At 55.8% G+C, this 55,312-nt stretch carries 60 protein-coding genes (2 of these 60 only partly in view); 32 read left to right on the top strand and 28 right to left on the bottom strand.

Annotated elements, in window-relative coordinates; genetic code table 11:
* Together B3511_RS08920 and smrA are read left to right on the top strand one after the other, a co-directional pair.
* Window positions 1–706, top strand: the 3' portion of a protein-coding gene (locus B3511_RS08920) for a LysR family transcriptional regulator (RefSeq protein ID WP_286781833.1). 218 nt of this gene lie to the left of the window's left edge; the window shows 706 of its 924 coding nt (coding positions 219–924); its start codon lies off the left edge, out of view; the stop codon is at window positions 704–706.
* A gap of 341 nt (window positions 707–1,047) precedes the next feature.
* On the top strand, window positions 1,048–1,611 hold the full coding sequence (gene smrA, locus B3511_RS08925; RefSeq protein WP_286781834.1) for a DNA endonuclease SmrA: 564 nt from the start codon (window positions 1,048–1,050) through the stop codon (window positions 1,609–1,611).
* Here smrA and B3511_RS08930 read toward each other — a convergent pair.
* Window positions 1,608–2,219, bottom strand: a complete 612-nt coding sequence (locus B3511_RS08930; protein ID WP_286781835.1) for a LysE family translocator — start codon at window positions 2,217–2,219, stop codon at window positions 1,608–1,610. The two genes, smrA and B3511_RS08930, sit on opposite strands and share 4 nt — an antisense overlap.
* A 111-nt stretch (window positions 2,220–2,330) precedes the next feature.
* On the opposite strand from B3511_RS08930, the gene B3511_RS08935 reads away from it, so the two are divergent.
* The gene (locus B3511_RS08935; protein ID WP_286781836.1) at window positions 2,331–3,227 is read left to right on the top strand and encodes a LysR substrate-binding domain-containing protein; all 897 of its coding nucleotides are present in this window, start codon (window positions 2,331–2,333) and stop codon (window positions 3,225–3,227) included.
* Complete coding sequence (locus B3511_RS08940; RefSeq protein WP_286781837.1) at window positions 3,217–4,167, top strand: zinc-dependent alcohol dehydrogenase family protein; 951 nt, start codon at window positions 3,217–3,219, stop codon at window positions 4,165–4,167. Before B3511_RS08935 ends, B3511_RS08940 begins: the two co-directional genes overlap by 11 nt.
* Before the next feature lie 3 nt (window positions 4,168–4,170).
* Here the strand turns inward: B3511_RS08940 and B3511_RS08945 are convergent, their stop codons facing one another.
* On the bottom strand, window positions 4,171–5,208 hold the full coding sequence (locus tag B3511_RS08945) for an AI-2E family transporter (RefSeq protein ID WP_286781838.1): 1,038 nt from the start codon (window positions 5,206–5,208) through the stop codon (window positions 4,171–4,173).
* Window positions 5,209–5,337: 129 nt separating this feature from the next.
* Here B3511_RS08945 and B3511_RS20730 point away from each other — a divergent pair, with 129 nt between their 5' ends.
* The 3 genes from B3511_RS20730 to mdtI all read left to right on the top strand — a co-directional run bounded on the left by B3511_RS20730 (window position 5,338) and on the right by mdtI (window position 6,304).
* Window positions 5,338–5,508 carry a hypothetical protein gene (locus B3511_RS20730; protein ID WP_422655492.1) on the top strand — a complete coding sequence of 57 codons (171 nt, stop codon included), beginning with the start codon at window positions 5,338–5,340 and terminating at the stop codon, window positions 5,506–5,508.
* A 117-nt stretch (window positions 5,509–5,625) separates the two neighbouring features.
* A complete protein-coding gene (mdtJ, locus tag B3511_RS08950; protein WP_040075826.1) occupies window positions 5,626–5,988 on the top strand; it encodes a multidrug/spermidine efflux SMR transporter subunit MdtJ in 363 nt (120 codons plus the stop codon).
* Complete coding sequence (mdtI, locus tag B3511_RS08955; RefSeq protein WP_040075825.1) at window positions 5,975–6,304, top strand: multidrug/spermidine efflux SMR transporter subunit MdtI; 330 nt, start codon at window positions 5,975–5,977, stop codon at window positions 6,302–6,304. Before mdtJ ends, mdtI begins: the two co-directional genes overlap by 14 nt.
* Window positions 6,305–6,479: 175 nt before the next feature.
* On the opposite strand, the gene B3511_RS08960 is transcribed toward mdtI, so the two are convergent.
* The 5 genes from B3511_RS08960 to B3511_RS08980 form a co-directional block, all read right to left on the bottom strand.
* Window positions 6,480–7,301: a trypsin-like serine peptidase gene (locus tag B3511_RS08960; protein ID WP_046887254.1), complete on the bottom strand. Its 822-nt coding sequence runs from the start codon at window positions 7,299–7,301 to the stop codon at window positions 6,480–6,482.
* Window positions 7,302–7,570: 269 nt separating this feature from the next.
* Entirely contained in the window at window positions 7,571–7,888 is a 318-nt protein-coding gene (gene asr, locus B3511_RS08965) for an acid resistance repetitive basic protein Asr (protein WP_286781839.1), read from the bottom strand.
* A 137-nt stretch (window positions 7,889–8,025) separates the two neighbouring features.
* Entirely contained in the window at window positions 8,026–8,265 is a 240-nt protein-coding gene (locus B3511_RS08970; RefSeq protein ID WP_040075822.1) for a DinI family protein, read from the bottom strand.
* Window positions 8,266–8,363: 98 nt separating this feature from the next.
* The gene (locus B3511_RS08975) at window positions 8,364–9,848 is read right to left on the bottom strand and encodes a carboxypeptidase M32 (protein WP_286781842.1); all 1,485 of its coding nucleotides are present in this window, start codon (window positions 9,846–9,848) and stop codon (window positions 8,364–8,366) included.
* A gap of 73 nt (window positions 9,849–9,921) precedes the next feature.
* Window positions 9,922–11,175, bottom strand: a complete 1,254-nt coding sequence (locus B3511_RS08980; protein WP_207293674.1) for an MFS transporter — start codon at window positions 11,173–11,175, stop codon at window positions 9,922–9,924.
* Between the two features lie 121 nt (window positions 11,176–11,296).
* On the opposite strand from B3511_RS08980, the gene B3511_RS08985 reads away from it, so the two are divergent.
* The 3 genes from B3511_RS08985 to bioD all read left to right on the top strand — a co-directional run bounded on the left by B3511_RS08985 (window position 11,297) and on the right by bioD (window position 14,366).
* Entirely contained in the window at window positions 11,297–12,196 is a 900-nt protein-coding gene (locus tag B3511_RS08985) for a LysR family transcriptional regulator (RefSeq protein ID WP_233804434.1), read from the top strand.
* A gap of 127 nt (window positions 12,197–12,323) precedes the next feature.
* The gene (mlc, locus tag B3511_RS08990; RefSeq protein WP_040078502.1) at window positions 12,324–13,544 is read left to right on the top strand and encodes a sugar metabolism global transcriptional regulator Mlc; all 1,221 of its coding nucleotides are present in this window, start codon (window positions 12,324–12,326) and stop codon (window positions 13,542–13,544) included.
* Between the two features lie 126 nt (window positions 13,545–13,670).
* A complete protein-coding gene (gene bioD, locus B3511_RS08995; protein ID WP_040075818.1) occupies window positions 13,671–14,366 on the top strand; it encodes a dethiobiotin synthase in 696 nt (231 codons plus the stop codon).
* Here bioD and clcB read toward each other — a convergent pair.
* The 5 genes from clcB to osmY all read right to left on the bottom strand — a co-directional run bounded on the left by clcB (window position 14,319) and on the right by osmY (window position 19,145).
* The gene (gene clcB, locus B3511_RS09000; RefSeq protein ID WP_286781847.1) at window positions 14,319–15,611 is read right to left on the bottom strand and encodes a voltage-gated ClC-type chloride channel ClcB; all 1,293 of its coding nucleotides are present in this window, start codon (window positions 15,609–15,611) and stop codon (window positions 14,319–14,321) included. The genes bioD and clcB overlap by 48 nt on opposite strands.
* A gap of 97 nt (window positions 15,612–15,708) precedes the next feature.
* The gene (gene osmV, locus B3511_RS09005) at window positions 15,709–16,857 is read right to left on the bottom strand and encodes an osmoprotectant ABC transporter ATP-binding protein OsmV (RefSeq protein WP_286781849.1); all 1,149 of its coding nucleotides are present in this window, start codon (window positions 16,855–16,857) and stop codon (window positions 15,709–15,711) included.
* Window positions 16,857–17,504: an osmoprotectant ABC transporter permease OsmW gene (gene osmW / locus B3511_RS09010; protein WP_040075814.1), complete on the bottom strand. Its 648-nt coding sequence runs from the start codon at window positions 17,502–17,504 to the stop codon at window positions 16,857–16,859. The genes osmV and osmW overlap by 1 nt, the downstream gene beginning before the upstream one ends.
* A 9-nt stretch (window positions 17,505–17,513) precedes the next feature.
* Window positions 17,514–18,413, bottom strand: a complete 900-nt coding sequence (locus B3511_RS09015) for a glycine betaine ABC transporter substrate-binding protein (RefSeq protein ID WP_286781852.1) — start codon at window positions 18,411–18,413, stop codon at window positions 17,514–17,516.
* A gap of 21 nt (window positions 18,414–18,434) precedes the next feature.
* Complete coding sequence (osmY, locus tag B3511_RS09020; RefSeq protein ID WP_207293679.1) at window positions 18,435–19,145, bottom strand: ABC transporter permease; 711 nt, start codon at window positions 19,143–19,145, stop codon at window positions 18,435–18,437.
* A gap of 409 nt (window positions 19,146–19,554) precedes the next feature.
* On the opposite strand from osmY, the gene B3511_RS09025 reads away from it, so the two are divergent.
* From B3511_RS09025 to B3511_RS09055, 7 genes are read left to right on the top strand one after another with little or no spacing between them, the layout of a single operon-like run.
* On the top strand, window positions 19,555–20,550 hold the full coding sequence (locus B3511_RS09025; protein WP_286781855.1) for a 3-oxoacyl-[acyl-carrier-protein] synthase III C-terminal domain-containing protein: 996 nt from the start codon (window positions 19,555–19,557) through the stop codon (window positions 20,548–20,550).
* Window positions 20,547–21,563, top strand: coding sequence for an NAD-dependent epimerase/dehydratase family protein (locus B3511_RS09030; RefSeq protein WP_286781857.1), 1,017 nt, complete (start codon window positions 20,547–20,549; stop codon window positions 21,561–21,563). Before B3511_RS09025 ends, B3511_RS09030 begins: the two co-directional genes overlap by 4 nt.
* Window positions 21,541–22,347 carry an MBL fold metallo-hydrolase gene (locus B3511_RS09035; protein WP_286781859.1) on the top strand — a complete coding sequence of 269 codons (807 nt, stop codon included), beginning with the start codon at window positions 21,541–21,543 and terminating at the stop codon, window positions 22,345–22,347. Before B3511_RS09030 ends, B3511_RS09035 begins: the two co-directional genes overlap by 23 nt.
* Complete coding sequence (locus B3511_RS09040; RefSeq protein WP_286781860.1) at window positions 22,344–23,630, top strand: F390 synthetase-related protein; 1,287 nt, start codon at window positions 22,344–22,346, stop codon at window positions 23,628–23,630. The genes B3511_RS09035 and B3511_RS09040 overlap by 4 nt, the downstream gene beginning before the upstream one ends.
* Window positions 23,627–24,244, top strand: coding sequence for a phosphatase PAP2 family protein (locus tag B3511_RS09045; RefSeq protein ID WP_286781862.1), 618 nt, complete (start codon window positions 23,627–23,629; stop codon window positions 24,242–24,244). The genes B3511_RS09040 and B3511_RS09045 overlap by 4 nt, the downstream gene beginning before the upstream one ends.
* On the top strand, window positions 24,237–25,364 hold the full coding sequence (locus B3511_RS09050) for a sterol desaturase family protein (RefSeq protein WP_286781864.1): 1,128 nt from the start codon (window positions 24,237–24,239) through the stop codon (window positions 25,362–25,364). The genes B3511_RS09045 and B3511_RS09050 overlap by 8 nt, the downstream gene beginning before the upstream one ends.
* Complete coding sequence (locus tag B3511_RS09055) at window positions 25,351–26,448, top strand: fatty acid desaturase family protein (protein ID WP_286781866.1); 1,098 nt, start codon at window positions 25,351–25,353, stop codon at window positions 26,446–26,448. The genes B3511_RS09050 and B3511_RS09055 overlap by 14 nt, the downstream gene beginning before the upstream one ends.
* Before the next feature lie 23 nt (window positions 26,449–26,471).
* Here the strand turns inward: B3511_RS09055 and dmsD are convergent, their stop codons facing one another.
* The 5 genes from dmsD to B3511_RS09080 form a co-directional block, all read right to left on the bottom strand.
* On the bottom strand, window positions 26,472–27,086 hold the full coding sequence (gene dmsD / locus B3511_RS09060; RefSeq protein ID WP_286781867.1) for a Tat proofreading chaperone DmsD: 615 nt from the start codon (window positions 27,084–27,086) through the stop codon (window positions 26,472–26,474).
* A 42-nt stretch (window positions 27,087–27,128) separates the two neighbouring features.
* Window positions 27,129–27,980 carry a dimethyl sulfoxide reductase anchor subunit family protein gene (locus B3511_RS09065; protein WP_286781869.1) on the bottom strand — a complete coding sequence of 284 codons (852 nt, stop codon included), beginning with the start codon at window positions 27,978–27,980 and terminating at the stop codon, window positions 27,129–27,131.
* A gap of 1 nt (window position 27,981) precedes the next feature.
* On the bottom strand, window positions 27,982–28,599 hold the full coding sequence (locus B3511_RS09070) for a DMSO/selenate family reductase complex B subunit (protein WP_040075798.1): 618 nt from the start codon (window positions 28,597–28,599) through the stop codon (window positions 27,982–27,984).
* Between the two features lie 10 nt (window positions 28,600–28,609).
* Window positions 28,610–31,048, bottom strand: a complete 2,439-nt coding sequence (gene ynfE, locus B3511_RS09075; protein ID WP_286781870.1) for a selenate/tellurate reductase subunit YnfE — start codon at window positions 31,046–31,048, stop codon at window positions 28,610–28,612.
* Between the two features lie 147 nt (window positions 31,049–31,195).
* The gene (locus B3511_RS09080; protein WP_040075796.1) at window positions 31,196–31,501 is read right to left on the bottom strand and encodes a DUF1161 domain-containing protein; all 306 of its coding nucleotides are present in this window, start codon (window positions 31,499–31,501) and stop codon (window positions 31,196–31,198) included.
* A 104-nt stretch (window positions 31,502–31,605) separates the two neighbouring features.
* Between B3511_RS09080 and B3511_RS09085 the strand changes: the two genes are divergently transcribed.
* A complete protein-coding gene (locus B3511_RS09085; RefSeq protein WP_414671873.1) occupies window positions 31,606–32,316 on the top strand; it encodes a YnfC family lipoprotein in 711 nt (236 codons plus the stop codon).
* A 39-nt stretch (window positions 32,317–32,355) separates the two neighbouring features.
* Here B3511_RS09085 and B3511_RS09090 read toward each other — a convergent pair whose 3' ends face one another.
* Entirely contained in the window at window positions 32,356–32,685 is a 330-nt protein-coding gene (locus B3511_RS09090) for a DUF1283 family protein (protein ID WP_040075794.1), read from the bottom strand.
* A 149-nt stretch (window positions 32,686–32,834) separates the two neighbouring features.
* On the opposite strand from B3511_RS09090, the gene B3511_RS09095 reads away from it, so the two are divergent.
* The 5 genes from B3511_RS09095 (at window position 32,835) to B3511_RS09115 (ending at window position 38,627) form a co-directional block, all read left to right on the top strand.
* Window positions 32,835–33,161 carry a YnfA family protein gene (locus tag B3511_RS09095; protein WP_046885568.1) on the top strand — a complete coding sequence of 109 codons (327 nt, stop codon included), beginning with the start codon at window positions 32,835–32,837 and terminating at the stop codon, window positions 33,159–33,161.
* A gap of 110 nt (window positions 33,162–33,271) precedes the next feature.
* A complete protein-coding gene (rspA, locus tag B3511_RS09100; protein WP_286781874.1) occupies window positions 33,272–34,486 on the top strand; it encodes a starvation-sensing protein RspA in 1,215 nt (404 codons plus the stop codon).
* A gap of 11 nt (window positions 34,487–34,497) precedes the next feature.
* Entirely contained in the window at window positions 34,498–35,514 is a 1,017-nt protein-coding gene (locus B3511_RS09105; RefSeq protein WP_286781876.1) for a Zn-dependent oxidoreductase, read from the top strand.
* 53 nt (window positions 35,515–35,567) lie between these two features.
* Window positions 35,568–36,947 carry an MFS transporter gene (locus tag B3511_RS09110; protein ID WP_286781878.1) on the top strand — a complete coding sequence of 460 codons (1,380 nt, stop codon included), beginning with the start codon at window positions 35,568–35,570 and terminating at the stop codon, window positions 36,945–36,947.
* A 216-nt stretch (window positions 36,948–37,163) separates the two neighbouring features.
* Complete coding sequence (locus B3511_RS09115; RefSeq protein WP_286781880.1) at window positions 37,164–38,627, top strand: mannitol dehydrogenase family protein; 1,464 nt, start codon at window positions 37,164–37,166, stop codon at window positions 38,625–38,627.
* A 41-nt stretch (window positions 38,628–38,668) separates the two neighbouring features.
* On the opposite strand, the gene ydfZ is transcribed toward B3511_RS09115, so the two are convergent.
* Window positions 38,669–38,872 carry a putative selenium delivery protein YdfZ gene (gene ydfZ / locus B3511_RS09120; protein WP_040075787.1) on the bottom strand — a complete coding sequence of 68 codons (204 nt, stop codon included), beginning with the start codon at window positions 38,870–38,872 and terminating at the stop codon, window positions 38,669–38,671.
* Window positions 38,873–39,134: 262 nt separating this feature from the next.
* Between ydfZ and B3511_RS09125 the strand changes: the two genes are divergently transcribed.
* Window positions 39,135–39,566 carry a universal stress protein gene (locus tag B3511_RS09125; protein WP_286781882.1) on the top strand — a complete coding sequence of 144 codons (432 nt, stop codon included), beginning with the start codon at window positions 39,135–39,137 and terminating at the stop codon, window positions 39,564–39,566.
* A 42-nt stretch (window positions 39,567–39,608) separates the two neighbouring features.
* Here the strand turns inward: B3511_RS09125 and B3511_RS09130 are convergent, their stop codons facing one another.
* From B3511_RS09130 to B3511_RS09150, 5 genes are all read right to left on the bottom strand, one after another.
* Entirely contained in the window at window positions 39,609–40,295 is a 687-nt protein-coding gene (locus B3511_RS09130; protein WP_040075785.1) for a GntR family transcriptional regulator, read from the bottom strand.
* Window positions 40,296–40,385: 90 nt separating this feature from the next.
* Entirely contained in the window at window positions 40,386–41,132 is a 747-nt protein-coding gene (gene ydfG / locus B3511_RS09135) for a bifunctional NADP-dependent 3-hydroxy acid dehydrogenase/3-hydroxypropionate dehydrogenase YdfG (protein ID WP_046885572.1), read from the bottom strand.
* Window positions 41,133–41,220: 88 nt separating this feature from the next.
* Window positions 41,221–41,466 carry a YmjA family protein gene (locus B3511_RS09140; RefSeq protein ID WP_046885573.1) on the bottom strand — a complete coding sequence of 82 codons (246 nt, stop codon included), beginning with the start codon at window positions 41,464–41,466 and terminating at the stop codon, window positions 41,221–41,223.
* Between the two features lie 160 nt (window positions 41,467–41,626).
* Window positions 41,627–42,370 carry an LEM-3-like GIY-YIG domain-containing protein gene (locus B3511_RS09145; RefSeq protein WP_046885574.1) on the bottom strand — a complete coding sequence of 248 codons (744 nt, stop codon included), beginning with the start codon at window positions 42,368–42,370 and terminating at the stop codon, window positions 41,627–41,629.
* A 166-nt stretch (window positions 42,371–42,536) separates the two neighbouring features.
* A complete protein-coding gene (locus B3511_RS09150) occupies window positions 42,537–42,926 on the bottom strand; it encodes a hypothetical protein (protein ID WP_286781886.1) in 390 nt (129 codons plus the stop codon).
* Between the two features lie 39 nt (window positions 42,927–42,965).
* Here B3511_RS09150 and B3511_RS09155 point away from each other — a divergent pair, with 39 nt between their 5' ends.
* Window positions 42,966–43,406 (top strand): hypothetical protein, encoded by a 441-nt coding sequence (locus tag B3511_RS09155; RefSeq protein WP_286781888.1) that lies wholly within the window; start codon window positions 42,966–42,968, stop codon window positions 43,404–43,406.
* Between the two features lie 261 nt (window positions 43,407–43,667).
* Complete coding sequence (locus tag B3511_RS09160) at window positions 43,668–44,351, top strand: RluA family pseudouridine synthase (RefSeq protein WP_286781890.1); 684 nt, start codon at window positions 43,668–43,670, stop codon at window positions 44,349–44,351.
* Window positions 44,352–44,357: 6 nt separating this feature from the next.
* On the opposite strand, the gene B3511_RS09165 is transcribed toward B3511_RS09160, so the two are convergent.
* Entirely contained in the window at window positions 44,358–44,897 is a 540-nt protein-coding gene (locus B3511_RS09165) for a DUF2058 domain-containing protein (RefSeq protein WP_286781892.1), read from the bottom strand.
* Between the two features lie 125 nt (window positions 44,898–45,022).
* Here B3511_RS09165 and dcp point away from each other — a divergent pair, with 125 nt between their 5' ends.
* Entirely contained in the window at window positions 45,023–47,068 is a 2,046-nt protein-coding gene (gene dcp / locus B3511_RS09170) for a peptidyl-dipeptidase Dcp (protein ID WP_286781894.1), read from the top strand.
* A gap of 72 nt (window positions 47,069–47,140) precedes the next feature.
* Here dcp and B3511_RS09175 read toward each other — a convergent pair whose 3' ends face one another.
* The 3 genes from B3511_RS09175 to ftrA all read right to left on the bottom strand — a co-directional run bounded on the left by B3511_RS09175 (window position 47,141) and on the right by ftrA (window position 49,746).
* Entirely contained in the window at window positions 47,141–47,431 is a 291-nt protein-coding gene (locus B3511_RS09175) for a Bor family protein (protein WP_166182385.1), read from the bottom strand.
* A 384-nt stretch (window positions 47,432–47,815) separates the two neighbouring features.
* Window positions 47,816–48,484: an SOS response-associated peptidase gene (locus B3511_RS09180; RefSeq protein ID WP_286781897.1), complete on the bottom strand. Its 669-nt coding sequence runs from the start codon at window positions 48,482–48,484 to the stop codon at window positions 47,816–47,818.
* Window positions 48,485–48,753: 269 nt separating this feature from the next.
* Window positions 48,754–49,746, bottom strand: coding sequence for a transcriptional regulator FtrA (gene ftrA, locus B3511_RS09185; RefSeq protein WP_286783672.1), 993 nt, complete (start codon window positions 49,744–49,746; stop codon window positions 48,754–48,756).
* A 68-nt stretch (window positions 49,747–49,814) separates the two neighbouring features.
* On the opposite strand from ftrA, the gene B3511_RS09190 reads away from it, so the two are divergent.
* The 5 genes from B3511_RS09190 to urtC form a co-directional block, all read left to right on the top strand.
* Window positions 49,815–50,213: a rhodanese-like domain-containing protein gene (locus B3511_RS09190; protein ID WP_286781899.1), complete on the top strand. Its 399-nt coding sequence runs from the start codon at window positions 49,815–49,817 to the stop codon at window positions 50,211–50,213.
* 162 nt (window positions 50,214–50,375) lie between these two features.
* Window positions 50,376–51,479, top strand: coding sequence for a cobalamin-independent methionine synthase II family protein (locus tag B3511_RS09195; protein WP_046885592.1), 1,104 nt, complete (start codon window positions 50,376–50,378; stop codon window positions 51,477–51,479).
* Window positions 51,480–51,676: 197 nt separating this feature from the next.
* Window positions 51,677–52,948, top strand: coding sequence for an urea ABC transporter substrate-binding protein (urtA, locus tag B3511_RS09200; protein ID WP_286781901.1), 1,272 nt, complete (start codon window positions 51,677–51,679; stop codon window positions 52,946–52,948).
* A 17-nt stretch (window positions 52,949–52,965) separates the two neighbouring features.
* On the top strand, window positions 52,966–54,540 hold the full coding sequence (urtB, locus tag B3511_RS09205) for an urea ABC transporter permease subunit UrtB (protein ID WP_286781903.1): 1,575 nt from the start codon (window positions 52,966–52,968) through the stop codon (window positions 54,538–54,540).
* Window positions 54,540–55,312: the 5' portion of an urea ABC transporter permease subunit UrtC gene (gene urtC / locus B3511_RS09210; protein WP_286781905.1), read on the top strand. It continues 301 nt past the right edge of the window; 773 of the gene's 1,074 nt are visible here — the first part of the coding sequence; its start codon is at window positions 54,540–54,542; its stop codon lies beyond the right edge, outside the window. The genes urtB and urtC overlap by 1 nt, the downstream gene beginning before the upstream one ends.

Here is a 55,312-nt window from a genome sequence, read left to right on the forward strand (position 1 = left end):
TCTGATTCTGGAGGAGTTGCGTTCGGCGCAAGAGGACATTTTGCAACGTCAGGGAAAACTCGCGGGGCAGATTAACATCGGCATGGGGGCCAGCGTGGCACGTCTGCTGATGCCCGGGGTGATTAGTCGCTTTCATCAGCAACACCCGCAGGTGAAGGTGCGCATCATGGAAGGGCAACTGGTGTCGATGATCAATGAATTAAGGCAGGGTGAACTGGATTTTACTATCAATACCTATTACCGGGGGCCTTACGATCACGAATTTAGTTTTGAAAAACTTTTTGAGAAGCCTTTTGCAATATTCTGCCGGGCGGGGCATCCGGCGTTGGGCGCAACATCGATAAGCGAATTGTTAAAATACAGCTGGACGATGCCCACACCGCGAGGCAGTTATTATAAACAGTTGGAAGAAGTTTTTATTAATCGAGAACAATTCCCAAATATCGGCGTTGTATGCGAAACATTCTCATCCAGTATTAGTCTGGTGGCGCAAAGTGATTTTTTGAGCATATTACCGCAGGAGTTGGGGTGTGACCCGTTGCTCGCAAACCGGCTGGTGATGCTCCCGGTCAAAGAGACGCTGCCGAAAGCGACCTACTACCTCATCCAGCGCCGTGACACGCGCCAGACGCCGCTGACGACATCGTTGATCACGCAGTTCCGCCGGCATGCGAGGCAGATAAATAGTATGGCGGATAAAGGATAAAAAAATAGAGCCTGTCGACATCCAACAGACTCTACAGTACACACAGCAATGCTCCACATGCATACACTGCTTAATCATTCCTTGTGCAGATGGATGCATTTATAACTGTTATCCTGGAATAAATAAAGAAAATAAGTTATCCAGCGTCACAATTTTTATATTTTGGCTCAGTATTAACCATTATTAAATTTGACTTAAGTGGCGATTAAAGGGTCAGTTAATTTACTTATTTAACTTTTATTTTTATTTAACGGCAGCGTTATATTCGGCTTACCCCTGCCCATTGAGCCATCTATACTACCCAGGTATAGTAAGGGGTCAGTAGAAGCAGGAGGATTGCCATGAAACCCGATGATAGATCGCTTTTCCTTGATGCGATGCAGGACGTCCAGCCTCTGAAACGCTGCACCGATATCCACTGGCAGCCCGCACCAAAAGCGCGTGACAAACAGCCGCTCGATCTGGAACAGCTCGATAACTTTTTGACCACCGGCTATCTCGATATTCTTCCGCTTGCAGAGCCGCTGGCCTTTCAGCGCGAAGGTATCCAGCAGGGCGTAGTCGAGAAGCTACGTCTGGGGAAATATCCGCGCCAGGCCAGCCTTTCGCTGTTGCGCACCCCTGTAGAGCAGTGCCGTCAACGGCTGTTTAGCTTCATCTGTCAGGCCGAGCGGGAGGGGCTTCGTAACCTTATCATCGTGCACGGTAAAGGCCGTGAGGCGGATTCTCACGCCAACATCGTGCGCAGCTATCTGGCTCGCTGGCTGACGGAATTCGAGGCGGTTCAGGCTTTCTGCCCCGCGCAGCCTCATCATGGCGGCAGCGGAGCCTGCTATGTCGCATTGCGCAAGTCCAGCGAAGCCAAACTCGACACCCGCGAACGTCATGCCAAACGGAGCCGCTAAAGCACATTGAACGCGGCCTGACTGTTTAGCACCAGGCCTGAAAGGGCCACGCCCGCTAAAAACAGCGCCGTCAGCCGATTCACCACCGGGAGGGAGCGGGCAGATAAACAGCGGCGGACGCTCAGGATCCAGAGCGACAGAATCAGCAGATCCAGAATCACCCAGCCCAGCGTAAGCAGGGTTACGCTCAGCGCAAAATCGGGAGTTACGCGAATAAACTGTGGGAAAAAGGCGGCAAAGAAGAGGATGTCTTTGGGATTGGCGATAGCGGTGAAAAAACCCACCCCAAATCCCCCGCGGCGAGGCTCGTCATGGGCCTCTGTGCCACCTTGCCGCCACAGATCCGCCGCCAGCCAACCGAGATAGAGAGAACCCGCCACGCCCGCCAGCGGAAGCGAGAGGGGATGAATGCGCACCGCTCCGCTCAGCATCACTACCGCCCCGACAATCAACATGAGCGACGCAAGATTACTCCCCGCAACGGTGATTAAAGCCGGGCGGTACCCCTGACGAAGCGCCGTATGGGTGACAAGCGCCACGACCGGACCCGGCGTAATTAATAACAGCACCACCGAAAAGAGATACGTCGCGAACAAGCTGATAACCATCACTGCCTCCGGGTAAACAAAGTGAGTGGGGAGTGTCGGCAAAAGCTGGGGATTTGAAAAACGGAAAATCCTGCGATTAAATGTGAGTAAAACTCATCATGGAAGATCGCGATGTCCTCACCCCTTCCGCCCTTATATGCGCTGCGCGCCTTTGATATCGCCGCGCTGCAGGGCTCTTACATCCGCGCCGCCGAGGCGTTGCACGTTACCCCTGGCGCCATCAGTCGCCACATCCGCACCCTGGAGGCGCATTTCCGTTGCCAGCTATTCCTGCGTAAAGGGCCCCGCGTCGAGTTAACCGATGCGGGACGAGCGCTGGCCAGCCAGTTGCGTACCGGATTTGTCGCGCTTGAAAGCGCTTGTGACGCCTTTCGTACACCCCCTCAGTTCCTGCGCCTGAAGGCACCCACAACCCTGACGGTTAACTGGTTGCTTCAGGCGCTGAAAGGCTTTCATGAACGCCATAGCGTACCGGAGGTACAGGTCTCCAGCGTCTGGATGGATGTAGACCGGATCGATTTTCATCGTGAGGCTTTCGATTGCGCCATTCTGCTGGGGAACGGGCAGTTCGGCGAGCAGACCCACGCCCTGCGGCTGTTTGCGGAGCGTCTTGCCCCTGTCTGCGCACCCTCGCTGGTGGCGCAGGCGCAGCGCAATCTTCCGGGATGCGATTTGATACATCCCTCGGCAGATCGCCGGGACTGGCGTCGTTGGCTGAAAGACACCTCGCTGGAACAGCAGGTGGATATCAGCCGCGGCCATCTCTTCGATACGCTGGAGCAGGGGAACCAGGCCGCCATCGCCGGGCATGGCGTGTCGGTGGCCGACCTGACCTTGAGTCGCCACGCGCTGGAGAAGGGGGTGCTGGCGCTGCCGTTTACCCGCCAAGTGGTGACGGGCGATGGCTACTATCTGGTCTGGCCGGAAGACAGTCCGCGCCAGAAAGAGATCGCGACGCTGCGTCACTATCTTCTGACCTGCGTACCGGAGTGCTGCGATGAACAATAACGCGTTAACCTATCAGCGTTTTGGCGAACCCGACGCCGTGCTCAGGCTGCAGAGCGAAAATAAAGGTGAGCGTGCGGCAGATGCACTTCGGGTTGAGATGCTCTACGCCCCGGTGAACGCATCCGATTTAATTCCCATTACGGGAGCCTATCGCCATCGAATCTCCCTGCCTGCCGTGGCGGGCTATGAAGGAGTGGGTAGGGTGATAGCCGCGCCGGCTGCTTTTGGTCATCTGCTGGGGCGCCGCGTGCTGCCTCTGCGGGGAGAGGGCACCTGGCAGCAGCGAGTGGACTGTCCGGCTGCGCTGGCGATCCCGGTGCCGGATGAGGTCGATGATACGCTGGCCGCACGAGCGTTTATCAATCCGCTGGCGGCACAATTGATGCTGAAACTTTATCCTGTAACGGGCAAACAGGTGCTGCTCACCGCCGCGGGATCAGATTGTGCCCTGTTACTGGGTCAGTGGGCGCTAGTTAGCGGCGCCCGGGCCGTCTATGGCATCCACCGTTCGCCAGCACATGCCGAACGACTCGCCGCACTGGGCATCATTCCTCTGGCGCAGGAGGATGCCGGGGCGATTTGCCACGTCGCCGCCACTAGCGAGGGGGTATTCGATGCGACAGGAGGCGCACTGGCGCAAAGGTTGCTGGAACGAATGCCGAAAAAGGGAACCTTTGTGAGCTATGGCCTGCTCAGCGGACAGCCCTTTACCCTGAGACACCACTACCCGCAGGTGCACTGGTTTCATGTGCGCAATACCTTTGCCACCCTGACTACCGAGCAGTGGCAGGCCGAATTTCAGGCCCTGTGGCCACGGTTGATCTCCAGCCACTCTAGCCACGCGGTGGTCTGGCCCTTTGCCGACTGGCATGATGCGCTGACGCATTATCGCCAGCCGGGGAGAGTGGGGAAACCGCTACTTAAGCTGACGGGCGCGTAAAGGTTAGCGCGATGGCTGCACATCGCTGAGCAGCACCGCAATGCTCTGCCCCCCTGCGGTCTGCTCAAGGGCGATCTTGACCATAATCGTCAACGGCACAGAGAGCAGCATGCCCACCGGCCCCAGCAGCCAGCCCCATAAAATCAGTGATAAAAAGACCACCAGCGTAGAAAGCCCCAGCCCGCGCCCCATCATGCGCGGCTCAAGGATATTGCCAAACACGAGGTTAATCAGCAGATAGCCCGACAGCACAATCAGCGCATCGTAAAAACCGCTAAACGCCAGCACCTGAACAATGGGGGGAATAGCGGCCAAAACCGATCCGATATTAGGAATGTAGTTCAACGCAAAGGCCAACAATCCCCAGACGAACGCAAAGCGGACCTCCAGCAGGGTGAGCATGCCCCAGACCACCAGCCCGGTCACGACGCTGATCGCCGTTTTCAGCACCAGGTAGTGGGTTACGCTGTCGAGCGCACGCTGGATAGCGCCCATCCCTTCAGCGGGGCGTGCCATGAGCGGCTGAAGTTTCGCCGGTAGTTGCGGCACTTCAATCAACATAAACACTACCGTGAGAAGCAGCAGGAAAATCGAGGTCATAGCATTCGAAAGCTGCGTCAGCAGGTTGGTCACCAGGGTCATGGCGGCGTTGGGATCGATAAATGTTTGTAATTGTTCGATCGACACATCGATACCCACGCGTTGGAGCCAGGGATCGAGCCGTTGTAACGGCGCCAGCAACGAGTCGCGGTAAGCGGGCAGGGTGCGCGCCAGCTCGTTCAGTGAACTGCCCAGATATGCCAGCAGCAGGACCATGGCAAGAATAATCACGCCAATCAGGAGCGAGATAGCCAGCACGCGCGGCACGCGCAGGCGCACCATCCGCTGCACCAGCGGATTGAGTACCACGGCAATAAACAGCGCCAGAATAAAGGGAACGATAATATCGGCAGCAAAACGGATCCCGGCCAGCACGATGACCAGCATGCCCAGCATGATGACTATTTTTAATCCGTTGAGCGTGATGATAGGTTTTGCCATACGAGCTCCTGCGTTTTTTGTTAATAATAATCGCGAGGCACAGAGAAATAAATTAACCAATATCAAACGACAAGGGTAAAGAATTGAAAAGGTATTGAGTAAATATTTGCCCTGTGATAAAAATCAGCTGTGTTTAACTACCGGAGACAATTTTCATCTGCAATGACGAGAAGCAACACCGCAGATAATTGTAATTTTATGGACAATCTGTTCAGGACGCATTTCACAGCATTTACATTTAGTTTCTCCCCCTCTTTCTCTCCGCTTGCTGGTGAGCAACACTGGCGCAACGCGCTATAGATCCCTCTCTCTGCCTGAGCTGACGCTACGCGTTTAGCTTTCTATTGCTATTTCTTTTTTTAGGTTTGCTGTTCACAGCGAGCCGCGAAGGACTCTATTCTCAAGCAGGAGAAAACCATGTTTTACTGGATCTTATTAGCTCTGGCCATTATCGCTGAAATAACCGGCACGCTGTCGATGAAATGGGCAGCAACCAGTGGTGGACATGCCGGATTTATTTTAATGCTGGCGATGATTACGCTCTCTTATATATTTCTCTCATTTGCGGTAAAAAAAATCGCGCTGGGTGTCGCCTACGCACTCTGGGAAGGAATAGGTATTTTAATAATTACCCTTTTCAGCGTGATGTTGTTTGACGAAACCCTTTCAACGATGAAAATCGCCGGTCTGACGACCCTGGTCGCAGGCATTGTGTTGATTAAATCGGGCACCCGTAAAAGCAAAAAACAGAAAAACGAGGTGACCCATGCAGCAGTTTGAATGGATCCACGCCGCCTGGCTGGCGCTCGCCATCGTGCTGGAGATCGTCGCGAATATTTTCCTGAAGTTCTCTGACGGTTTTCGCCGCAAACTTCAGGGCCTCCTCTCTATCGCCGCCGTGCTGGGGGCCTTTAGCGCCTTGTCTCAGGCGGTCAAGGGGATCGATCTGTCGGTGGCCTATGCTCTGTGGGGCGGTTTCGGCATCGCAGCGACCTTAGCCGCGGGCTGGATCTTATTTGGTCAGCGCCTCAATCCTAAAGGCTGGGTCGGATTAGTGTTACTGATTGCCGGAATGGTGATGATAAAACTGGCCTGACTGTTCTGCTGCCTGCGAGAGCGGGCAGCGAAATTTGCCACCTGTGTTTGCTGAAAATTAGGTGTTCAAGAGGGGCATTGAATGGCTAACTTAGCCAGCCGGCAGCGCATCTGGTACAGCAGGCCGATGCCTGTTGACGACATCAGGCAGTAACGTATATTGCAGCTGGGGTGCATTACTCTTGCGCCAGAGCCTGTAATTTGTCGCGAAAGCCGGTGACGGAGAGCGCGCGGTTATCTGCCCGCCAGCGATCTTTCGCCGCCGGCGCCGAGCTTTGTACCCCAATCAACTGCCAGCCGCTGGCGGTTTTCAACATCAGAGGTGAACCGCTGTCACCCGGCAGGGTGTCGCACTGGTGCGAAAGAACACTGTTTTGCGCCCAGCCGGTGACGACGCAGTCCTGGTGCGTAAAGAGCCTGTCAAGATGATCTTCCGGGTAACCTGCCTGCGTCACTTTGCGATCGGCTGCTTTCAACGCGGCGGTGAGCGCGTCCTTATCGCCGCTAAACAGTGGTAGGGGGGTGATCCCGGACGGCGGATAACGCAACACCACCAGCCCAAAGTCCCATGAAGCCGCGGCAGGGGGAACAATCCAGCCGTCGCCATCGGCCTTCAGCCGTTTGCCTAGAGAGGCATCCACCCGCCCTTCGATACCGTGTATTTCATAACGCCATAACCCTTTTTGCGACACAAAGCGCAGGGCGAGCGCTTTATCTTCTTTCCCTTTAGGCGGGGTAAGCAGACAGTGCCCGGCGGTCAGGGCCAGGCGTGGGGTAATGAGGGTGGCGGTGCAGAGGTTTCCGCTGGCGGTTTCAAGCTGTCCGATCGCATCCCAGGGGGCCTGGGTGGGATCGCTGACGCGCGTACGGTCATCATGACCAAAGAACAGCGTCTGAATTTCATCGGCATTTGCCGCATCATCGCTGCCGTCGTCGGCATAAGAAAAACCTGATAAGAGACTTAACGTTCCCAGTAAAATCGCTGCAGATCTATGCATAGCTCACTCTGAAAGGGGTAATTATGATTATTAAAGTAAACCCTGTTAAATAACTATAGACGGGACCGCAAGAAAGTGGGAGCAAAATCAGCGTGCTACATTCAGGAAAGGAAAAAACTACCGGAAATCAGCGCGCACAAAATTAGGGTGATAAGAATCAGCTCAAACCGATAGCGACGCAGCATAACGCCCTCCGGAAATAAAAACGGTGCCGGAACAGATTGCGCTCCGGCACCGGGATACTGATGTGCCTTCAGGCACGCTTTACCTTATGCAGCGGGCTGGGCAGCCGGTTTAGCCGCGTCGTGTTTTACCGCTTTCTTGTGATGTTTTTTCGCTGCCTGAGCTTTCTGTGCAACTGGCGCAGTTTCCCGTTTTTTCACCGTTTTTTTATGGTGTTTTTTCGCAGCCTGCGCTTTCTGCACTGCGGCTTTCTTGTGTTTTTTATGGTGCACAGTTTTCGCCGCTGGCGCTGCGCTGGTGGTTGCAGTTGCGGCAGGTGCCGCGGTGGTGGCAGCATCTGCAGCGAATGCAGCAGAAGAGAGACCCATAGCAGCGGCAACAACCAGAGCTAATACTTTTTTCATCGTTCTGTCCTCGAATTGGTTTTTCATTTAACCCCACTGCGGGGCCGTTGAAGAGACTATATCCCTGTAAATCCGAGGCTTCCGTGAGTGATTGGTATCGGCGTGTAACGATATGTACAACCTGTGCGAGAAGCGCTTTATTCAGCGACCAGCCACATATCGGCCTCATCAAACATCTCTTCCAGCATGCGGTTCAGTTTTTCACGATCGCTTTTGCTGGCATCGCTGTTGAGACTGTTGGCCTGCATCGGCTTTACCTTAACTACCGCCTCCGGGAAGATGCGGTTAACCCGGCGGGTTAATTCATTCAGGATGATCTCTTGTGCGCCAGGCAGACCCGCCACATTGCGCTTGTCGTAAATGAGTTCCACAAACATCGGTTAATCCTTGCACTGTTTTTATATCCAGTATTTAAACTGGCGCAGTTAAAAATAGCAAGCGGGAAATCGCCGGGCGGAGCGCCCGGCGCGAGAGGTCAGAGGTAACGTGAGGTGAGGTGCTGGCGGAAGTACGCACTATTCAGATCTTCGCCGGTGGCCTGCTGAATGAGCTGCGAGGTGCTGAAGCGACTCCCGTGCTGCCAAATATTCTGGCGTAGACAGTCGAACAGGGCGCTGAAATCGCCTTCGGCGATGGCGCTGTCCAGTCCCGGCAGCGCGTTTCTGGCCGCATGGAAGAGCTGTGCGGCATACATCGCGCCCAGCGTATAAGACGGGAAGTAGCCAAAACCACCGTCGGTCCAGTGAATATCCTGCATACAGCCGTTACGGTAGTTATCTTTCGTCGATAATCCGAGCCAGGCCTGCATTTTTTCATCCCACAGGGCTGGAATATCGTCCACTTCGATATCGCCGTTAATCAGCGCACGCTCGATTTCGTAGCGCAGAACCACGTGTGCCGGGTAGCTCACTTCGTCCGCATCTACGCGGATATACCCCGGCTTAACGCGCTGGTTCCAGGCGATAAAGTTCTCTTCAGAAAACGCCGCCTGGCTGCCGAAACGTTGATGAACGGCAGGAAGCAGCTTTTTCAGAAAGGCGTTGCTGCGCCCGAGCTGCATCTCAAAAAACAGGCTTTGAGATTCATGAATGGCCGTCGAGCGCGCCAGCGCAACCGGCTGACCTTGCCAGGTGCGCGGCAGGTTCTGCTCGTAACGCGCGTGGCCGGTTTCATGCACCACGCCAAACAGGGCGCTGAGCAGATCTTCTTCGTCGTAGCGGGTCGTGATTCGCACATCTTCCGGTACGCCGCCGCAGAAGGGGTGCGCGCTCACGTCCAGGCGTCCGCCGTTAAAATCAAAGCCGAGCATCGTCATCGTCTCAAGCCCCAGCTCACGCTGAGTGGCAATCGGGAACGGCCCCTGAGGCGGCACGAACGACTGCTGGGCCTGCTTTTCGACAACCTGCGCCAGCAGTTGCGGCAGCCAGGATTTCAGATCAGCAAAGAGTACATCCAGCCGGGCGCTGGTCATGTCCGGTTCGAAAATATCCAGCAGCGCATCGTACGGGGTGCAGCCTTTCGCCTCCGCGCGCAGGCGGGCCTCTTCACGGCTGAGTTTGACCACCTCTTTCAGGTTGGCCGAAAAGCCTTGCCAGTCATTCGCGGGGCGCTGGGTACGCCAGGCATGTTCACATTTGCTGCCCGCCAGCGATTTCGCTTCGACCAGGGCTTCAGGCAGGAGAGACGCCTGTTGATAATGTCGCTGCATTTCTCGCAGGTTGGCCTGTTCGACGTCGTTCAAATTCTCACTGTGAGCCGCATCCAGCCATTCGCCCACTTTTTTATCGGTGAGGATCTGATGTTGCAACACGCTCAGCTCTGCCAGGGCTTCGCCACGTGCCGCGCTCCCGCCTGGTGGCATCATGGTAAACATGTCCCAGCTGGCGATGGAGGAGAGGTGAGAGAAGCGGGAGAGACGCTGGAAAGTGCGGGTGAGTTGTTGGTAGTTATTGTTTTCCATTAAGACCTCGTGTCTGAACAAGCCAATGCCCCACGTTAGCATCAGGCTGGCGTAAACACGAGGCCGGGTTTAATTAATGCAGCCGTTTATGCAGGCTGGCCCCCACCAACAGCGCGGCACAGAGCATCAGCGCGATAAAAGCCCCCACGCCGTTCCAGCCGTAGTGGTGCCAGAACACGCCCCCCAGCGTCCCGGCAAGGCTTGATCCGAGATAGTAGCTGAAAAGGTAGAGGGAAGAGGCCTGGCCTTTTGCGCGGCGCGCACGGGGGCCAATCCAGCTACTGGCCACCGAATGGGCAGCAAAGAAGCCCGCCGAGAAGAGCAGCATCCCGGCAAAAATCACCCACAGTGGAGAGAACAATGTCAGCAGAAGCCCGCTCAACATTATCCCCGTCGAGGCCACCATGACCGGACCGCGGCCATAGCGGGCCGTCATGGCGCCCGCTTTCGGCGAACTCCAGGTGCCGGTCAGGTAAGCCACCGACAGCAGGCCCACCAGCGCCTGGCTCAGATGCCAGGGGGAGAGCATCAACCGGTAACCGATGTAGTTAAAGAGGGTCACAAAGGCGCCCATCAGCAAAAAGCCCATCAGGAACAGGCGCGGGAGCCCTTTATCCCGCCAGTGGAGGCGAAAGTTGATAAACAGCGTTTTCGGACGCAGCGAAGTGGGGCGGAAATGGCGTGATGCCGGCAATATACGCCAGAACATCAGCGCTGCGGCCAGCGCAAAACAGCCAATGGCCGCCAGCGCGATCCGCCAGCTAAAGAAGTCGGTAAACACGCCGCTTAGCAGGCGTCCGCTCATGCCGCCAATCGAGTTTCCGCTGATATAGAGCCCCATCGAAAATGCAACAAAACTGGGGTGGATCTCCTCGCTAAGATAGGTCATCCCTACTGCCGCTACGCCGCTCAGCGATAAGCCTATCAGCGCGCGCATCAGCAAAATACCGTGCCAGCTGGTCATCAAAGTCGATAGCAGGGTACAGATTGAAGCCAACAGCAGGGCGGTAACCATAACCGGTTTACGCCCTATGGCATCGGAGAGCGGGCCGGTAAAGAGCAGTCCAATTGCCAGCATGCCGGTGGAAATCGAAAGGGAGATACTGCTGCTGGCTGGTGAAACGCCAAACTCGCTGGAGAGTACCGGCAATATCGGCTGTACGCAGTAGAGCAGGGCAAAGGTCGCCAGTCCGGCGGAAAAGAGCGCGAGGGTGACGCGCATAAATTGCGGCGTGCCGCGCTTAATGAATTGTACCGGCAGCGGTCGGGCGGGTTTGTCGTCGATCTCGCTTGCCGGCGCGATATCGGCGGTAGTTGTACGGCTCACTCTGTTTCCTTGGTTTAGATTTCCGTGACGACGGGTAATGGGTATGACCACAAGGATCAGGGTAGGAAATTGTAAATATTCTGTCTAATATATTAATAATCTCAAATGATACTTTAAATATATGAATATTGAACTGCGACATTTGCGCTACTTTATTGCCGTCGCTGAAGAGCTGCATTTTGGCCGCGCGGCGGCCAGACTCAACATCTCGCAACCCCCGCTGAGTCAACAAATTCAAATACTCGAGCAGCAGGTCGGGGCGCGTCTGCTGGCGCGAACCAACCGAAGCGTTGCGCTTACGGCGGCGGGTAAACAGTTTCTTGCCGACAGCCGCCAGATCCTCGGTACCGTAGACGAGGCGGCCGCCCGTGCGGCACGGCTTCACCTGGGTGAGACCGGAGAGTTGCGCATCGGTTTTACCTCTTCCGCCCCCTTTATCACGGCCGTCTCGACGACGCTGTCATCGTTTCGCCGTCACTATCCCGACGTGCATATTCAGACGCGAGAGATTAACACCCGTGAGCAGATCGCTCCCCTGAACGAGGGGGCGCTGGATCTGGGATTAATGCGCAACACCCAACTCCCGGAGAGCCTGGCCTGGCAACCTATTCTGCGAGAGCCTCTGATGGCGATGATCCCCAAAGATCATCCGTTAGCGGCAAAGCCGACGGTGACGCTGGCCGAGCTGGCGCGAGAGCCGTTTGTCTTTTTTGATCCCCATGTGGGCACCGGGCTTTATGACGATATTCTCGGGATAATGCGCCGTTATGGGCTGGCGCCGGTGATGGCCCAGGAGGTGGGTGAAGCGATGACGATTATTGGGCTGGTAGCGGCCGGGCTGGGGGTATCTATTCTGCCCGCCTCGTTTAAGCGGGTGCAACTCAACGAAATGCGCTGGGTCCCCCTCGCCGAACCGGATGCCGTTTCCGAAATGTGGCTGGTCTGGCCCAGGCACCACGAACTGAGCGCAGCGGCACAGCGTTTCAAAACGCAGCTGATTACTGCCGCGCCGGGGCGCTGAAATCGCCAAAACAGGGTTAAAAACGTGCGGTTAATCACAAGGCTACGTAAATATTTGACGACCGACGGTGAAGTGTTTCACCATAGCCGAAAGTTTATTTCGAAGCGCGAAAATAAGGGAGTACGTGGTGGTTGCTGATAGTCAGCCTGGGCATATTGATCAGATCAAACAGACCAATGCAGGAGCAGTATATCGCCTGATTGATCAGCTTGGTCCGGTTTCGCGTATTGACCTCTCCCGTCTTGCTCAACTGGCCCCCGCCAGTATTACAAAAATTGTCCGCGAAATGCTCGAAGCCCACCTGGTGCAAGAGACTGAGATTCAGGAGCCGGGCAGCCGTGGTCGTCCGGCAGTGGGGCTGGTGGTAGAAACCGAAGCCTGGCACTACCTGTCGCTGCGTATCAGCCGCGGTGAGATTATGCTCGCTCTGCGGGATCTCAGCAGCAAGTTAGTGGTAGAAGACCGCTTGCCGTTACCTCTCACGGCGGCGCAGCCGCTGCTGCAGCGCATTACTGCGCTTATCGATCAGTTCTTTATCAATCATCAGCAAAAACTGGAACGCTTGACCGCTATCGCTATCACGCTGCCAGGCATTATTGATACCGAAAACGGCGTGGTCCACCGCATGCCTTTTTACGAGGATGTGAAAGAGATGGCCCTGGGCGAAGTGCTGGAGAAGCATACCGGCGTGCCGGTGTACATCCAGCATGATATCAGCGCCTGGACCATGGCCGAAGCCCTGTTTGGCGCATCACGCGGGGCGCGGGACGTTATTCAGGTGGTCATCGATCATAACGTCGGCGCCGGCGTCATTACCGATGGTCGTCTCCTGCATGCGGGCAGCAGCAGCCTGGTCGAGATTGGTCATACGCAGGTCGATCCCTATGGTAAACGCTGTTATTGCGGTAACCACGGCTGCCTGGAGACCATCGCCAGTATCGAAAGTATTATGGAGCTGGCCCAACTGCGCCTGAGCCAGTCAATGAGCTCAATGCTGCACGGCCAGCCACTTACCGTTGAGTCGCTCTGTGCCGCCGCGCAGCAGGGCGATTTGCTGGCGAAAGATATTATTACCGGGGTGGGTAATAACGTTGGGCGCATTCTCGCCATTATGGTTAACCTGTTCAACCCGCAAAAAATTCTGATTGGCTCTCCCCTGAGCCAGGCGCACGATGTCCTCTTCCCGGCTATTGCCGACTGCATCCGCCAGCAATCCTTGCCCGCCTACAGCAAACACATTGCCGTTGAAAGCACCCAATTCACCAATCAAGGCACCATGGCCGGAGCGGCGCTGGTCAAAGATGCGATGTATAACGGCTCCTTACTGATCCGCTTACTCCAGGGTTAATTGATTTCCGATAGAGTTACCAAATATTGCGCTATCTCAAGCCGGTGATATCACGCATACCTTAGACTTCCTCCACTGAATTATTTCGTTGGTTTATATTTTCACGGCATAACGGTGGAGTAAGTGATGCTTAAGCGTTTCTTTGTTACGGGTACGGATACCTCTGTCGGCAAAACAGTGGTCTCCCGCGCCTTACTGCAGGCCCTGGCTGCGAGCGGTAAGTGCGTGGCAGGATACAAGCCAGTCGCAAAAGGCAGTAAAGAGACGCCAGAAGGATTGCGTAATAAAGACGCGCTGGTGCTGCAAAGCGTCTCTTCCCTGGCGCTGCCCTATGAGGCGATTAACCCCATTGCCCTCAGCGAAGATGAGAGCAGCGTAGCGCACAGCGGGCGTGTCGATTACACCTTGCTGTCGAACGGCCTGGCGAACTTAAGTGACAAGGTCGATCACGTGGTGGTTGAAGGCACCGGCGGCTGGCGGAGTCTGATGAACGACCTGCGTCCGCTCTCTGAATGGGTGGTCCAGGAGCAACTGCCGGTACTGATGGTGGTGGGTATTCAGGAGGGCTGCATTAACCATGCCCTTCTTACCGCCCAGGCCATCGCCAACGACGGTCTGCCGCTGGTGGGCTGGGTGGCGAACCGCATCAATCCCGGGCTGGCCCACTACGCCGAAATCATCGAGGTGCTGAGCAAAAAACTGCCGGGCCCTCTGGTGGGCGAGTTGCCTTACCTGCCGCGGGCAGAGCAGCGAGAGCTGTCGCAGTATATCGATCTAACCATGTTCGGCCGCGCGCTGGCCGTAGATCGCGTTCTGGCGTAAGGTTCGCGACAGTACCGACGCCAGCACGCAGGCAATCAGTAAGCCGGGCAGCAGCGCATACTGCCCGGTCATTTCACAGACCATCAACGTCGCCATAATCGGCGCATGGGTGGTGGCCGCCAGTAGCGTGGCCATCCCCGTTAACCCCAACAATATCGCCATCTCCGGCTGGGGGATCGCTACGCCGGCTATCCGGGCGAAGACCATTCCCAGCGCCATACCGATAAACAGCGTCGGTGTAAATACTCCACCGGGGGCGCCTGAACCGCTACTGGCTAATACCGCCAGCAATTTGCAGATCAACACGCCGCCTACGACCGCAAGCAGCGGCGGGGCCAGCAGATCTGCCTGGACCACGCTGTAGCCGTTGCCCCAGACCCGGGGCGTTAACAGCGACAGCAACCCGACAATCAATCCGCCCAGCGCCAGCTGCAGCGGGGGAGAGAGCTTTAGCCGCACGAAGAGGGCGTGGCTTTGGTCCATCAACCACATTAAGAGGGGGCCGCCAAGCCCTGCCAGCAGCCCCATGGCGATCATCAGCGCATAATCGACGCTGTCGGGTAAGCCGCTCAGGTGCACCTGATACAGCTGCGTCACGCCCGGGCTGAGAAGCTGAGTGGTCAGCAGCGCCACCACAGCGGCAACCACCACCGGGCCAAGCGAAGCGAGCATCAGGGTGCCAAACAGGATTTCGGCGATAAATAAACTGCCTGCCAGTGGAGCATGATAGGCGCTGGCCATACCGGCTGCCGCACCGCAGGCTATCCACAGTTTCCACTCGCGTTGTGGAGTAAAGCGCCTGGCAAACCACGAGGCCGCCAGCGCCGCCAGCAGGATCATTGCCCCTTCACGGCCAATGGCGCTGCCGCTCGCCACCACCAGCAACGAGGCGAGGGATTTCACCAGACTGCCGGGATAATCGAACTGCCCGTCACCGGTTTCAATCGCCTCCATATAGTCGGTGGGGGCATGCGGGCGCTGGCGCGTATAGCGTTGCCAGCCCCACAGCAGCAGACCCGCCGCCAGTCCCCCGAGCGCCGGGGTGATGGCGCGCCGCCATGGGGCCAGACTGGCGGCCGCGTTCACCAGGCTACCGCTGTCATTACTTAAAAATGCCACTTCGAGCAGGTACATCGCATGGCGAAAGACGGCCACGGCCAGTGCCGCCAGCACGCCCGTCAGGGTGGCAATCAGTAACCGACGAAACATCGCCCGGATATCGGGATAAGCATGAAGACGCTGCATAGCTCGGCAATAGAAGAGGAAGAGTGGGGTAATTGTGAGGGAAAATCGACGGTCAGGAAAGCCGTATTCGGCCCGACAGAAGCCGGGCCGGATGGGATTAAATGTCGCTATGAATATTCAGCGCCCGGCGGGTACGACCGGAGCTGAGGTATTCGGCAATATAGTCCTGGGAAATTTCGCCGTTATAGCGTCCCTCTTCATCGACGATGGGCATCCAGCTGGTATTGCTCTCGTAAAGGCGCGACAGCACAACGCGCAGGTTGTCCTCGGCTTTGCCGGTGATGCGGAACGGATGGATAATATCGCCACAGGCCCCCGTAGCATTTCGGGCTTCCCGACGCTTAACAAATCCAAGCGGCTTGCCCTGACCATCGACCACGGTGACGGCGCGAATATCGTTATCGTCCATGAGCGCGAAGGCTTCCATTAAAGCCGTATCCGGGCGCACGGTAAGGGTCGGCTGCTGGTCGGTGACATCACCCGCTGATACCAGCAGCAGACGCTTCAGGGTGCGGTCCTGGCCGACAAAAGAGCCGACAAAGTCGTTCGCCGGTTTTGCCAACAGCTCGTCAGGGCTGGCGCACTGTACAATACGCCCCTGGCGGAAGACGGCAATACGATCCCCCAGCTTGAGCGCTTCGTCGATGTCGTGGCTCACCAGCATCACCGTCTTTTTCAGCTTACGCTGCATCTCCAGGAACTGATTCTGAATCACTTCGCGGTTGATGGGATCGACGGCGCCGAAGGGCTCATCCATCAACAGTACCGGCGGATCCGCCGCCAGGGCGCGAATCACGCCGATACGCTGCTGCTGACCGCCGGACATTTCGCGCGGATAGCGGTTTAGGAACTTGTGCGGATCCATCGCCACCATGTCCATCAATTCTGTGGCGCGTTCTTTACAACGTTTCTTGTCCCAGCCCAGCATGCGGGGGACCACGGTGATGTTCTCTTCGATGGTCATATTCGGGAAAAGACCGATCTGCTGAATCACATACCCGATGCTACGGCGTAGGGTTACGGTATCCATGCCGCTGGTATCTTCACCGTTAATCAAAATTTTGCCGCTGCTGGGGGCAATCAGGCGGTTGATCATCTTCAGCGTAGTGGTTTTACCGCAGCCGGAAGGGCCCAGCAGCACACACATTTCGCCTTCTGGTACGTTCAGGTTAACGTTATCTACTGCTTTCACGCCCTGACCATTTTTCTGGGCAAATTGTTTGGTGAGGTTTTCCAGTTTTATCATTATCGAATCCCCTTTGGAGTCAGAACGCGCTGCAAACGGTGCAGCAGCCAGTCCAGCACAATGGCTAACAGACAAATCATTACGGCGCCGGCAATCAGCATACGGATATCACTGCCGCCGATGCCGTTCAGTAACAGCAGCCCCAGACCGCCCGCGCCAATCACGGCGGCGATTGCCATCACCCCGATATTCATCACTACGGCGGTACGAATGCCGCCAAAGATGACCGGCAGTGCCATCGGGATCTCAACCCAGCGCAGGCGCTGCCAGAAGGTCATGCCGATACCGCGCCCCGCCTCCTGCAGACCGGACGGCAGACTGTCGAGGGCGGTATGGGTGTTACGTACAATGGGCAGCAGTGAGTAGAGAAACACGGCGGTGATGGCAGGCAGGGCGCCAATGCCATGACCGATCAGCGAAAAGAGCGGAATCATCAGCCCGAACAGCGCAATCGACGGTATGGTCAGCAGGATGGTGGTCAGGCCGAGTATCGGCGTGGCCAGCCATTTATGGCGGACAATCAGAATCCCGAGCGGAACGCCGATGATTATCGCCAGCCCTACCGCCAGCGCGACCAGCCACAGGTGCTGGAAGGTGAGGGTCATCAGATAACCCCAGTTGTCTATGATGTAGTGAATCGTCTCCATCTCTCCTCCTTACAGCAGATTTTTGCTACGCAGGAAGTCGCGAGCGACCTGCTGGGGTGACTGATGATCGATATCCACTTTTTTATTCAGCTCGGTGATCACCTCATTATTTAACTGGTCAGAGAGCGTGTTCAGCGCCTCCTCCAGTCCCGGGTTTGCTTTCAGCGTATCCTGGCGCACCACCGGCGTAACCGCATAGCTGGGGAAGAAACCTTTGTCATCTTCCAGCACCTTCAGGTCGAAGCCTTTTACCCGACCATCGGTGGTGTAGATCAGACCGGCATCGACGAAACCGTCACGAATGGCGTTATAGACCAGACCCGGATCCATCTGGCGGATCTGTGGGCGGTCAAGCTCCAGCTGGTAGGCAGCCTGCAGGGGTTTCATGCCATCGCTACGCCCGGAAAACTCCAAATCCAACCCCAGCAGCCAGTTATTGTCCGGATCGGTTTTACGGATTTTTTCAATTCTTTCCACCATCTCCGACATGGTATTAATGTGCTCCGCTTCGGCCCGCTTACGCTGCATGGCGAAGGCGTAGGTATTGTTCATATCGGCCGGTTTAAGCCACACCAGACCGTGCTTCGCATCCAGGCGCTTTACCGTCTCGTAAGACTCTTCGGGCGACATGCGCTTATTGATATGGTTGAAGATAATCAGCGAGGTGCCTGTGTACTCCCAGGTCATGTCAATCTGCTTGTTGATCATGGCATTACGGGAGATCACCGTCGCGATGTTGGTCTTTGGCTGAACCTCAAAGCCTCTTTTCTGCAGATACTGCACGGTCATGGCAGAGAGGATATGTTGCTCGGTGAAGCTTTTGGTCGCCAGAATCAACGGCGCGGCCTGCGCTTGCGCGACGAAGAGCGTGGCAGCACACAGCCCTGCCAGGCGGGAAAAGAGTGTCATGGTGGCTCCTTATTATAATTATCAGGCGGTGTGCGGGCTCAGAAGACGGCCCAGCACGGCCAGCAGCGTATCCAGAATCAGGGCAAACAGCGCCGTGGCGGCAGCACCCAGGATAAGCGTCGGGAAGTCATTCAGGTAGATGCCCGGGAAGATCAGCTCGCCATAGCTGCTGGCCCCGATCAGAAACGCCAGTGGCGCGGTACCCACGTTAATGGCGGTTGCGATGCGGATCCCCGATAAGATTACTGGCCAGGCATTGGGCAGCTCGACCTGACGCAGGCGTTGCCATTTGGTCATGCCGATGCCATTTGCCGCCTCCAGTAAGGAAGAGGGGACTGAACAGAGCCCGGCGTAGGTGTTACGCACAATGGGCAGCAGCGAAGCAAGGAAAAGGGCGATGATGGCCGGGGTGTCACCGATGCCAATCACCACCATCGCCAGCGCCAGTACGGCCAGCGGTGGTAACGTATTGCCGACGTTAAAGATTTGCATTACATATTCGGCAATACCGCGTGCGGCAGGACGGCTGAGGGCAATACCGCTGGGAATGCCAATCAACAAAGCAAAAAACATGGAGGAAAAGACCAGGATGAGATGCTGCTGGCCGAGATAGATCAGGTCAACCTGGCGCGCTTTTATCGTCTCAAGGCCAATACCCCAGGTAAGCAGCCCGAGTACCACGGCGATGGCGGCGATAAATAACAGTGCGCGTGTGAAAAACGATGCGTGCATTGCGGTGTGTCTCCCTGTTGTGCATGCGTTATAGCAACCTGTTGGTTGCCTGTTGTTATGCCATGTTCCGGCAGGGTCTTTTCCAGCTATAGCAACGAGCCGGCAAAGTTGCCAGTTAATGACAAAAAGTGTTGCGTAAGGTTTAGAGGGAAAACAGGGTGTTACGCCTTATGGCATAACGTATGACACATAGCAGAGCAGAATAGTCTTAAACCGCAATGCTTCAAGTGACAACGTCACTATGCTGGCGGCTGTCAACCCTGAAAACGCGGGTCTGGCAGCCTGGTCTGTTCGCCTGTACTCTTCGCACTAACGTTCAGTGTCTCTTACGTGGTGACCTGAGCCAGCATAAAAAGAACTATCACAAATTCTGCAGAGGGAAGTGAGTGTGTTGCAGGGAAAAACAGGGGTGACTGGCGCACCCACGACAGCGCTAAAAATTATTGCCACGGGCATTGCGTTACCGGGAGAAAAAATCGTATCCGCAACGCTGGACCGCCAGCTCGGTAAGCCCGAAGGCTATGTTGAGCGACGCTCAAATATTCTCTGGCGCTATCATGCCACGGCAGAGGCCAGCCAGGCGGCTCTGGCGGCAGAGGCGCTGCATAACGCACTGGCCTCGGCATCGCTCGCCCCCTCGTCCATCGACCTGCTGATTTGCGCTTCGGCCATTGCCGTTCAGGCGCTACCCTGCAGCGCGATACATATTTTGCAGGCGGCGAATATGCCCGCAGGCGTAGCCGGATTTGACATTAACAGCAGCTGCGTGAGCTTCATCTCGGCGCTGGAAGTGGCGGCCGGCCTGCTCAATAGCGGCGCTTATCGGCGTATTGCTATTGTCTCGGCCGATATTGCTTCGCGGGGTATCGACTGGGCGCATGAAGAGTCTTCGCTGATCTTTGGCGACGGCGCGGCCTGCGCTATCGTTGAACGAGGAGACGGGGCCAGCGGTATCGTCGCCAGTCTGATTGAAATGTATCCCGATGGCAGCGAGCTGTGTGAAATCCGCGCCGGTGGCACGCGACGTAACCCGCGCGCGGGCATGACCGATAGCGATTTCCTGTTCCACATGCAGGGCAAACGCCTGTTTCGCTTCGCCGCATCGCTGATTGAGGACTATTTTGCACGTTTGCTGCAAAAAAGCGGTATTGCTCTTGATGAGATAGCTACCGTGGTGCCCCATCAGGCCAGCCATCTTTCGCTTGAGCATATGCGTAAGCGCCTCAAGGTGCCGGAAGCGGTACTGGTCGACATCTATCGCTACTACGGTAATCAGGTGGCGGCCTCAATTCCGACTGCGTTACATGAAGCGGTCATCTCCGGGCGTTTCCAGCCGGGTAAACCCGTCATGCTGATTGGGACGGCAGCGGGGTTGACCCTTGCAGGAATGGTGCTGATCCCATGAAAATCCTGGTCACAGGCGCGACCAGCGGACTGGGTCGCAATGCGGTTTCGCAATTACTGGCGCAAGGGCATCAGGTGGTCGCCACCGGTCGCAATCGGTCGGAAGGCAACGCTTTAATGCAGGCGGGGGCGCACTTTATTCCGCTCGAGTTAACGACTGCCAGCGAGGCGGAGTGCCGCCAGTTGATGAACGGCTGCGACGCAGTATGGCACTGTGCCGCGAAATCGTCGCCCTGGGGCGGGGGAGCCGCCTTCTGGCAGGCCAATGTCGAGTCCACCCGCCGCCTGGCGCAGGCCGCAGGCGAGCTGGAAATCCCCCGCTTTATTCATATTTCGACTCCGGCCATCTATTTCGACTTTCAGCATCGCTACGATGTACAAGAGAGTGACCGGGCGCGCCATTTTTCCAGCCATTACGCCAGCAGCAAATACGCCGCTGAAGAGCGGATTCAGGCTGCGGTTGCGCGCTTCCCGGCCACCACCTTTGTGCTTCTGCGCCCGCGCGGCTTGTTCGGCCCTCACGACAGGGTGATCGTACCGCGACTATTGCAGCAACTGCACCGCGACGGCGGTGTGCTGCGCTTGCCGCGTGGCGGAGAGGCGCTCCTCGATCTGACCTATGTCGAAAACGTGGTGCACGCCATGACCCTCGCCACCGGCGAGGCCGGGCTGCGCTCCGGCAGCGTCTATAACATCACTAACCATCAGCCGCAGCAGCTTAAAACGATGCTCAACGCGCTGCTGCACCAGCAGCTTGGCCTGAACTATCGCATCCAGGCGCTGCCCTGGCCGCTAATGTCGCTGGTGACTCGCGGTATGGAGTTGGTGGGCCATTGCACCGGCAAGGAACCACGCATTACCCGCTATAGTGCGGGCACGGTCTGTTTCGACATGACCCTAAGTCAACAAAGGGCCATTGATGAACTGGGGTATCACCCGGTGTTTACAATGGATGATGGCATCGCACGTACCGGGGAGTGGCTAAGAACGCATGGCAACGATCACCGCCTTTGAAGTGGGCTACTGTACCCATATTGGCTGCATGGCGCTGAAAGGCGCCGGCTTTCGCGTTTGCAAATTTCCTTCCCGCGCGTGGCTGCTGGAGGCAGGGGGCAAGCGCTGGCTATGGGATACCGGTTATGCCTCGTGGTTTGAGCAATATACCCGCGAAGGCGTTTTTCGCATTTATCGCCAGATGACGCCCGTCTACTTTGACCCGCAGGCGTCGCTGGCCCAACAGCTGCTCGCGCGCGGCATCACCGGCGGGGATATCGACGGCATTATTCTGTCGCATTTCCACGCCGACCATGTTGCAGGGTTACGCGATTTTCCTGGCGTAGCCTGCCTCTGCTCGGGGGAAGGCTGGCAGCAGGTGAGACATTTGCGTGGCTTTGCCGCGCTGCGGCAGGCCTTTGTCCCCGGGCTATTTCCCGCTGAGTTTGAATCGTCACTCACTTTTTTTGAGCGCTTCGAATGCGTGGCGTTACCTGCGGCGCTGATGCCCTTTGATCGTGGGTATCTATTGCCCGGTAGCAATGACGAAATTCTGCTGGTGCCGTTGCCAGGCCATGCCGCAGGGCATTTTGGCGCCTTTGTGTTTACCGATGCGGGATGGACCCTACTGGCGGCAGATGCCGCCTGGTCTCCCACCAGTTACCGGGAGCTGAAAGGACCGTCGCGTCTGGCGAATCTGGTGATGTCTGACCCGGCGGCGTTTTATCGCACGCTGGAAAAGCTCAACCAGCTCTGGCAACAAGGGCAGGTGGATATCCGTCTTTGCCATGAGGGAGACTTATGATCCCGCTTCGGCTGTTATGGCGCTATTATCGCACCCGCCATCTGCGTTTTACCGACCGCGAGGCGCTGGAAGCGTGGCAGACCCGGCGCCTGGAAAGGTTTAAAAAACGGGTGCTGTCCCGAAGCCCATGGTTTCGCCGTTATCTCAGGTTACCGCTCAGCCAGTGGCCCACCATGGATAAGGCGCTGATGATGGAAAAGTTCGATGAAATGAACACCGCCGGGCTGAAGCGCGACGCGCTGATGGCCTGTGCGCTGCAGAGCGAGCAGAGTCGGGATTTTCGTCCAACGATAGGGCGCTATAGCGTGGGGCTCTCGTCGGGGACCTCCGGGCGACGCGGGTTGTTTGTGGTCAGCCCGCATGAGCAGCAGGTCTGGGCCGCCGGGGTACTGGCGAAAGCGTTGCCGGATGGCCTGTTCGCCGGCGAGCGCGTGGCGCTTTTTTTGCGTGCGGATAACAACCTCTATCAGAGCGTCAATAACCGCTGGCTGAGCCTCGAGTTTTACGATCTACTGGCACCGTTTTCTGCCGGGCTTTCCCGTCTTGCACAACAATCTCCGACCCTGATCGTTGCCCCGGCGCAGGTGCTGCGCGCCCTGGCGCTGGCGGTACAGGCCGGCGAGCTGAGCTTATCGGTGAAAAAGGTCATCTCGGTAGCAGAGGTGCTGGACGAACAGGACAAAGCCTTGCTCATACAGACTTTTGGTTCAGTGGGGGAAATCTATCAGGCAACGGAAGGTTTTCTGGCGTCAACCTGTGCTCATGGCACGCTGCATCTCAATGAAGAGTTTGTGCATATTGAGCCCCAGTGGCTGGACGATCGCCGCTTTATTCCCCTTATTACCGATTTTACGCGCACCACTCAGCCCATTGTGCGCTATCGGCTTGACGATGTGCTGGTTGCGCGCACGACACCATGCCCCTGCGGCAACGCCGCCCGCGCCATCGAGCGCATCGAAGGGCGCCGGGACGATCAGCTGCAACTTCCCGATCGGGCAGGTAAGCCACAGGTGGTGTTTGCCGACGCCTGTAGCCGCGTGCTGGCCCAGACATTGCCCCTGACAGCAGACTACCGGCTGGAGCAGACCGGAGCGGCGAGCCTGACATTAATGGCGGATTGCAACGAGGCGATCCTTGAGCAGTGTCGCTCGGCTCTCAGCGAGCTCTTCACCCGCCAGGGGATCGCCCCCGCGTCGCTGGACTGGTCCTTAATTTCCCGGCCGTTACCGGCGCACTTTGCCCATAAAAGACGGCGTATCGTCCGTCGCCAGGGGGAAGCATGAACGCGATAAAACCCCGTTTGTGGCACATGCTTCTCGGCTGGGGGGCGGTGGGGGTGGTCTACGCCCTCAGCGATCGTCTGCAGGGGAAGGGGTATCATCTGACACCGATGGCTATCGATTCCAGCATCCCTTTCTCACCCTCGGCAATCTGGCTCTATTTGTCGTTTTTCCTGCTGGTGCCGCTTGGGTATTTGCTGGTTCCGCGCGATCGCCTGCGCTGGCTGACATGCGCCATGCAGCTGTCGGCGCTGGGTGCAGGCGTGATTTACCTGCTCTGGCCGACCACGCTTCATTATCCCACTTATTCTTCCGACGGCAGCGCGTCGCAACTTCTGACCTGGCTAATCAGCGTCGATTCACCACAAAACTGCTTTCCGTCGCTGCATGCGGCGTTAACCCTGCTTTCCGTCTGGGCTATTGCCGTCAGACGGCAGGGAGTATTGACGGTGGCAAGCCTGGTCTGGGCGCTTGCCATTGGGTTTTCGATCCTGCAGTTGCGCAGGCATTTGTTCATCGATCTGCTGGGCGGCGGCGTGCTGGCCTGGGGATGCGGCTGGCTGGCGTTACGCCTGGAGAGGCGGCGGACATTACACAGGGAGCGTATTAATGAGTGATTTACTGGTTCCAATTATTGTTATGCTGGTTCTGGTGTTTGGGGAAGCGGGCATTTTACACCTGACCGGGCGACAAAAAATCGACTGGCACGATGTCGTCTTTAACATCAACTCCGGCCATATCGTCCTGTGGTTGTTCAGATGCACCGAGGTGCTCTGTTACGGGCTGGTCTTCAGCCGCTTCAGTCTGCACCTTTTTGATAGCGTGTCACCGGTCTGGCTGTGGTTGTTCACCCTTCTGGCGTGGGATTTCGGTTTTTATTGGCTCCATCGCCTTCACCACATGCTGCGTCCTCTTTGGGCGGTACATGTGGTGCACCATCAGGGCGAGCATTTCAATCTTTCACTGGGGGTGAGGAACTCATGGTACTCCTCATTAACGGGGATCCCGTTCTTTCTGGTGTTAGCGGTGCTCGGCGTCCCGTTAAGCGTTTTTTTAGTCGTCTCCGTGCTGCATTACAGCGTGCAGTTCTTTAACCACAACGCCTTAACACCAAAGTTGGGTTGGCTGGAATATCTGTTTGTTACACCGTCACATCATCGGGTACACCATTACAAGGCGCGCCGCTTTGCCGACTCCAATTACGGCGGTACCTTTATCTTTTGGGACAAGTTATTTGGTACTTTTTGTCGCGTCACGCCACCCGTCGAGCCCGGTTACGGTGTGCAGGGTGAACGTCCTTCCTCTAATCCTCTGCGGGAGAGCAATCTGCCTTTCCTGCGCATGCTTGGGGTGCGAAAAACGCGTGCTCAACCGCCCCGGCGGTTTAACGCCTCAGCTACGATCGTGATCGCCGGCGCGCTCTTACTGTTTGGCCTGGTGCTGGGTTATATCCAGCTTTACGGCTACGACATTGAGCGGATCACCACGCAGCAGACCGCGCTGTTTTTATTACTGGCCGCAGGGTCTATCGCGCTGGGCGGGATCAGCGATGGGCAGCGGTGGGGAGTGGTGCTCTGGCTGCTGGTGACACTGGGGTTGCCTCTGCTGTTTATCGGCATCTGGGACTGGCGCCAGCCTTACTGGCTGGGGGTGATGGCCGGGCTCGTTGTGCACGCCATTGCGCTGTTGGCGGGTCAAGGGCGCAGGGTGAACGAGGCACAGCGTGAACCTGTTTAATCCGCAAAAATCGATTCGTTTTCCTGCAGACGATCCACGCCTGGTCAGGGCGTTACAGCGTGAGTCACGGGCGTTATTGGCAAAAAATAATGATCACCGCTACGCAGATGCGCGGACTGTCGGTAAAGCGCTGGCTCTGCTGGCGCTGTGTCTGCTCTGTTATGGCGTGACGCTCATCCAGCAGCACCTGTTGCCCTTTTTTGTCTGGTATCTGCTGATGATAGTCTGCGCAATGTTACTGGCGGTGAATGTTATGCATGACGCCTCCCACAATGCCTTTCTGCGCGGCAGGAGTGCGAACCGGTGGCTAAACCGGCTCATCACGGTACCGCTGGGCATGGATCCGGACTGCTGGCGGGTGCGTCACGTACGTTTTCATCACAGTTATACCCATATCGAATGCTACGATCCTGATACCGCCGAAAACGGCCTGCTGCGTCAGAGCCCCTGGCAGCGCTGGCGGCCCATAATGCAGGCGCAACGCTACTACTGGCCGCTGGTGGCCGCGTTGACCTTTCCCTGGTATATCTGGGTGATGGACTGGCTGGACAGAGGCGGGCTGACGCCGGTCACTCCCCACCTCGAGAAGCGTGGATTCGCCGGCTGGTGGGTTTTTCTCTGCGGTAAGGGGGCACACATCGGGTTCTCGCTGCTGTTACCTTGCTGGGTGATGGCAGACAGTTTTAGCGCCGGAACAATAGCGGGTGTCTATCTGGCGAGCCAAATGACCTCGTCGCTCTTCTTCGTGATGCTGGTCATCGGTACCCACTGGGCGAAAGGCCATGCGCAGTTACCTCCTGAAAACGGCAAGATGAGTGAGGGCAGGCTGGCCCATGTCTTCACTACCACCTTTGACTGGTCTACCCGTCCGGCATGGCTGGGCTACTGGCTGGGCGGGCTGAATCTTCATCTGACCCATCATCTCTTTCCGCACTGGAATCATCGTCACTATCACGATTTAAGTCAGGTGATTGAGGCCATAGCGCGTGAAGAAGGGCTGGATTACCAGCGCCTGTCGCTGCGCGATCTGCTGAAGCTCCAGCAGCGATTTTTAACACGGATGGGTGAAAAGCCAGATGCGTAAACCTGCCCCGAAGGGCAGGTTTATCAACGATAGAGCGGTTTTTTCGCGACCGGGACGGGCAGCGCCGTTCGCCACGACTCCAGCGTCAGGCGGGCCAGTTGGGCGAGCGCGCTATAGAATGGATGCTGTGCCTCCTGTTCCAGCACGGTGAGAAAACGCTGACTCCAGGGCAGCAGATGTTCTGCCAGTAGCGCATCGCGGGCATCGTCACGCCCGTTTTCACTTAGCCAGGCGGCGAGCATCAACAGGGTACCGAAATGATCTTCGGGCTCATTTTGCTGAGCCTCAAAGGTTATGGCGTTATCACGCATCCACTGGCGCAGCGCGAGCGTCGAGTCACCAAATAGCACCGATTCACGATCCAGCCAAACCGAACCCCATGGCGGAGCAGGTAGCGCATAGGGGCCGATAAAGAGCCGCTGCCAGGCTTCAGGTAACGGTTCATCGGCCGGCGCTTGCAGGATCTCAACCACAGGTTGCAGCTGTTCCGATGAAAGAGGCCAGTCGGCGGCCCAGTCCGTTGTGGAGAGGGCCGTTACCAGCGGTGCCGCCTCGGCGCTATCCGGTGCGTACCAGAACAGGGCGCCCAGAACCCGGGCGCTAAAAGCGAAAGATTCGCGATGTAAAACAGAATTCATGCCAACATCCCTTGCAGTGGCGCGGGGCAAACCCGCGCCGGTTTATCCGGCGATAGCCACGCCGGTGGTCATATGCAGACCATAAAAAAGGCCACGGCCGATTAACTCACCCACGACGACCAGAACAAGCCCTGCAGCAAGCCCCCAGGTTTTCGGCGACTGGCGTCGCAGCAGTGGGCACAGCCAGCATCCCAGCCCGGCAGCAAGCAGTATGATACGCCACACCTGCAGCGAACCATACTCCGGCAACAGGGTACTGGCCTGCTGCACAGAGCTGTGAACAGTGGCGAGCATGTTGCTTTGCAGCACCACCGCTGCCACAGTAGCCAGCAGCGCCAGGACGCTTAATGCCGCCGCCTGGCTATGGACCTTCACTTTTGCCGCCTGCAATAACAGCGCAGCCAAAATCGGGCCGCCCAACAGCACCGTCAGGAAGAAGCCCAGGGTGGTATATCCATTATGCCAGGTGGGGACGGTATCGATCTGATAGACGCGGGTCATTGCCCAGACAAAACCGATCCCCAGCATTTGGGTGATCACCAGCCAGGCGGTGTAGAGCGCATCCGGCAGTTTCTTCAACATCGCCAGCAACCAGCCGAGGCCGCCTACGGCAAAGAAGAGCGAACCACTGGCGATTTCGTTACTGAGGGCAGAGGCCCCGATGCGGTTCAGGGAGTTAAAGGCCCGCAGCGGCGAGCCCAGATGCAGCACCGAGGCAATAAAGCCCGCCCCCATCACCAGCCAGACGAAGAACATCATGCGCAGGATCCGCTCCCGTGCCGGACCCTCGCTTTCCCGCATCAGGACAAAACCCATTACCAGTATTGCCCCCACGGCACACTGCCCAAATACCGTAAAAATGACCAGAGGCCACTCATGCCATCCGCTTCCCATCTCACACCTCCTTCGGATTGGCCAGATAGCCGGTGGTATCACCCGTTGGTCGGCTGTTGGCATTGGGTTTAATGACAATACTTGGTTTCGTAAAATGCGCCGACGGCAGCGGCGCAACGGCCGCCAGCTTGCCGTGTTTCTGCCGTAGCTCGTCGATCGGGCCGAAGTCCAGCGCACGCAGCGGGCAGGACTCCACGCAGACTGGCTTTTTGCCCTCTGCCACGCGATCGTAACAGCCATCGCATTTGGTCATGTGGCCTTTGGCGGCGTTGTACTGCGGCGCGCCGTACGGGCAGGCCATATGGCAATAACGGCAGCCAATGCAGACCTCTTCGTTAACCACCACAAAGCCGTCTTCCCGCTTGTGCATGGCGCCGCTCGGGCAGACTTTGGTGCAGGCCGGGTCTTCGCAGTGGTTACAGGCAATCGACAGATAGTAGGCAAAGACGTTCTGCTGCCAGACGCCGTTATCCTCCTGCCAGTCGCCCCCTGCGTATTCATAAATGCGGCGGAAGCTCACGTCCGGGGTCAGATCTTTGTAATCTTTACAGGCCAGCTCGCAGGTTTTGCACCCGGTGCAGCGGCTGGAGTCAATATAAAATCCATACTGGGTGGTCATCGACTACTCCTTATGCCTTCTCAATTTGCACCAGGTTGGTGTGCTGAGGGTTCCCCTTCGCCAGCGGTGAGGGGCGGTGCGTGGTGAGGGTGTTAACGCAGGCACCGTGATCGACGCGATCGCCATTCATGTCGGCGTTATGCCAGGCACCCTGGCCCATCGCGCTGACGCCGGGCATGATGCGCGGCGTGACTTTTGCGGCAATACGCAGTTCGCCGCGGCCATTAAACACCCGGACCAGATCGCCGTTTTTGATCCCTCGCGACGCGGCATCGAGCGGATTGATCCACACCTCCTGGCGACAGGCGGCCTCCAGCACGTCGATGTTGCCGTAGGTTGAGTGGGTGCGTCCCTTGAAGTGGAAACCAAAAAGCTGAAGCGGATAGCGGTCGCGCGCCGGATCATCCCAGCCTTCAAAGGTGTGAGCATAGATAGGTAGGGGGCTGATGGTCTCGTCTGGCGCAAGCTCCCAGCGATGGGCGATATCTGCAAGCTTGCTGGAGTAGATTTCAATTTTGCCGGAGGGCGTTTTCAGCGGGTTGTTAAGAGGGTCTTCGCGGAATTTCTTGTACGCCACAAAGTGGCCAGCAGGATCGCGTCGCTTATAGATGCCCATTTTCTTCAGCTCATCATAAGCGGGTAAAAGCGGATCCCGGGCCACCATCTTCGCATAAAGGTATTGCAGCCATTCTGATTGCGTGCGCCCCTCTGTAAATTTATCGTAGACATCCTTGCCGAGACGTTTAGCCACCTCACTCATGATCCAGTAGATAGGTTTGCGCTCAAATTTGGGCGAGGTCGCCGGCTGCAGGAAGATGAGATATCCCATATTCCCGGCGTAGTCGTTAGGGATGATATCTTCCTGCTCTACGGTCATTAAATCGGGCAGCAGCAGGTCGGCGTACTTCGCCGAGGAGGTCATAAAGTTGTCGATCACCACAATCATCTCGCATTGACTCTCGTCCTGCAGAATGGCGTGGGTTTTGTTGATATCCGAATGCTGGTTAGTGATGCAGTTACCGGCATAGTTCCAGATAAATTTGATGGGGACATCCAGCTTCTCTTTACCGCGTACGCCATCGCGGGTAGCGGTCATTTCCGGTCCGCGGGCGATGGCATCCGTCCAGCTAAAGCAGGAGATTTGCGTTTTCACCGGATTTTCCAGCACCGGCATGCGCTCGATGGTGATGGTATAGGTAGATTCCCGCGCGCCACTGTTGCCACCATGTATGCCGACGTTGCCGGTAAGGATTGGCAGCATTGCGATGGCGCGCGCACTCAGCTCGCCGTTGGCATGACGCTGTGGCCCCCACCCCTGGCTGATATAGGCCGGTTTAGCGCTGCCGATTTCACGCGCCAGCTTCACAATACGTTCGGCAGGAATACCGGTAATTTTCGCCGCCCATTCAGGTGTTTTGGCGAGACCGTCCTCGCCGTCTCCCAGAATCCAGGCTTTGTAATGCCCGTTGGCCGGGGCACCTTCTGGCAGGGTTTTTTCGTCGTATCCCACGCAATAGGTATCAAGAAAGGCTTGATCAACCCGATTTTCGGTAATCAATACCCAGGCCAGGGCGCTCACCAGTGCGGCGTCGGTGCCGGGACGGATGGGTATCCATTCATCTTCACGCCCGGCCGCGGTGTCGGTATAGCGCGGATCGATGACGATCATTCGGGCGTTTGAGCGCTCCCGCGCCTGTTCGAGGTAGTAGGTAATACCCCCGCCGCTCATGCGCGTCTCCGTCGGGTTGTTGCCAAACATGACGACCAGCTGGCTGTTTTCGATGTCGGAAGTGCTGTTACCCTCGTTGCTGCCGTAGGTGTAGGGCATGGCACAGGCTATCTGTGCGGTACTGTAAGTACCATAATGGCTGAGGAAGCCGCCGTAACAGTTCATCAGGCGTGCCACCAGTGAGGCATACGGGGACGAACGGGTCACGTTGCCGCCAACGATGCCAGAGGAGTAGTTGATGTAGACCGCTTCGTTACCGTACTGGCTTACCACCTTTTTCAGGCTGTCGGTCAGCAGGTCCAGGGCTTCATCCCAGCTGATACGTTCATATTTTCCTTCGCCGCGTTTGCCCACCCGTTTCATCGGATAGTTAAGGCGATCCGGGTGATTCATACGCCGGCGGATAGAGCGGCCGCGCAGGCAGGCGCGAACCTGGTGATTGCCGTAGATATCTTCGCCGGTGTTATCGGTTTCGACCCGCCACACTTCGTCATCGCGAACGTGCAGACGCAGCGCGCAGCGGCTGCCACAGTTAACAGAACAGGCGCCCCAGACGACTTTATCTTCTGCAGGCTGCGTGGCTTGCTGAATTGCCGCAGCCGCGCTACGTAACCCAAAAGGCAAGGAAATCCCGCCCGCTGCAAGCGCGAGGGAACCGATAGCGGTGGATTTGACGAGGCTTCGGCGACTGATCGCCCCCCAGTGCTGATGATCGGACATAGCTCACTCCATCGTTATTGTTGTGCAAACAATTTCATGCCTGATGATTACCAGGCTAATGACGAAGGGAGTGTTACCTGTTTAGAGGTAGAAAATATTAATCCTTATCAATGAAGAGGGCATTTCCCCCGCCAGGGCGGGGGAAAGTTACTGGGGTTCGGTGGGGGCATTGTCTTGCGTGGCGGCACCGCTTACCGGGTAATTGCCGCTGCTGGTGCGGGTATAGAGAATTTTATAACTGTCATTAGCACAGTGACCAACAACCTGAGCATCGGGTTGATCGCTTTGGTCATTCGGCACAATGTTGAGGGTAAAACCCGACTCGGGTACGCCATTATTGATAATTCGCTGCTGTATATCGCTTTTAACCCGTTCGCAGGAATCGGGTGCCGCCAGTGCAGCCGGAGCCACGCCAGCCAGCAGCAGTGCAGTAATCAAAGGTAACTGTTTCATAACCGCCTCCTTTAGTTTGGCATCAGGTTAATTTTAGCAGGCTTAGTGTAAACGTCTGTATTTGCTAATATGATTGAGAATTATCTCCAGATTTGGTGAGTTACGTGAAGAAAATTGCAGCCAGTTTAGCCCTGACGACGCTGTTGGCGGGATGTGATAACGCCTCAGCACCGCTTTCGTTTACGCCTGAAATGGCAAGCTTTTCTAATGAATTTGACTTTGATCCCCTGCGCGGACCGGTAAAAGAGTTCAGTCAGACTCTGATGAATGAGAAAGGGGAAGTGGCGAAACGGGTCAGCGGTTCGTTATCCACCGAAGGGTGTTTCGATACCCTGGAGATCCACGACATCGAATCGAATTCGGGGGTGGCGCTGGTACTTAATGCTAACTACTACCTCGACGCGCAGACGATGCAGAAAAAGTTGCGTTTACAGGGTAAATGTCAGCTGGCCGAGATGGTTGCTTCAGGCACTTCATGGGAGACCAATGACGCCGGATTTATTGTCAGCGCGCACGGGAAAGAGACCGATGTTAGCTATCGTTACGATGTGGATGGGTACCCGTTGGGCAAGACGAGCGTTTCAGGGGAGCAACGGCTGTCGGTGGCCTCCAAACCTTCTGCGGATCTTCGCAAGCGGCTGGATTATACCGCCATCAGCATGCTGAACGACAAGACGCTGGGCAACGTCAAACAGAGTTGCGATTACGATCGCCATGACAACCCCGTGACCTGCGAGCTCCTGATTGTGGATCAGAGCGTAAAACCGGCGCAGGAACACAAATACACCATCAAAAACACAATTGATTACTATTGAGAAACCGCGCAGGGATCTGCGCGGTAAAGTGCAGGGCGATTAGGGTGCCAGGCTGCGGCCGGTGCGGCGGTCAAGGCAGCGCAGGGTGTTGGGTTCCCAGTAGGCATTAACGTTCGCGCTTTGCTGGCACTTATCGCGCGCATCAAAGGCCACGTCCTCTTTATCCCACTCTTTCTCTGCGCGGGTATTAACTTTATGGCGCAGGCTGCGGGTGTCGTTCCACTGCTCTTTATCCATTGCAGCGTTCTGACGGCTTTGCGCGCTATCCCCGGATTCGATAATCAACTTGCTGGTATTGGCAGAGACTGGAGCGATAAACATCGCCGCCAGCAGGGCAACCAGTCCGAAACGTGTACTCAATTTATTCATAATGATCTCCTCCCGAGCGGCGAAGATTGGTAAATGACGCCGTCGATTCTGTAACAGTCCATTTTGAGGGCAAAGCCACATCAGCTGTGTGGAACGCTTCCTTTTAGAGTTGGGTATAATAACTCAACCCCCCTCAAAGTACGTTAAATATGATTAAAACAACTTTACTCTTTTTCGCCACTGCAGTTTGTGAAATTTTGGGCTGTTTCCTGCCCTGGCTCTGGCTGAAACGGGGTGGTTCGGTGTTTCTGTTGCTGCCTGCGGCGGTAGCGCTGGCGCTGTTTGTCTGGTTATTGACTCTGCATCCGGCGGCCAGCGGCAGAGTCTATGCCGCCTACGGTGGTGTCTATGTCTGTACGGCTCTCCTCTGGTTACGGGTCGTGGATGGGGTGAAACTGAGCTCGTATGACTGGGCAGGCGCGGCGATAGCGCTCTGCGGCATGCTGATTATCGTGGCAGGATGGGGGCGCCCCTGAGCGCCTCTTTTTGTGATCCGGTGAGGATTTTTTGATCGCAATACTTGTATGGTAGTAGGCTTATTGCATAAATTTCCTGCATCACAACGCAAGATGTAAGGAACCGGAACATGAAGATTGTTGGGGCTGAAGTATTTGTTACCTGCCCAGGACGTAATTTTGTCACGCTGAAAATTACCACTGACGACGGTATCGTCGGGCTTGGCGATGCCACTCTGAATGGTCGCGAGCTTTCTGTCGCCTCCTACCTGAAAGATCACCTCTGTCCGCAGCTGATTGGCCGCGATGCGCATCGCATCGAGGATATCTGGCAGTTCTTCTACAAAGGCGCTTACTGGCGTCGCGGCCCGGTGACTATGTCTGCTCTTTCGGCCGTGGATATGGCGCTGTGGGACATTAAGGCTAAAGCGGCAAACATGCCGCTCTATCAGCTGTTGGGCGGCGCCTCCCGTGAAGGGGTGATGGTTTACTGCCACACCACCGGCCATAGCATTGATGATGTGCTGGAAGATTACGACCGCCACAAAGAGATGGGCTTTAAGGCGATTCGTGTGCAGTGCGGTGTGCCAGGTATGAAAACCACCTACGGCATGTCGAAGGGCAAAGGGCTGGCCTACGAGCCTGCCACCAAAGGCAACTGGCCAGAAGAGCAGCTCTGGTCAACCGAAAAATATCTCGATTTCACACCGAAGCTGTTCGATGCCGTGCGGAATAAATTTGGTTTTAACGAGCATTTGCTGCACGACATGCACCACCGTCTGACGCCAATTGAAGCCGCGCGTTTCGGTAAAAGCATCGAGGCGTTCCGCATGTTCTGGATGGAAGATCCTACGCCGGCAGAGAACCAGGCGTGCTTCCGTTTAATTCGTCAGCATACCGTAACCCCGATTGCGGTAGGCGAAGTCTTTAATAGCATCTGGGACTGCAAACAGCTGATTGAAGAACAGCTGATTGACTACATCCGCACCACCATTACCCACGCGGGGGGGATCACCGGCATGCGTCGTATCGCCGATTTCGCCTCGCTCTATCAGGTACGTACCGGCTCGCACGGGCCGTCGGATCTGTCGCCGATCTGCCACGCGGCGGCTCTTCATTTTGACCTGTGGGTGCCGAACTTTGGCGTACAGGAGTATATGGGCTATTCCGAACAGATGCTGGAAGTCTTCCCGCATAGCTGGCGTTTCGACAACGGCTACATGCACCCAGGCGACAAGCCCGGACTCGGCATCGAGTTTGATGAAAAACTGGCCGCAAAATATCCCTACGACCCCGCCTATCTGCCGGTTGCCCGTCTGGAAGATGGCACCCTGTGGAACTGGTAAAGGAGCAGAAGATGAAAAGTATCGTCATCCAGAAACCTGAAGAGCTGGTCATTGAAGAGCGACCGCGGGCAGAGCCCGCAGCCGGGGAGGTGCGGGTTAAGGTGAAGCTGGCGGGAATTTGTGGTTCCGATAGCCATATCTATCGTGGCCATAACCCCTTCGCCAAATATCCACGGGTCATCGGTCATGAATTCTTTGGTGTGATTGATGCCGTGGGCGAGGGGGTTGACCACGCGCGCATAGGGCAGCGAGTCTCTGTCGACCCGGTGATCAGCTGCGGCCACTGCTATCCCTGTTCGGTGGGTAAGCCCAATGTCTGTACCTCACTGGTGGTGCTGGGGGTGCACCGTGACGGCGGCTTTAGCGAGTATACCGTGGTGCCAGAAAAAAATGCCTGGCCCATCCCGGATACCATCAGCGACAGACATGCGGTCATGGTGGAGCCCTTCACGATTGCCGCGAACGTCACCGGACATGCCAGCCCTCTGGAACAGGATGTGGCCTTGATTTATGGGGCGGGCCCCATGGGCCTGGTTACCACTCAGGCGCTCAAAGGGGTGTACAACGTCAGTCAGGTCATCGTGGTCGATCGTATCGACGAGCGTCTGGAGATGGCGCAACGCAGCGGTGCGGACTGGGTGATTAACAACGGCAATCGTTCACTGCAGGCAGAGCTGGAAGCAAAAGGGATCAAACCGACGTTAATCATCGACGCGGCCTGTCATCCGTCGATTTTGCAGGAAGCCGTTACGCTGGCATCCCCTGCGGCACGTATTGTGCTGATGGGCTTTTCCAGCGAGCCAAGCCAGGTTATCCAGCAAGGGATCACCGGCAAAGAGTTGTCGATCTTCTCGTCGCGACTGAATGCCAATAAGTTCCCGGTGGTGATTAGCTGGCTCGAGCAGGGACTTATCGACCCCGACAAACTTATTACCCATACCTTTGATTATCACGATGTTAAAGACGCCATTGAACGCTTTGAAAAAGACCAGCGGCACTGCTGCAAGGTATTACTGACGTTCTCTTAATTATGACGAATGCGGTTTGGTAGTACGCATCTTACCCTGTTGAGATAGCCAATATGACTCAAGTACAACATGAAAGAAGCACCTCTGATCTCGTCAAAGCCGCAGTCTCGGGCTGGCTTGGGACTGCACTCGAATTTATGGATTTTCAGCTCTACTCGCTGGGCGCCGCGCTGGTCTTTCACGAGATTTTCTTCCCGGAACAGTCTGCCGCAATGGCCCTGATCCTGGCGATGGGTACCTACGGCGCGGGGTATATCGCCCGTATCGTGGGGGCCTTTATTTTCGGGAAAATGGGCGACAGCATTGGCCGTAAAAAAGTGCTATTTATCACCATTACCATGATGGGGATCTGCACCACCCTGATTGGCGTGCTGCCTACTTATGCGCAGATCGGGATTTTTGCGCCGGTGTTGCTGGTCACGCTGCGTATCATCCAGGGGCTGGGCGCCGGGGCGGAAATCTCCGGGGCAGGCACCATGCTGGCGGAGTATGCGCCGAAAGGTAAACGCGGGATCATCTCTTCACTGGTGGCGATGGGCACCAACTGCGGCACCCTGAGCGCCACTGCGATCTGGGCGATTATGTTCTTTGCCCTCGACCGGGAAGAGCTGGTGGCATGGGGCTGGCGTATCCCGTTCCTTGCAAGCGTGGTGGTCATGATCTTTGCTATCTGGTTGCGTATGAACCTGAAAGAGAGCCCGGTCTTTGAAAAGGTGAATGCCGAAGAGGCGCCAGCCGTGACTGCGCCGCAGGAGAGCACTCTGGGGGCAATGTTCAAAAGCAAATCCTTCTGGCTGGCGACCGGCTTGCGCTTTGGTCAGGCGGGTAACTCCGGGTTGATTCAGACGTTCCTGGCGGGCTATCTGGTACAGACGCTGCTGTTTAATAAGAGCATCCCTACCGATGCGCTGATGATCAGTTCGTTCCTGGGCTTTATCTCGATTCCACTGCTGGGCTGGCTCTCAGATAAGTTTGGTCGTCGCTTACCCTATATTATCCTCAATATTTCGGCCATTCTTCTGGCCTGGCCGATGCTGTCGATTATCGTCGACAAAGCCAACGCGCCAGGGGTGATCATGGCGTCCATTATCATCATCCACAACGTCGCGGTGCTGGGGCTGTTTGCACTGGAAAACATTACCATGGCGGAGATGTTTGGCTCGCGTAATCGCTTTACCCGCATGGCGATCTCGAAAGAGGCGGGGGGGCTGGTGGCGGTGGGCTTCGGTCCGGTGCTGGCAGGAATTTTCTGCAATATGACCGGCGCCTGGTGGCCGATCGCGGTCATGGTGGTGGTCTACTCGGTGATTTGTCTGGTCTCTGCCGTGTTGATGCCCGAAGTGCGTGATCGCGATCTGAGCGCCCTGGAAGATGCAGCCGAAGCAAAGCCTGCGCGGGATGGCGCACGCGCTAAGCAGGGCGCTTTATCCTGATGGCGAATGTTGTCACACAGCTTTTAATAGCTATCACACCACTTACCTAAAAGTTAACGTAAATCAATAACCCGGCTTCAACAATCAGTATGGTAGATGGCAGCTCTCTTTTTTATAGCTTCTACCATTCTAGTTAGTTTAGTAAGCCGGTGCCGCCGCGACTCCTCTGGGACGCGGCGACGCGCCTGAGATAAATCACCGCTAAAAGAGTCAATTATGGAAAATCCGTTATTAAAGGCAAACGCGACGCTCCCGCGCTACGATCGAAATACCCTGCAAACGCGCATTGTTCATCTCGGTTTTGGTGCATTCCACCGTGCGCATCAGGCAGTCTACACCGATATCCTGGCGGCAGAGCAGGGCAGCGACTGGGGATACTGCGAGGTTAATTTGATCGGCGGTGAGCAGCAAATTGCCGATCTTCGCGCGCAGGATAACCTCTATACCGTAGCGGAAATGTCTGCCGATGCCTGGACTGCACGCATTGTTGGGGTGGTCACAAAAGCGCTGCATGTGGATGTGGACGGCCTGGAAACCGTGCTGGCAGCCTTGTGCGACCCGCAAATCGCCATCGTTTCGCTGACCATTACGGAAAAAGGTTATTGCCATGCACCTGCCTGCGGGGAACTGATGCTCGATCATCCGTTTATCGTGGCAGACCTGCAAAACCCCCATCAGCCAAAATCTGCTCCCGGCGTGGTGGTCGAGGCGCTATCTCGTCGCAAACAGCGAGGGCTGTCGGCCTTTACCGTGATGTCGTGTGACAACATGCCTGAAAATGGTCACGTTACCCGAAATGTTATTTGTGCTTACGCCCGGGCGGTAGAAAGCGAGCTGGCGGAATGGATTGAAGCGAACGTCACCTTCCCGTCCACCATGGTGGATCGTATTGTGCCTGCCGTTACCGCCGATACGCTGGATAAAATCGCGCACATCACCGGCGTACGCGACCCTGCCGGGGTTGCCTGTGAACCCTTCCGCCAGTGGGTAGTAGAGGATAACTTTGTAGCAGGGCGACCGGCGTGGGAAAAGGCAGGGGCGGAGCTGGTTGCAGATGTTGTCCCCTTCGAAGAGATGAAGCTGCGTATGTTAAACGGCAGCCACTCCTTCCTCGCCTATCTGGGCTATCTGGCGGATTATCAGCATATCAATGACTGCATGGAAGATACGAACTACCGCCACGCAGCGCAGGCGCTGATGCTCCAGGAGCAGGCGCCCACGTTGAAGGTGAAAGGGGTGGATCTTCACCGTTATGCTGAGCTGTTAATTGCCCGCTACAGCAATCCGGCGTTGCGTCACCGCACCTGGCAGATCGCCATGGACGGTAGCCAGAAACTGCCGCAGCGAATGCTCGACTCCGTGCGCTGGCATCGGGCACATCAACGTAGCTTCCCGCTGTTGGCGCTGGGCGTGGCGGGCTGGATGCGCTATGTGAGCGGAGTAGATGAGCAGGGACAACCTATCGAGGTGTGCGACCCGCTGCTGCCGGTTATTCAGGCGGCGGTACAGCACAGTGAAGAAGGGGTGAGTCGGGTCACGGCGCTGTTGGGTATTGAAGCGATTTTCGGCAATGAATTACCGCAGGATGAAATCTTCGTTGAGGCGGTGAAACAGGCTTATCTCACGCTGTTGAAGCTGGGAGCGAAGGCGACGGTGGCGCAGTACGCCTCTTCCCGCTGAGTCAGGACATGCCGCCGTGCGCGGCGGCATGATTCGTCCTCTTAATGCAAACCGAGGCGGATGAGTTCAACCGGTTCGAATCGGCCTTCTACGCCCTCGACTTCTACCGTTTTGCTGCGGCGTACCTGAGCGGCGCTCAGCCCTTCGCTATGAATCGCGCGGATGGTGCCTGTAGTGCCGGTGCTGTTAATCATTACCCGGCTGCCGGTGGAAATTGCGTTACGGTTGCGGTCGTAAGTCATCATCATATTTCTCCTCTAATGCTAACCGAAGCGACGTGATGGTTCTTGCCGCTCACGGGATAGTATTAATACGCCTGTAGCGCAGCCGTTTTTTTGTTTTTGATCAAACTCACACTTTTTTATCTCACAGCAAGAATAACTCAGGCCGACATTTCTTTACCTCTTAAGGTAATTTCCTGACGGGACTGTTTAGGAATGGTTTGATTTCATCGTGTCACTCTTAATACCGTTAAGCAATCTGGCTAGCGCAATAAGGAGAGAGACGATGTACAAAAGAATATTGATGCCTGTCGATGTCTTTGAAATGGATTTAAGCGATAAAGCGGTGCGCCATGCTTCTTTTCTCGCTATGGCTGATAATGCCACCATCACGCTATTAAACATTCTGCCGGTCAGCGGACGCGCCATGTTAAGAGGTTTCTCGTCAGACATTAAAAAGTTTGAAAACTATATGACGCAAGAGTCAGAAAAGAAGATGAATGAGTTGAAGCGGCTATTCGATATTGCGCCGGAAAATATTCAGACGCGGGTACGATTCGGTAATGTGCGTGACGAAATCATTGCCATGAGTGCTGACGGTGAATATGACGTGATTGTTATTGGCTCAAAAAAACCGGGCGTCACCACCCATCTGTTAGGCTCAAATGCCGAATCCGTCTTACGCTATGCCAAAATTCCGGTATTAGTGGTTCGCTAATTATTTTGCCGCATCCTGGTAATATAACAGGATGCGGCAGCATTACTCTTCGCTAAACCAGTCGCTATTTTCTTGACGAATTAACTGCACGGACTCGCCAATCTCTTGCAGATGCAGCGTCATCGCCTTTTCCACCGCATCCCCATCGCGTTTTTCCAGCGCGCTGAAAATATCGTAGTGTTGGCGTAACAGCATCTCGGGCGGGGAGACATGGTCAAGGCTCATATAACGCACCCGATCGATAGTCGCCTTAATGTTTTCAACCGTATCCCAGGCCAGCTGGCAGTCGGCGATTTGCGCCAGCTTCTGGTGGAATTCGTCGTCGAGCTGGAAAAAGTCATTAAGTTGCTTGCGCTCAATGGCTATACGCTGCTGGTGCAGATTTTGTTCCAGCAAATAACACTGATTGTCGTTTACCTGGCTGGCGGCGCGACGGACCACCGCACACTCAATAGCCTGGCGCACGAAGCAGCCATTACGCACCTGATTAAGCGAGATTTTATTAACATAGCTGCCGCGCTGCGGACGGATCTGGATGAGTCCGTTTTCAGCCAGTTTGATAAAAGCTTCACGCACTGGCTGACGTGAGACGTCAAAGCGCACGGAGACCTCTTTTTCCGACAGCGGCGTTCCCGGCGGAATCAGGCAACGCACGATATCGCGGCGCAAAATGCGGTAGATTTGCTGGTTGACGGGCTGTGTAGGATTAAGTTGCGATTCTGCGGCCATGCGTTGTGATTTCTCGAAGAATTAAGCGGTAAATACTACCATTCTTTTGCCGGTCATCCCATACCCGGCCCGCAGGCCGGGAGAGGAAGATCAGCCGCGATGGACGCTCAGGCCAGCAAAGCTCTGGCTGACCGGCATCATCTCTACGGTGTTGATATTGACATGCTTCGGCAGGGTCGCGACCCACCAGACCGTCTCGGTGACATCTTCTGGGGTCAGGGCCTGGGTATTCTCGTAGGTTTTACCGGCTTTATCGTCGTCGCCTTTGAAGCGCACGTTAGAGAACTCGGTTCCGCCCACCAGACCGGGCTCGATATCGGTCACGCGAAGAGCGGTGCCGTGCAGATCGGTACGCAGGTTGAGGCTGAATTGACGAACAAAAGCTTTCGTGGCGCCATAAACGTTACCCCCTGCGTAAGGCCAGCTGCCCGCAGTAGAGCCAATATTAATGACATGGCCGCGGTTACGCTCAACCATACCCGGCAGCACGGCACGGGTCATATAGACCAGTCCTTTGTTGTTGGTGTCGATCATCGTTTCCCAGTCTTCAACGCTGGCTTTATGCGCAGGCTCCATGCCCAGCGCCAGACCGGCGTTGTTAACCAGCACATCAATTTCACGCCACTCGGCAGGGAGGTTTGCGATCATCTCTTCAATGGCGGCGCGGTTACGCACGTCCAGCTGCGCGGTCAGAATGCTGTCACCCAGCTCATCCTTCAGCTCTTGCAAACGCTCCTGACGGCGGCCTGTCGCAATGACTTTGTGACCGTTGGCCACAAAACGACGGGTAATACTTTCACCAAAACCTGCGGTCGCTCCAGTTACTAAAATAATCATCTCACTGTTCCTCAACGCTTTTTGTGTTGTACTACCATAGCATGTGATCTGGCGCAGGGTAAGGGCCGCTGCATGGCCTTAATGTGGGCTACTCATTGCCCCACTGATTGAGGAAGTTGGCAACGTCATCAATGCGCAGCGGGTTAATACCGGCCTCGGCGGCCATCTCTTGCTGGGCTTCTTCACTGATCTCCTCGTTATTCATTAAACGGGTGATCAGCAGCTGAAAATAGTGCGCCAGCGTGTCGCGCTCGGCGTCGTTAACGGCAATGTCCGTTTCAGTAGCGTACTCGTCAACGATGTCGTAAAACTTGAGGGGAATGTCGTGGTTCATTGTTTTCTCCGAAAGAGTGCCGGGGATTGGGTTGGCTGTGAGAGATAATAGCATTGTAATGGCTCAGCCTGGCACTCTTCAGGTTTGCGGGATGTTAGGAAAAAGAATATGTGCCCGCGTTCTTCACTGCAAAACAGCCACCTCGGGCATAAATTAGGGGTTAATTGCCAGTACCGACCTTAACAAAGGGACTGCCATAGCCTGGTCTTTTACTGATGAGTTTACCAACATATAAATCCCGAACCTCCTGTGAGGCCACTCTTCCCACAAACTCCATACGTTTGGTTTCCGGTTTGAGAGTTAGCTCACGGGTGAAGTATTGTTGTGAACCTGCTTTAATCCAGCACTCAATTTGATATACCTCCATCACAAGCCCACCGTAGGTGGCATAGGCAAATTTGAGGTTATCATCTTTCGGAACTCTCGCCCAAACGCCGCGCGTCGCCTCATATAATGCGAGATCGCTCATGCCTGATTTGTAGGTGCTATTTAATAAGAACGCCAGCCCGGCGTGTTCCGGCGCTATTGTTGTCTCTTCTTTAAGCAGTAATCGGTGCAGTTCATCGAGCGTGATGCGGCCCATTAATGAACTACTCCCACGGACTTTATTGGTAAGCGTATCTACGCCTAGTAGATCGATACAGGTCGCTTCTACCAGTTTCGCAGCCGATTCCTCCATGCCGTGACGAAGGATGTCGATGCCCAGGCTATTTCTGGCCATAAGCGCTTTAATTTGTGTTGATTTGGGTGATTCATCGGGGCGTTTAATATGGTCAATACAGCGTACACCTTTGCCCTTGCCAATGTAAAAAGGTCTCTTCGTCTCATCCTCGAGATCATAAAAGGCGTAAACATAGGATTGCGCCATATTTAATGATTTTGCATATTTGGATAAATCCATCACAGTTCAGCTTCCTTGATTGTCAGGATAAATTACGAGTAACACTATCGGCATTTTTAAGCAGAGCTTCACTGTTTATACCGGTGCCATTTCGCCTTAAAACTAAACAACCCCTTTCCTCTATCAATTAGAAAAGAAGGTTTTGTATTTATGGTGTTCGACATTCATTTCATGATCGATTTTCCAGATACGACGCATAAGGGAGGTGATAACAGATGAACGTCCCGTCTCTGGAACACCCGTTCTGGTCTTCATCTTCCCACTCTTCGCAGAAAGTGCGCAGGCTCTCGTCGTCAAACTCAATCGTGACAGAACCATCGTATTCCCGATCAAAGAAGAGCGACAGACTGGTGCTGCTGTGCGGCCATACCGGCTCGACCGCTATATGGGGATAGTGTGCTTTAAACCAGCTTAATAACGCTGCTCTACCCGGCGGGTTTTCACTCTTTTTAAAATTATCATCATGCTTTATGGGAAATTTGCGGCCGAATACCACGAAATAACAATCTTTTTTCTTCTCTTCGAAATAGTTATCGAGACACCAGATAAGTTGCGGCATAAAAAGTGACGGTTGAAGACAGGGGATAGGTATTATAGCATGAAATGTATCTCTCTCATAAATAAGAACTACCCTGATAAAAAGCCTGCCTCAATTTTTATGACACATGCTGTCACTCTGACGGACTTTGATAAAGCGGCGTGCATTATTAATAAGGGTATCGTTGAACGGCTCTGCATCCAAATAAAGCCTTATTATTGCCCAACGGCCGAGTGGATTACGGCTTTTCACCAAAACTACACTAACCGGTGCGCAAGTTTTGCAATCACAGGGAGGGGCGTCTGCTATCTCAGCCTTGATCAAGTTAATGTTGACATTCACGGGCTCCAGGCGGTAATGACGCATCTGGCGCTGGTGGTAGAGCAGGTCAATATTCAACTGGGCAATGAAAGTATTCTTTCTATTGTTGATTTAGCAGATTCCGGGATGGAAATTCGGGAGGATATTTCAGGTCTGCTCGATTCTATTAGCTGGAGCTAATAAGCATGGCGGGCGTAAGCGTTTTTTATTATCTACGCTGTTATTAATAATTCCCGCTCTTACGGACGTGTAATCCCAGCTTACTTTGCGTAATCAGAAAAGAAAAAAGAGGTCATTCTTCCGCGCCGCCAGTTAAGGGGGCGAGGGCGCTTGCCTTTCATCGGCAGAGCGGGCGCGTAACATTCACTCTGCAGCGTGGCAATTCGCGTAGCGGTAAATAATGGGATATTATTCGCCCCCTTTCTTACAGCGGGCGACCTGATGTCTACCATTGTTGATACCTTTATTGCACCACCGTGCCATGACGAAATAGAGATCCTCTATGAGGACGAACACCTGGTGCTGATCAACAAACCTGCCGGCTTGCTCAGTCTGTCGGGTAAAAACCCGCAGAATCTTGATTCGGTGCATTACCGCCTGGTCCAGCGATTCCCCGGATGCGCGCTGGTGCATCGTCTCGATTTTGGCACATCCGGGCTGATGGTGGTCGCTCGCACTAAACCCATTAACGCGGCGCTTTGCCAGCAGTTCAGCCAGCGCATCGTAAAAAAAGGCTACAGCGCGCTGCTCTGTGGCCACCTTCGCCATGATGAAGGGGTAATTGATGCGCCCATTGCTAGAGATCCTGCGTTGTTTCCGTTGATGTCGATTTGCGCTATCAAGGGTAAGCCAGCACGCTCTCGCTATCGGACTCTGGAGCGTTTTTATCGCGACGGTCTGCCAGTAAGCCGGGTGGCACTTACCCCCGAGACCGGGCGAACCCATCAACTGCGCATTCATTGCCAGCACCTGGGCCACCCGATATTAGGCTGCGATCTCTACGGCGGGCGTCTGCAGCCGGGCACGGAACAGACGTTGCGGTTGATGCTGCATGCCAGCGAGCTGCATTTTGTCCATCCGGTCAGCCATGCGGTGATAGAGATACATCATGCCAGCCCGTTCTGACGCGGTTTACCACATCAGGTCATCAGGGATCTTGAAATCGGCGTAAGGATCGTCCTGATCTTGCTCCTCCTGACTCAGCGCACTGTGTAACACAATACTGCCGGCATCACGCTGGGCAATTTTCTCGGCAACGCTCGCCGGGATGATGGCGTATTCGCCTTCCGGTTTGTTATCAACGGCCAGACGCGCAATGGCGAGACGTCCGTTAATCAACTGGGCCTGGGTGGTTTTATCCACTTCCAGCTTTTTAATGACGTTATTGTCGGTAAAGTTAAAGGTAATATTGCCTTTAGAGAGGAGAATGCGGTTCATTTCAATGAGCTGCTTCACCTGCGCTTTGAACTCTTTAGAGAGCACTGCCTGCTTCTGCTGTTCGCTCAGCTGCTTATCCCGCTCTTGCTGCGCCTTTTTATTCTCTTCTACGGCTTCACGCGCCTCACGGGCCTGAACGCGCGACTTCTTAGCGGTTCTCTGGACTTTGGCCATTTTCTTGCTGGTGACCAGGCCAGCTTTGAGCATTTGCTCTTGTAAGGTGAGTTTTGTCATCGTCTTCTCTGAACCCGTTAAACATTTTCCACGATTATACCTGCAATTATTAACAGGATACCAGGATTGCAGGGAGTGGCGCGCTGGCCTACTCTGGTGAGATTCACCCTATTCAGGAGTTCGTCATGTCGCAGCACAATCCTTTTTTTGAAATCAGCGCGTTACCTTACCAGGCCCCGCCTTTTGACCGTATCAACGACGACGATTATCGTCCGGCCTTTGACGAAGCGATCCGCCAGAAGCGTGAAGAGATTGACGCCATCATTAGCCAGCGCCTGCCGCCTGATTTTGACAACACGATTTTAGCGCTGGAAAAGAGCGGGGCGCTGCTGTCGCGCGTCAGTAGTGTTTTTTTCGCCATGACCTCAGCACATACCAACGACTCTCTGCAGGCGCTGGAGGAGGCGGTTTCAACCGAACTGGCGGCGCTCTCAAATGATATCTGGCTTAACGATGCCCTTTTTGACCGCGTTGAGGCTGTCTATAACCAGCGGCTTGACCAGGCCCCGGATGCTGAATCCCTGCGCCTGACTGAAGAGCTTTATCAGCGTTTTATTCTGGCCGGCGCGCGGCTGGATGCCGCAGGTAAGGAAGAACTAAAAGCGTTAAATACCGAGTCGGCGACGCTGACCAGTCAGTTCAATCAGCGGCTTCTGGCTGCGGATAAAGCGGGTGGGCTGGTGCTCGATTATCGCCATCAGCTTGATGGTCTCAGCCCGGCAGAGGTAGCCGCCGCCGCGCAGGCCGCAGAGGAGAAGGGGCTCCAGGATCGCTGGTTGATTCCGCTGCTTAACACCACCCAACAGCCCGCGTTGCAACAGCTTCGTGACAGGCAAACCCGTGAAAATCTTTTTCAGGCCAGTTGGCTGCGCACGCAGAAGGGCGACCAAAACGATACCCGCGCTATCGTCTGTCGCCTGGCCGCGCTGCGTGCCCGGCAGGCTGAACTGCTCAACTTCGAGAGTTTTGCCAACTGGAAGCTGGCCGACCAGATGGCGCAAACGCCGCAGGCGGCGCTGGAGTTTATGCGCGGCATTGTCCCGGCGGCGCGAGGGCGCGCGCTAAAAGAGCTGGCGGACATTCAGCATGTAATTGACGCTGAGCAAGGCGGCTTTACGGCTCAGGCCTGGGACTGGTCTCTCTATGCCGAGCGCGTGCGGCTGGCGAAATATGCGCTGGATGAGAGTCAGGTCAAACCTTTCTTTGAACTCAATACGGTGCTCACCGATGGCGTTTTTTGGGCGGCAAGCCAGCTCTTTGGTATTCGCTTTGTTGAGCGTAGCGATATCCCGGTGTATCACCCGGATGTCCGCGTCTGGGAGATCTTCGATGATAACGACGACGGGCTGGCGCTATTCTACGGCGATTTCTTTGCCCGTGATTCGAAAGGCGGAGGCGCGTGGATGGGCAACTTCGTCGAGCAATCTCATGAGTTCGCCACGCGGCCGGTAATCTACAACGTCTGTAACTACCAGAAACCGGCCAATGGCCAGCCTGCGCTGATCTCCTGGGACGATGTCATCACCCTGTTCCATGAATTTGGCCATACACTGCATGGGCTTTTTGCCAGCCAGCGTTACCCCACGCTTTCAGGGACCAATACACCGCGCGATTTTGTGGAATTTCCTTCGCAGATCAACGAACACTGGGCCAGCCATCCGCAGGTTTTTGCCCACTACGCTCGTCATTTCGAGACCGGAGAGCCAATGCCGGACGCGCTGCGTGAGAAAATGCTCAGCGCCACCCAGTTTAATAAAGGCTATGACATGACCGAACTGCTGAGTGCCGCGCTGCTGGATATGAACTGGCACAGTATCAGCGCCGATAAAGCACCGCAGGATGTCGACTCCTTCGAAGCCGCAGCCCTCGAGAAAGAGCAACTCAATCTTCCGGCCATACCGCCACGCTATCGTAGCAGCTATTTTGCCCATATTTTCGGCGGCGGTTACGCGGCGGGTTATTACGCCTATCTCTGGACGCAAATGCTGGCCGACGACGGCTATCAGTGGTTTGTGGAGCAGGGCGGATTAAACCGCGAGAACGGGCAGCAATTCCGCGAAGCGATTTTATCCCGTGGGAATAGTACTGATTTAGCGGAACTTTATCGCGTGTGGCGTGGGCACGATCCTAAGATTGAGCCGATGCTGAAAAACAGGGGGTTGAGTGAGTAATATTGATATTGTGAAGCGATTTTTAGCCTAACGATGAGAGGTCAGCGGGAGAATATCCCGCTGACTGAACGCTTATTTAGCGCAATACACGCGCGCTTCACGCGGGGTGTAAATACCGAAAGTCACAACCCCCAGCAGGCCATTAACGAAAGTCTGCTGAACTTCGGTACGAACAACTTTGTCCGCAGAGCCACAAACTTGTGCTGCATCGATCTGTTTAGACTGACCAATGCCGCTAACGAAGAAGTGATGAGTGGTCACTTTCTGCGGTGCAAAGGTAGTTCCTTTGTTTACAGAGAAAGATTGTTGTGCGCAGCCAGATACCGCCCCTGCAATGAGCGCAACCATAATTAACTTTTTCATAATTGACCTTGTTGTAAGTTTAATGCCAAAAAATGATGACATATTTTAGAATCAATAGCATATCAGACCAGTAGACCAACAAGATATTATTAATGTGTACCTGAAGACCGCGATGAGCAAACTTTATTCAATCAAGTGTTTCAATTGCAGATAAGTCAACCCAGCGGCCTTAAAAGTCGCGCAGTTATATGTCATAGAATTAATCTTTATTAACTAAACGCAAATCAGACTGAAGAGATAATAAAATATTTCGTGTCAAGCTACCTTTATTTGGTAATCGTGCTGGCGGGATTATTTCGGAATTCATTCAGGAAGCAGCGCGTAAAAAAGATGATTTATTATAACCGGAACGTCACGATGTTTAGATATCGCTTTTAATTAAGATCACAGTGCCTCAATAAGCTCGGGCCCCTGATTCTTCACATTCCCTACGGCGCGCGTTACGGCGTGCCAGATAAACTTATCGGCGGGCACGGCGCCGTCGGCAATAATGGCTTCCGCTTCTTTGCCGCTGAGATCCTGACGCATCCACGCCCGGGCCGCGTCGGGCGACAGAACCAGTGGCCGGCGATCGTGGATATCGATTAACCCTTCATCGGCGGCGGAGGTAACAATCACAAAACCCTCGGCCTCGTCACCCCGTTCAAACGGCGCACTGCCAATTGCCGCCATAAATATTGGCTGACCATCAGCGCGGTGGATAAACCAGGGCTGTTTTTTATTACCCTCTCTCTTCCACTCAAACCACCCATCTGCGAAGCAGATCGCCCGTCCATGCTGCCATAGGGGCTTGAACATCCTGCTGGTGGCCGCCGTCTCAACGCGAGCATTAATCAGCGGCGGCTTATTCCACCACCCCGGCGCGTAACCCCAGAAAACGGGATCGAGGTGTAATTGTGAATCGCGTTCGCTGAGTAACAAGACTTTCGTTCCCGGCGCCACGTTATAACGGCCGATTGGAACTGGATCGTACGCGATATCACGCTCGGCTTCGTCGGCAAGAAACGCCAGGTACGCTTCCCGGGTTTGGGCTTGTGCAAAACGTCCACACATAGAAACCTCCTTTAAGGTTAGGTGTTTTCGCCAGTACTCTGTAGTGACTCAGGCCCCGGGTAGAAAATGGCAGATTCTCACTCTGTTAGCCATCACGCCGGGGCAGCTCCGCTCTTTGTGCGCCGTTTACCTCTCATTTACTTTCTCCATGATAGCGTATTAAACGATCCGCAACCCGGCACGGAATACCGGGAACGTAGATACCAAAACACAAAATCTATCCATGCAAGCATTTACCGCCAGTCTCTGGCGGTTTTTTTTGCCTGCTTTCACGAACAGAATTGTTTGCGGTACTGGGCAGGCGACAGGGCAAAGTGCTGACGGAAGTGATGGCGCAACGTAGCGGTATTACCGAAGCCCGTCTGTTCGGCGATACGGTCAATACTGAGGCGGCTGTTCTCCAGAAACTCTTTGGCGCGGGTCAGGCGTTCATTCAGCAGCCAGCGGGCAGGGGTGGTACCGGTCGCCTCCTGAAAACGTCGCAGAAACGTACGCTGGCTCATCCCCACGCGCTGGGCGAGGGAGCCCACCGTATGCCCCAGGGTAAGATGCTGATGCAGGTAATCGAATAACTGCCCCAGCCGTTGGCTTTCACGCAGTTGTGCCACGGGGCGGCTAAGCTGCTGGGTCTGAGAACCATCGCGATGGGGCGGGATCACCAGGCGGCGCGCGACCTCATTAGCCGCCTCCATGCCATAATCACGTCGCACCACGTGCAGGCATAGATCAATACCCGCAGCGCTCCCCGCGGACGTCAGCAGTTGCCCCTCGTCCTGATACAGCACATCTTCCACCACGTTAATGCGCGGAAAGCGGCTCTTCAGGGTTTGGGTATAGCGCCAGTGCGTGGTTGCGCGCTGGCCATTCAGTAGCCCCGCAGCGGCCAGCACAAAGACGCCTGAGCAAATAGAGAGCAGATGACAGCCTCGCTGCTGCGCCTGTTGCAGGGCTTCGCACAGCGCTGACGGCACCGGGCTCTCTACGCCACGCCAGCCAGGAACGACAATCAAATCCGCCTCCTGCAGCAGCGACAGGTCACCATCGGCGACCATGCGGATCCCGCCCGTAGCCCGTAGCTCGCCGCCATCCACAGATGCCACGGCAAAGCGATACCAGTTCTCGCCCATTTCCGGGCGCGGCAGGCCGAAGATCTCCACCGCCACGCCAAACTCAAAAGTACAGAGGCCGTCATAGGCCAGTGCCACCACACGCGGGCGCGCAATATGTCTTAAGTTTGTCATCTTTTTGCTGTTTTCTGGCATAGGTGCTGGCATTCACAGGCATCGTCTCTCGTTACTCTAGTGTTAACACAGACACACAGGAGAAAGCCATGAGTTATGTTACCGAGTTCCCCGTCGCCGAGCCGCAAGAAGCGGTCGCCCATTTTCTGCGTCGCCTGAGCGTAGAGACCGACTGCGCGGATGTGCACCATGCCCTGAGCAATGGTCAGCAGGATTTCGTGTTACTGCACGTCGTCGGGCAGGCGGCGCATTTTGCCCATCGCCACCTGCCGGGTGCCATCCATTTACCCTGGTCGCAAATCACCGCCGAAAAGATGGCTCAGTGGCCGGAGGGTACGCTGTTCGTCGTTTACTGTGCCGGGCCGCATTGTAACGGAGCCGATCGCGCGGCGCTGAAACTCGCCCGGCTGGGACTGCCGGTAAAGATCATGCTGGGGGGGATCACCGGCTGGGAGGATGAAAATTTCGCCTTCGCCAGCGGCGACTGAGTGCAACATGAATTTTATTCAACACACATGAATTTTTCTCGTTTGCCGTGGCGGGTCGCATGTGACATCTTTTTTGGACATTTAGACATCCAGAAGTCTAAAGATTCATAAGATGAATTATCACTGTCGGCAATCATCTGCCGACAGATAAAGGAGAAAAGCATGCAGCGACATAACGCCCCATACCGCGCCGACGTAGTTGGCAGTTTCTTACGCCCTGACGCCATTAAAGAAGCGCGGGTGAAATTTGCCAACGGTGAGATTGATGCCAGCGCGCTGCGTGCCATAGAGAATGACGCCATCCGCCATGTTGTTGAGCAGCAGTGCGCCTGCGGCCTGCACGTAGTGACAGATGGTGAATTCCGTCGCGCCTGGTGGCACTTCGATTTCTTTGACGGTCTGCAGGGTGTGGAGCGTTACGATTCCAGCCAGGGTATTCAGTTCAACGGCGTGCAGACTAAAGCCCACGGCGTGCGGGTTACCGGCAAACTGGGCTTTGGCGCGCACCCAATGCTGGAAGATTTCCGCTACCTGAAAAGCATTAGCGGTGAAGCGCAGCCAAAAATGACTATCCCCAGCCCAAGCGTGCTGCACTTCCGTGGCGGTCGCAAAGATATCGATGCCACCGTCTATCCTGAACTGGATGCCTATTTTGACGATCTGGCCACCACCTGGCGCGATGCGATCCACGCCTTCTATGAGGCAGGCTGCCGCTATCTGCAACTGGATGACACCGTCTGGGCCTATCTCTGCTCCGACGACCAGCGTCGGCAGATCATCGAACGCGGTGACGACCCCGAGCAACTGGCCCGCACCTATGCGCGTGTTCTGAACAAAGCGCTGGAGGGCAAGCCCGACGACCTCACCATCGGCCTGCACGTTTGTCGCGGTAACTTCCGTTCAACCTGGATCTCGGAGGGCGGCTACGAGCCGGTGGCCGAAGTTCTGTTTGGCACGGTGAACGTTGACGCTTTCTTCCTGGAGTACGATAACGATCGCAGCGGCGATTTTGCCCCCCTTCGTTTCGTCCGTCCGGGCAAGCAGCAGGTTGTGCTGGGTCTGATCACGACCAAAAACGGCGAGCTGGAGAACCCAGAAGGGGTGAAAGCGCGTCTGGAAGAGGCGAGCCAGTATGTGGCTAAAGATCAAATCTGCCTCAGCCCGCAGTGCGGGTTTGCATCAACGGAAGAGGGCAATAGCCTGACCGAGGCACAACAGTGGGACAAGGTTCGCCTGGTCACCCGCATCGCCAGCGAAGTCTGGTAAAAAATGAGGCACAGCGTTGCACTTATTTAATGCAACGCTGTGCCGCTGCACCATCTCCATCCGTCAAACCTCGCTAAACCCGCACGCTGTCAACCTGGCATCCTTTTTGCTCATTCACTTCTGAACTGATGTTTTGCTCTTTCTACGTCCTGTCGTCGCGGACGATTTCGCACAGCTTTCATTTCAGGAGTAAAAATATGCACCGTCGTACCTTAATAAAAGTTTTTGCTCTCTCCGCCTCTGTGGTGGCCATGGGGATGAGTTTCAGCGTTCAGGCCGCTGAAACGATCAAAGTCGGCATCATGCACTCACTCTCCGGCACGATGGCTATTTCTGAAACGCCGCTGAAAGACGTGGCGTTAATGACTATTGATGAAATTAACGCCAAAGGGGGAGTACTGGGCAAAAAGCTGGAGCCGGTGGTGGTGGATCCCGCCTCGAACTGGCCGCTGTTTGCTGAAAAAGCGCGCCAACTGCTGAGCCAGGATAAGGTTGCCGCGGTGTTCGGCTGCTGGACCTCGGTCTCGCGTAAATCGGTTCTGCCGGTATTTGAAGAGCTGAACGGCCTGCTTTTCTATCCGGTCCAGTACGAAGGGGAAGAGATGTCGCCGAACGTTTTCTACACCGGCGCGGCACCTAACCAGCAGGCGATCCCGGCGGTGGAGTATCTGTTGGGTGAAGATGGCGGCAGCGCGAAGCGCTTCTTCCTGCTGGGTACCGACTACGTCTATCCACGCACCACTAACAAAATCCTGCGCGCTTATCTGCACTCGAAAGGGGTTCAGGATAAAGATATTGAAGAGGTCTATACGCCCTTTGGTCACAGCGACTACCAGACCATCGTCTCCAGTATCAAAAAATTCGCCGCTGGCGGCAAAACCGCAGTGGTCTCTACCATTAACGGCGACTCTAACGTTCCCTTCTACAAAGAGCTGGCGAACCAGGGGGTAAAAGCTACCGACGTGCCGGTCGTCGCCTTCTCGGTCGGGGAAGAGGAGCTGCGCGGTATTGATACCAAACCGCTGGTGGGGAATCTGGCCGCCTGGAACTATTTCGAATCGGTCGATAACGCTGACAACCAGCAGTTTGTGGCCGCGTATAAAGCCTACGCCAAAGCGCATAAGCTGCCGAACGCCGATACCGTGGTCACCAATGACCCGATGGAAGCCACCTATGTGGGGATCCATATGTGGGCTCAGGCGGTTGAGAAGGCCGGTACCACCGACGTGGATAAAGTCCGTGCCGCCATGGCGGGCCAGTCCTTTAAAGCGCCGTCTGGCTTCACCCTGACCATGGATGAAACCAACCACCACCTCCATAAGCCAGTGATGATCGGTGAGATCAAAGATAACGGTCAGTTCAACGTGGTCTGGCAGACCGATGCCACGGTGCGCGCTCAGCCATGGAGCCCGTTTATCGCCGGTAACGATAAAAAACCCGACACCCCTATCAAAACCGCCAGTAACTAAATTCAGGGAGATCAGCCATGAGCATGCTGCGCTTACTCATCGCCATCATGTGGCTTGCCGGGCTGGTGCCAGGGATGGCGCAGGCAACGGACGCCGATACCTTTGTTGCCGCCAGCCGCAGCCAGCAGGCGGTACTGCTCGGGGAGTGGGCAACAACGCCGGACCCCGCCAGGCTGCCGCTGTTACAGGCACTGCAACAGGAGAGTCTTTACGTCGATGCAAAGAAACACGCCTTTACCCGCAACAACGGGCGCTATGACACCCTGGGCAGCGCCGCGACGCCGCAGGGGCAGCCTAAAGCGGTGCGGCTGACTAACCGTCTACGTATTGCCGCCGCCACCGCGCTGGCAACCCATCAGCTTATCAGTGACAACGTCACGGATCGTCTTGCTGCGGCAAAGTTGCTGCAGCGGGATGCCCAGCCCGCGATGCTGGGTTTTATGCAGCAGCGGCTGAACGCCGAGCTAAACGAGGCGTTACGCCAGGCGCTCAATCTGGCGATTGCCCGCCTGCAACTGTCCAGCCCACAGGCAGAAGTGCGCCGCCAGGCCGTGACCGCGCTGGGTGAGGCGGACGACGCCGGGGCGCAGGCGCTGCTTACGCCCTACACGCAGGCGCAAACCGAACCCGATGCCAGCGTACGCGCGGCGGCAAGCCACAGTCTGAAGCAGATTGAGCGTCGGCTGATGATAGGCGATCTTCTGGGCCAGGCCTTTATGGGGCTGTCACTCGGCTCCATTTTACTGCTGGCGGCGCTCGGGCTGGCGATCACCTATGGCCTGCTGGGGGTGATCAATATGGCGCATGGCGAAATGCTGATGCTGGGCGCGTACGCCACCTGGATTGTGCAGCAGGCGATGGCGCAATTCACGCCTCAGTGGCTGGCGCTCTATCCGCTGGTGGCGCTGCCGGTCGCCTTTCTGCTGACTGCCGGGATTGGGATGGCGCTGGAGCGCACGGTGATCCGCCATCTGTATGGCCGTCCGCTGGAGACGCTGCTCGCCACCTGGGGCATCAGCCTGATGCTGATCCAGCTGGTGCGAATGGGGTTTGGGGCGCAAAACCTCGAAGTCGCGAACCCCGGCTGGCTCTCCGGCGGGGTACAGGTTTTTGCCAACCTGATATTGCCGTGGAACCGCATTGTCGTGCTGGTGTTTGTCATGATGGTGCTGTTCTTCACCTGGCTGGTGCTGAACAAAACGCGTCTCGGGCTCAACGTCCGGGCAGTCACGCAAAACCGCAATATGGCCGCCTGCTGCGGAGTGCCCACCGGGCGGGTCGATATGCTGGCGTTTGGCCTCGGTTCCGGCATTGCCGGGCTGGGCGGCGTGGCGCTTTCGCAACTGGGCAACGTCGGTCCTGAATTGGGTCAGGGCTATATCATCGACTCCTTCCTGGTGGTTGTACTCGGGGGCGTCGGACAGCTGGCAGGTAGCGTCGCGGCCGCGTTCGGGCTGGGTATCTTCAATAAAATTCTGGAACCGCAGATGGGCGCCGTGCTGGGCAAAATACTCATCCTGGTGGCGATTATTCTGTTTATCCAGAAACGGCCGCAGGGTCTGTTTGCACTGAAAGGGAGGGTAATTGACTAATGAGCCAGCCACTGACATTAACCCTGGCGCGCAAAGCGCCACGTACCGCACCGATTGTCGGCAGTCTGCTATTGGCGGCGCTCCTGGTGCTGCCCTTTCTGTCGCTCTTGCCGGCCACCCATCCGCTGGCAGTATCGACCTGGATGTTGACCCTGGTTGGCAAAATTCTCTGCTACGCCATCGTAGCGGTGGCCCTCGATCTGGTCTGGGGTTACGCGGGCATGTTGTCGCTGGGGCACGGGATCTTCTTCGCCCTCGGCGGGTATGCCATGGGTATGTACCTGATGCGTCAGGCCTCGGGCGATGCGTTGCCCGCTTTTATGTCGTTTCTTTCCTGGAACGAGTTACCCTGGTTCTGGTGGGGGACGCAGCACTTTGCGTGGGCGCTGGCGCTGATTGTTCTGGCTCCCGGTCTGCTGGCGCTGGTATTCGGCTGGTTTGCCTTCCGGTCAAAGATCAAAGGGGTCTATTTCTCGATCATGACTCAGGCACTCACCTTTGCCGGAATGCTGCTCTTCTTTCGCAATGAAACCGGTTTTGGCGGCAACAACGGCTTCACCGGTTTTACCACGCTGCTGGGCTTCCCGGTCACCGCCATCTCGACGCGCATTACACTGTTTCTTGCCACCGTGCAGCTGCTGGCCGCCTCGCTGGCTATCGGCTATGCGCTGGCGAAAAGCAAGTTTGGCCGCATTTTGACGGCGGTACGCGACGCGGAAAACCGCCTTACCTTCTGCGGTTACGATCCGCGCGGCTTTAAGCTGCTGGTCTG

The organism is Leclercia sp. UBA1284, from assembly GCF_002308415.1.
In the GTDB taxonomy this organism is placed as follows: domain Bacteria; phylum Pseudomonadota; class Gammaproteobacteria; order Enterobacterales; family Enterobacteriaceae; genus Enterobacter; species Enterobacter pneumoniae.

Excerpts from the sequence above, each read along its gene's own strand:
- B3511_RS09065 (WP_286781869.1), bottom strand. The coding sequence starts at position 27,980 with ATGGGAAGCGGATGGCATGAGTGGCCTCTGGTCATTTTTACGGTATTT.
- B3511_RS08985 (WP_233804434.1), top strand. The coding sequence starts at position 11,297 with ATGAATATTGAACTGCGACATTTGCGCTACTTTATTGCCGTCGCTGAA.
- B3511_RS09080 (WP_040075796.1), bottom strand. The coding sequence starts at position 31,501 with ATGAAACAGTTACCTTTGATTACTGCACTGCTGCTGGCTGGCGTGGCT.
- B3511_RS09050 (WP_286781864.1), top strand. The coding sequence starts at position 24,237 with ATGAGTGATTTACTGGTTCCAATTATTGTTATGCTGGTTCTGGTGTTT.
- bioD (WP_040075818.1), top strand. The coding sequence starts at position 13,671 with ATGCTTAAGCGTTTCTTTGTTACGGGTACGGATACCTCTGTCGGCAAA.
- B3511_RS09190 (WP_286781899.1), top strand. The coding sequence starts at position 49,815 with ATGAGTTATGTTACCGAGTTCCCCGTCGCCGAGCCGCAAGAAGCGGTC.
- B3511_RS09090 (WP_040075794.1), bottom strand. The coding sequence starts at position 32,685 with ATGAATAAATTGAGTACACGTTTCGGACTGGTTGCCCTGCTGGCGGCG.
- B3511_RS09115 (WP_286781880.1), top strand. The coding sequence starts at position 37,164 with ATGGAAAATCCGTTATTAAAGGCAAACGCGACGCTCCCGCGCTACGAT.
- B3511_RS08970 (WP_040075822.1), bottom strand. The coding sequence starts at position 8,265 with ATGTTTGTGGAACTCATTTACGACAAGCGCAATGTGGCGGGTCTGCCT.
- asr (WP_286781839.1), bottom strand. The coding sequence starts at position 7,888 with ATGAAAAAAGTATTAGCTCTGGTTGTTGCCGCTGCTATGGGTCTCTCT.
- B3511_RS09040 (WP_286781860.1), top strand. The coding sequence starts at position 22,344 with ATGATCCCGCTTCGGCTGTTATGGCGCTATTATCGCACCCGCCATCTG.
- osmV (WP_286781849.1), bottom strand. The coding sequence starts at position 16,857 with ATGATAAAACTGGAAAACCTCACCAAACAATTTGCCCAGAAAAATGGT.
- B3511_RS08975 (WP_286781842.1), bottom strand. The coding sequence starts at position 9,848 with ATGGAAAACAATAACTACCAACAACTCACCCGCACTTTCCAGCGTCTC.
- B3511_RS09175 (WP_166182385.1), bottom strand. The coding sequence starts at position 47,431 with ATGAAAAAGTTAATTATGGTTGCGCTCATTGCAGGGGCGGTATCTGGC.
- B3511_RS09130 (WP_040075785.1), bottom strand. The coding sequence starts at position 40,295 with ATGGCCGCAGAATCGCAACTTAATCCTACACAGCCCGTCAACCAGCAA.
- ydfZ (WP_040075787.1), bottom strand. The coding sequence starts at position 38,872 with ATGATGACTTACGACCGCAACCGTAACGCAATTTCCACCGGCAGCCGG.
- B3511_RS09180 (WP_286781897.1), bottom strand. The coding sequence starts at position 48,484 with ATGTGTGGACGTTTTGCACAAGCCCAAACCCGGGAAGCGTACCTGGCG.
- B3511_RS09125 (WP_286781882.1), top strand. The coding sequence starts at position 39,135 with ATGTACAAAAGAATATTGATGCCTGTCGATGTCTTTGAAATGGATTTA.
- B3511_RS09110 (WP_286781878.1), top strand. The coding sequence starts at position 35,568 with ATGACTCAAGTACAACATGAAAGAAGCACCTCTGATCTCGTCAAAGCC.
- B3511_RS08935 (WP_286781836.1), top strand. The coding sequence starts at position 2,331 with ATGTCCTCACCCCTTCCGCCCTTATATGCGCTGCGCGCCTTTGATATC.
- B3511_RS09150 (WP_286781886.1), bottom strand. The coding sequence starts at position 42,926 with ATGCCGCAACTTATCTGGTGTCTCGATAACTATTTCGAAGAGAAGAAA.
- B3511_RS09045 (WP_286781862.1), top strand. The coding sequence starts at position 23,627 with ATGAACGCGATAAAACCCCGTTTGTGGCACATGCTTCTCGGCTGGGGG.
- B3511_RS09160 (WP_286781890.1), top strand. The coding sequence starts at position 43,668 with ATGTCTACCATTGTTGATACCTTTATTGCACCACCGTGCCATGACGAA.
- mdtJ (WP_040075826.1), top strand. The coding sequence starts at position 5,626 with ATGTTTTACTGGATCTTATTAGCTCTGGCCATTATCGCTGAAATAACC.
- dcp (WP_286781894.1), top strand. The coding sequence starts at position 45,023 with ATGTCGCAGCACAATCCTTTTTTTGAAATCAGCGCGTTACCTTACCAG.
- B3511_RS09105 (WP_286781876.1), top strand. The coding sequence starts at position 34,498 with ATGAAAAGTATCGTCATCCAGAAACCTGAAGAGCTGGTCATTGAAGAG.
- B3511_RS08930 (WP_286781835.1), bottom strand. The coding sequence starts at position 2,219 with ATGGTTATCAGCTTGTTCGCGACGTATCTCTTTTCGGTGGTGCTGTTA.
- urtB (WP_286781903.1), top strand. The coding sequence starts at position 52,966 with ATGAGCATGCTGCGCTTACTCATCGCCATCATGTGGCTTGCCGGGCTG.
- rspA (WP_286781874.1), top strand. The coding sequence starts at position 33,272 with ATGAAGATTGTTGGGGCTGAAGTATTTGTTACCTGCCCAGGACGTAAT.
- ynfE (WP_286781870.1), bottom strand. The coding sequence starts at position 31,048 with ATGTCCGATCATCAGCACTGGGGGGCGATCAGTCGCCGAAGCCTCGTC.
- B3511_RS08960 (WP_046887254.1), bottom strand. The coding sequence starts at position 7,301 with ATGCATAGATCTGCAGCGATTTTACTGGGAACGTTAAGTCTCTTATCA.
- B3511_RS09015 (WP_286781852.1), bottom strand. The coding sequence starts at position 18,413 with ATGACACTCTTTTCCCGCCTGGCAGGGCTGTGTGCTGCCACGCTCTTC.
- B3511_RS09030 (WP_286781857.1), top strand. The coding sequence starts at position 20,547 with ATGAAAATCCTGGTCACAGGCGCGACCAGCGGACTGGGTCGCAATGCG.
- dmsD (WP_286781867.1), bottom strand. The coding sequence starts at position 27,086 with ATGAATTCTGTTTTACATCGCGAATCTTTCGCTTTTAGCGCCCGGGTT.
- clcB (WP_286781847.1), bottom strand. The coding sequence starts at position 15,611 with ATGCAGCGTCTTCATGCTTATCCCGATATCCGGGCGATGTTTCGTCGG.
- smrA (WP_286781834.1), top strand. The coding sequence starts at position 1,048 with ATGAAACCCGATGATAGATCGCTTTTCCTTGATGCGATGCAGGACGTC.
- B3511_RS09195 (WP_046885592.1), top strand. The coding sequence starts at position 50,376 with ATGCAGCGACATAACGCCCCATACCGCGCCGACGTAGTTGGCAGTTTC.
- B3511_RS08945 (WP_286781838.1), bottom strand. The coding sequence starts at position 5,208 with ATGGCAAAACCTATCATCACGCTCAACGGATTAAAAATAGTCATCATG.
- B3511_RS09035 (WP_286781859.1), top strand. The coding sequence starts at position 21,541 with ATGGCAACGATCACCGCCTTTGAAGTGGGCTACTGTACCCATATTGGC.
- B3511_RS09165 (WP_286781892.1), bottom strand. The coding sequence starts at position 44,897 with ATGACAAAACTCACCTTACAAGAGCAAATGCTCAAAGCTGGCCTGGTC.
- B3511_RS09095 (WP_046885568.1), top strand. The coding sequence starts at position 32,835 with ATGATTAAAACAACTTTACTCTTTTTCGCCACTGCAGTTTGTGAAATT.
- B3511_RS09070 (WP_040075798.1), bottom strand. The coding sequence starts at position 28,599 with ATGACCACCCAGTATGGATTTTATATTGACTCCAGCCGCTGCACCGGG.
- ftrA (WP_286783672.1), bottom strand. The coding sequence starts at position 49,746 with ATGCCAGAAAACAGCAAAAAGATGACAAACTTAAGACATATTGCGCGC.
- ydfG (WP_046885572.1), bottom strand. The coding sequence starts at position 41,132 with ATGATTATTTTAGTAACTGGAGCGACCGCAGGTTTTGGTGAAAGTATT.
- B3511_RS09155 (WP_286781888.1), top strand. The coding sequence starts at position 42,966 with ATGAAATGTATCTCTCTCATAAATAAGAACTACCCTGATAAAAAGCCT.
- osmY (WP_207293679.1), bottom strand. The coding sequence starts at position 19,145 with ATGCACGCATCGTTTTTCACACGCGCACTGTTATTTATCGCCGCCATC.
- mdtI (WP_040075825.1), top strand. The coding sequence starts at position 5,975 with ATGCAGCAGTTTGAATGGATCCACGCCGCCTGGCTGGCGCTCGCCATC.
- urtA (WP_286781901.1), top strand. The coding sequence starts at position 51,677 with ATGCACCGTCGTACCTTAATAAAAGTTTTTGCTCTCTCCGCCTCTGTG.
- B3511_RS09140 (WP_046885573.1), bottom strand. The coding sequence starts at position 41,466 with ATGAACCACGACATTCCCCTCAAGTTTTACGACATCGTTGACGAGTAC.
- B3511_RS08940 (WP_286781837.1), top strand. The coding sequence starts at position 3,217 with ATGAACAATAACGCGTTAACCTATCAGCGTTTTGGCGAACCCGACGCC.
- osmW (WP_040075814.1), bottom strand. The coding sequence starts at position 17,504 with ATGGAGACGATTCACTACATCATAGACAACTGGGGTTATCTGATGACC.